This is a genomic window from Salinisphaera sp. SWV1 (assembly GCF_052044155.1).
Classification (GTDB): domain Bacteria; phylum Pseudomonadota; class Gammaproteobacteria; order Nevskiales; family Salinisphaeraceae; genus Salinisphaera.
The window spans coordinates 1-55773 of record NZ_JBQDYE010000014.1 but is presented as its reverse complement, the minus strand read 5'-3'; the positions used below and the strand labels follow the sequence as shown (position 1 = coordinate 55773).

The following is a 55773-nucleotide window of genomic DNA, read 5'->3' as shown; positions in this document are numbered from 1 at the left end:
ACTGTTTGCGCAGGATGTCGCCCAGCACGGGCGACGTCGCGTAGACCCGCTCGGCCTGGGCCGCGATCGCCTTGAGCGGCGCATAGTCCCGGGGCGGACGCGAGTACAGAGCACGCCAGCCGGGGGCGTCGTCTTCGGGAATCTCGGATTCCGGATTGATCCGCAACCAGGCTTCGGGGGCGAGCCGGCGCAATTCGCCGGCCGTGATAGGCTCCGGCGCCCAACCCGCCAGGGTTTGGCCGCTCATGCGCGTGGCCCGCAACCATTCAACCGCGAGCTCGGCGCCCTCGATGGAACCACTCAATAGCGCGTACGGTGCGGTCCGCGGCACCGGCGGCACCAGGCCGGAAGCGGTGGTTGATAGCAACTCCCCCTGCAGCGCGAGCGCGGGGTGATGATAATCACTGCCGCCCACAGCAAGCCACTGACGAAGGCGGCTCTGCCGGTTGCTATCGTTGGGCTGGGCGTAAGCCGGCACCGTCGGGCATTGCACGCTCACCGAGCCGTCCCAGACCACGCGGTAGCCCTGACGGGCGACCTGGCGTGACAGATCCAGCCAGAGAGCGGCACCGGACAGCTCCGTGTCGAAGTCCAGCCCTCTGAACAGTTCGCCGCGAATTGCCAGACAGGGGGGCGCCACGCCATCGGCCTGCTGCGGACCGAGCAACCAGCCGCCCGGACCGGGATCCCCGGCGGTATGCCCGAGGCCGACGATGCCAACGCCGCCGCTGGCGCCCGCCAGCAACGGCCCTGCCATACGCCATTCGGCGGCATCGTCCGGATAGTCGGCGCGCGCGCCGACCAGCCCGATATCGCTGCCCGGAGCTGCCACCTTCGCCTGCATGTGCCCAAGCCATGTCGGGTCTTCGGTGTTGGCATCTAACGCCAGGAAGACCACGCTCTCGTTACCCACAATACCGGCGATATTCGCCAGCATTCCGGTCTCGTCGTCGGTGACGACGACATGAAAGTTAGGCGGCAGGCTGTCGGTACCGGACAAGGTATCCACCGCATCGCGGATAGCCGGCGCCATGCCTGTCGTGGTGCCGGCACAGACCAAGTGTTCGATAGGCAGCGCGGACAACAAACCAGAAAGCCGTTCAGCGACTAGATCCGACGCATGCTGGTCGTCCGAATTATCGCAGAGCAGAATCATCGACAACGGCTGATCCACTGGCTGATGCCGGGGCACCATTGAGCCCGGAATGGCCCCGTCATGCCATTCGATCTGCCCGACCTGATCCTGTCGCGCCAGGTGGGCATCGAGCGCGGTGCGGACATTCTGTCGCAGGATATCGGTCGCCACCGGCTCGCGCAGGCTGTGAGGCGCCCGCGTATAAAGCGCTTCCGGCAGCCGGCGGATGGCCCTGCCATCATCGTAGGCGCGCAACACCAAGTCGAGATCTTCGGCACCGGGCATCGCGGCGTCGAGCGTGCCACTGGCCTGGATGAAGGCGCGCTCGATCCAGACCCAGCTACCGATATAATGAAGCCCGCGCAGGCGTTCGATATCGAAATCGGGCTTATAGCGCACCCAGGGGTCGCGGTCGTTCCCGACGATCTCGTCGGTATAGATGAGTGTCGGCAAATTAGCGGCGTTCGCATACAGCCCCAGGCGCAGACAGGCATCGGGCTCGATAGTGTCGCCGGCGTCAATGACCGCAACGTAGTCGCAGGGCAGATCCAGCAGATGCCACCCCACCGCCGCGAGCAGCGATTCGGATTCGGCATCGACGGCATGCCAGCCGGCCCGCGTGGGGGCGTCCGGATCGACGGTCACGTAGCGGATTTCGGTGGCCGATCGCCACTGGTTGGCCAGCGACTGTTCAGTCTCGAACGCGGCCTCGACGCGCCCAGCCGGCACGGCCACCACCACGCCGATCGTCGGCAGTTCCGGCCTGCGCGCGGCGTCGGCTTCCAGCCGTTCGCGCTCGGCGATGTCAGTACGCTCGGACGGCCGCAGCGTCGAGCCGTCGGTGTGCTCGCGGGACGCTTCGTTCGCGGGCGGCGTCTGGGCGTCGCGCGGCCCGCCCACATGGGGGGTCACGGGAAGGCCGCTCGCCCCCAGCTCCTCGATCAGCGTGCAATACTCGTCCAGCCGACCACGCAGCGCATCGAACACCTCAGGCGCGGCGCGTTCCAGTGCGGCATCCCAGACATCCTGGACCAGGCCACGCAACATCGAGGGCGTCGTCTCCCGCTCAAGCGGGCTCGAGCGGCGCAGGCTGGGCGTGATGAACTGCGCGATCTTGCGTAAGTCCTGCGGCGACCGGTTCGGAAACGCGAAGCCGAGCTCATGGCTGATCCGGCGCATCGCCTGGGCGGAATCCTTGACCAGCAATTCGTAGTCGAGCATCACCCGGTCCAGATGACGGCTGTAACGCTCGGCATCGAGCACATGCGAGACCCAGAGCAACAGCGCGTGCGAACGGGACAGGTTGTTCTTTTTCTGTTGACTGTGTGCCACCACCCAAGGGTCGCGATAGATCTGGATGATACCGGGGTCCGTGCCGCTGACCCGCCGGGCGGCGTCTTCATAGATCGGCAGCAATCGACACAGATGCGGATGCTTGACCGCCCACACCGGGGAGTCGGCGTGATGCTGTTTCAACTCGCGCACGATGGCCTGGGTATCGGCGGCGGCATCAGGGCGTTGCGACCATTCCTCTGGCATCAGCCGGACATCGGACCAGTGGCGCGACAGGCGCTCGAGAATCTTGATGTCGAGCTTGATCAGCGCGGGGTTCTCGAAATAACCCCGCGGATTGTGCTCATTCTGTTCGGCGCTCCGAACCATATCCACGCCGGCAAGGTTGAGCGTGCCCGATAGCGCCGATGTGCCACTGCGGTAATAGCTCGCGATCAATAGCGCCTTCGACATGAGGCCTCCGATAGGGTTACAGGTACTTGAACAGACTCAACTGGCTGACCGATCCGAAGGCCTTCATGGCGTCGGTCAAGGCATTCTGATGCTGATTCAGCGCGGTGATGACCTTCGGGATATTCGCGTCAGTCGCCGACGAAATGGTCTGCTGGTCATTAGTCTGGATCGTGGCATTGCGATTGTTCGCATTGTTGATCGCGCGCAGACTCACCCCGATCGTGGCTTGCTGTGAGAGCATGCGCGTCCGGGTCTGGTTCAGATTCGAGAGCACCGAATTGATCTTCTGGTTGGCCTGGGCGCGTTGCGCGCCGCTGCCGGTCGACTGCGACAACGCCTGGCTCAGGTTGTCGATGGTAGTGAAAACGCTCTGCTGACGGCTGGGGTTGAGCGAGAACTGGTCGCCGGCCTGGGGCGACCCGCTCCACTTGACGTTCATGCCCCCGAGTTGAAGGCTCATGTCCTGGGAGAAATTGCCGGATGACACGGTGGAGCCGCCCTGCTGAACCGTGTACGCCAGCCCCGACGGACTGGTGCCGCTGCTGGCGATCTGGATCGTGTACGCGCCGCCGCTCTGACGAAACGAAGACGCCGCCGACTGATTGGTAATGCCGGTCAGCGACAGGGTGGCATCCCCGGTGTTCGATGCCGCCGCGCTCACGGTCCCGTAGCCATTGCCCTGGGGCACACTGGCGAAGACCGTGCCGGACAACACACTCGTGACTGCCCGGTTGGTGGAGATGTGAGTCGACCCGCTCCCGCCATCGCCGTCATAGCTGACGTTGCCGGCGGCGTCCTGCGTGAACGGCTGCTTGGCCCCGGCGGTGCCGGCGAACAGATAGCGCCCGTTACTCTGGGTGTTCGCCAGACTCAGCATCTGCTGCTTGGCCGAGGTCACCTGCTTGGCCAATGCGGCCCGGTTGCTCGAACTGGTGCTGCCATTGAGCGCCTGCAGGGTAATGGATTGCACATTCGACAACAGCGTGAGGGTCTCATTGAGCGTCGAGCTGCCGAGATTCAGTTGGTTGCTCAACGTCGAGTTGTCCGCGGTGTACTGCGACAGGGCCTGCGAATTGGCCTGCACCCGCTGTGCGCTCGCGTAGGCCACGGGTCCATCGGACGGTTTGGAAACCGACTTGCCGCTGGCGAGCTCCTGGTTGAGCTTACTGACCGTGCCACGCTGCTGCTCAATGCCGTTGAGCGTGTTGCGGTAAAACGTCTGTGAGGTGATACGCATGACGAATCTCTCTAAGGTCCTGGCCGCACTAGGTGGCGCTGAGCAGGGTCTGGAATAATTGGTTGACGGTGGAAATCGCCTTGGCCGACGCCTGATAGGCCTGAGAGAAACGCTGGATATCCCCGGCCTGCTGGTCAAGTGATACACCGGAGACCGCACTCTGGGCCTGCTGCGCACTCTGAACGCTGGCCTTCGCGTTGGCCTGGCTGTTCTGTGCTGCCTGTACTGACGTGCCGACCTGGGCCGTGACCTGCGACCAAGCATCGGTGAGACTCGCCCCCTGCACCGTAGCGGCACTCTGGAGCGCACCCAGCGCATCGGCGTTTTCGCCGCTTTGGGTGCCGCCGGGTGAGAGCGTGAAGCTGTCGCCGGCCGCGGGCGTGCCCTGGATATTCATCTGCCAGTATGGCGCCGGGCTCGCACCGGGATAGTTGATGTCAACTGCCCCGCCGCTACTTGGCGAAAATGTGCCGGTGGACACGGTCGTTCCGGTCGAGGGCTGCACAACCTTGTAGTTGCTGCTTGAAGTGAACTTGACCTGCAGGCTCTGGCCGAAATAGCTGGAGCCAACCATGGCTGCGCCCAACGGCAGGCTGGTGGTCGTGTGTCCCGCGGAAACCGTGCCATTGCCGGCGTTGTTGTTGTTGAGGGCGCCGGTCGCGCCGTAGGTACCGGCTTCACCGACATAAGGGGCCGCCGCGGCGATCGCCTTCGGATCCGCAGTTGTCATCTGGATATTGGCGGCGGCACCGTTCACCGGATCGATGGTGAAACTGTCACCCGACGTTGCACTGCCCGACACCGCGACCTGAATGCCGTCGAAGTTGAGCGCGCTGCCGGATCCGACATTCTGCGTCTTGCCGCTGACCTGGTTCGTGGCCTGCCAGTTGCTGCCGTTGTAGGTCAGCTGGAACGGACCGCCGTTGCTGGGCAGTTGCGTCGGATCATTGAGCGTAGCTGACAGGGTTTCACTGCCACTGTTGCTGCTCTGCGGCACAATCGAGGGCGTGGGCAGCGTCATCAGGGGGCTGCCCTGGTTGCCGTTGAGATTCAAACCCTGCGCCTGCTGGCCGTTGATCACGCTTGCCGTGATCGCGGCGAAACGATTGACTTGCTGCAGCTGTTGGCTGGCCTGTGTCTGCGCCTTGAGCACCCCGCCGATCTGGCCGGTCAAGGCGCCGCTGGGAATCGTGTGGCCGTCGCTCAGCTGAACGACCGGCGCCTGCCCCGGCAAGTCGATGAACTGCATTGCCTTGGCGCCGGAGCCGTTGAGCAGCACATGGCCGCGCACCCCGAGGCGTACCGTACCGTTGGCATGCCGGATCACATTCACCCCAACGAGCGCCGAAAGCTTCTGCAGCGCGGCCGATTGCTGATCCAGCAATGCATTCGTATTCTGTCCCGAGCGATTGCGAAGCGACTGGTTGATCTGCGCGAGGTTCTGCACGATCTGGTTGGCCTGCTGGGTCAGATTCGCGCCCTGCTGCGACAGGCTGGATATGCTGCCGCTGACACTTTGCGACAACGTGTTGAACGTGCCGGTCAACTGCTGACCGTCGGCGATCAAGGTCTGGCGTGTCGGGATGTCGGAGGGGTTGGAACCGACCGCCTTGGCATCGGAGAAGAACTGATTGAGGCTGCTGGAAATACCGCCGGATGAACTGAAGTTTGATTGCAGGTTGGTCAGCGCATTGACCAGTGAATCGGCCTGTCCCTGGCTGGCATTGGCCGCACGCAGCCGGGTATTGGCGAACTGGCTGACGCTGCGGTTGATGCCGGTGACGTTGACCCCGGTGCCGGCCGCCTGATCGACGCCTTCATAGCGCGTGGCCAGTGCAGCCGTGCGCTTTGCGTAGCCGGTGGTATTCGCATTGCTGACATTCTCGGATATGGCATTGAGCGCCGAGCGATAGGCTTCGAGACCGCTCAAATCCGTTCCTAATACGCCGCTGAGTCCTGCCATGATGTCCTACCTCGTAAAAACGGCCGCGACGAACACGCTGCCACCTACCCTCTATTCGTCACCGAACCCGAATTCTTAACCGCGGCCATAATCTGGCGCATACGCGGCGAGTTCGCCACCGCCTCGATTTTCGCGGCATAACGCGGGTCGGTCGCATAGCCGCTGTCCTGCAGGGCACGGGCGTAACCCGACACGGTGCCCTGGCCCACCGCCTGCGCATGCCCGCTCTTAAGTACGGAGACGAAATCCTGAAGCGCATGACGGGCCGAGGGATACTGCTGGAATTGCGAGCGCACCCGGCGCATGACGCCCTGCTGGAATTCGTGGGTGAACGCGCCGAATGAATCCCCGCCACCGTGGGCCTTGACGCCGAGCAGGTTGTGTCCAGTGGCGTGCCGGCCCCAGCCGGTCTCCAGCGCCGCCTGAGCTAGCAGTGCCTTGGCCGGCACGCCCAAGGCCTCGGCTGCTGACTTGATCTCATGCCATATCTTGTGGACCCATGACTGCGGATCGGATGATGACGCGTCACTGGCCGGTGTCGGCGCGCTGGACGAGATGGCCGGGCTGGCCGGGCTGGCCGCCGATGATCCCGCCTGAGCCGGGAGCGCGCCGGACACTTGCGCCGACTGAGCAGATGCGGCCTGTGGCCCCATCAACTGAGACAGGGTGGTTTGCGTCAATGCGCGATCGGCCCCGGCAAAATCCTGGCTCGCCACCTTGCGCCACATCATGCGCTGGTAGACTTGGCCGCCATAGCCCGTGGTCGACGGCCCCATCTTGACCGACGACATGGCCTGCGCGACCTCGTTCCACAGCATGCCTTCGAACTTCTCGACCACCTGTTGCATGCGCTGACGGCGGCTGGCCGACGCCCCCTTCCCGGCATCGGCCGCCGACAAACTCATACGGGATGACGCGATATCGGTCATCATTCTACCTTCACGTGGGCCTTGAGCGCGCCGGCATCCTTGAGCGCCTGCACGATGGCAATCAGATCCGATGACGTGGTGCCGATGGCATTGAGCGCACGCGCCACCGCCCCGAGCGTGGTGGCGTGCGGCAGCTTCACGACATGCGCGTTGCTCTGGCCGGCGGCCACATTGGCATTGGTCACACCCGCAGTTTGACCATTGCTAAATGGCCCGGGCTGCGAGACACCGTTCCGAGCCTGGACCCGCACGGTCAGGTTGCCGTGTGAGACCACGGCGGGGCCCAGCTGGACCCCTGCGCCCATGACGATGGTGCCGGACTGCGCGTCGATCACCACCTGCGGCGGGCGTTTGCCGGGATTGACCTGCAGTTGCATCAGTCGCGACATCTGCGCGACGCGGTCGGGGCCGAGATGACTGACCACCACCTCGCCGGGCGATGTGGCATGCGCCGTATTCGGCCCGAACGTCTTTTGGATCGCGCCGGCGATATGCGCCGCGGTGGTAAAATCCGGTCGATCGAGCAGCAGTTTGGTCTGGTCGTGCTGCTGAAAGGACGCGTGAATGGTTTTGGCAAGGATGGCGCCGCCGGGAATATGACCGACCGTCGGCGTATTGACCCGCGATGACGACCCGGCCGCACTGGCCTCATAGCCGCTAACCAGAACGGCACCCTGCGCCTGGGCGTAGACCGCCCCGTTACCCCCTTTGAGCGGGGTGGGCAGCAATACGCCGCCATTGATGGACTTGGCATTGCCCATCGCCGACACGGTGACATTCAGATGCTGTCCGCGGTGTTTGAATGCCGACAGCTGGGCGGTGACCATGACCGCGGCCACGTCCCTGGGCTGCATGTAGGAGTTGCCCTGCAGGCGGACCCCCATCTGACGCAACATGTTCTTGATCGACTGCTGAGTGTAGGGAACCTGGGTGGTCTGATCGCCGGTGCCAGGCAGGCCGACCACGAGGCCATAACCGACCAACTGGTTGTCGGGCGCCCCGGATAAGCTGACCAAGGCCTTGATCGTCTGAGCACCGGCCGGCGGGGCGACGGCAAAGACCATGAGCAGCGTGCCGACCCATCGAGGCAAAGTACGTTTCCGCATCGTATTCCGTCCGGGTTTGGAGTCCATCAGAACGGCCAGATCTTGTTCAGCACATTTTCCATCCATGGCACCCGCTGCGCCGTCTGCATCGCGCCGGTGCCCACGTACTGTACGTTCATGTTGGCGAGATTATTCGACGAGACGGTGTTGTTCGGGCCGATGTCCTGTTGACGCGCGTAACCCGTGATCTGGATCGTGCGCACCTCACCGTCGATGTTCACGTCCGTGCGCCCGCGCAGCGACAGCACTCCATTGGGCTCGACTTGCGTCACCACGGCCGTGACCTGCCCCTGGACCTGATTCGAGGCGCTGGTCTGGCCCTTGCCCTTGAACTGGTTGTTGCTGCTGGTGTTGAACGAGGGTTTGAACGGCGAGCCGTTCAGGGAACCCACCGTCAACGGCACGCCGAGGAACGCCGACACGCTGTCGTTCACCGAGGATTGACGCTGGAGTTGGGCGTTGTCGTTCGCGCTCGCCGTCGCATTCTGGGCGATGTTCACCGTCACCAGATCCCCAGACCGCCAGAACCGATGGTCCTGAAACAGGGACACGTGCGAGCGCGAGGAAAATACTAGCCCGCCCGTTGCTTTCGGCGAACTCTGCGGTTTCACCGGCATGGCCTGCGGCTTGAGATAGGCATGCTGAGCAGGCGGGTTGGTGGCACAGCCAGCCAGCGCGGCCAGCGCGGCCAGCGTCAGAACGGCTCGAACGAACGCGCTGGGCATTGGCGTTACGGCCCCATCTGAGCGAGGTAGTTCATTTCATTGTCGGCGCCGTGCGCCGCCTCGGTGCCCAGCTGATAAGCGCGCTGCGAACTGATCAGCTTGACCATCGAATCCACGATGTTGACGTTCGACTGCTCGACAAAGCCTTGTCGCACACTGCCGATGCCATTGGTCTGCGGCGGGCCGACCTGGGGCGGGCCGCTGGCGTTGGTCCGCATGAACAGGTTACTGCCCTGGGGCTGCAGGCCCTGCGGATTCACGAAGCTTGCCAGCTGCAATTGGCCGACCTGCTGGGCCTGACTTGAGCCCGGCAACGTCACCGATACGGTGCCGTCAGTGCCGACGGTGACCGACTTGGCATTGTTCGGAATGTTAATGCCGGGTAGTACGGTATAGCCGTCCTGGGTGACCAGTTGGCCGTTCTGATTGAGCTGCAACGAACCGTCGCGGCTATAGGCGGTCTGCCCGTTCGGCATCTGGACCTGGAAGAAGCCGCTGCCGTTGATTGCCATGTCCAGCGGATTCTTGGTCTGCTTGAGATTGCCCTGGGTCTGGATCTTCTTGACGCTGGCCACGCGCGTCCCGGTACCGAGATCGAGCCCCGACGGGTAGACCGTATTGTTGGTCGATTGGGCGCCGGGTTGCACTTGGTTTTGATAGAGCAACGACTCGAACTGTGCCTTCCCCCGCTTGTAGCCGGTAGTGTTGACGTTGGCGAGGTTGTTGGAAACTACGTCCATGTTGGTCTGCTGGGCCTGCAGCCCTGTCGCGACCGTCGAAAGTGCGCGGAACATAAGCGTCTATCCTTGACTGATAAGAGAATTGAGGCCGCTGGCCATCGACTCCGTGCTGTGCACCAGCTTGGTTTCCATCTGGAACGAGCGGGTATCGGAAATGAGCTGGGTCATGGCCTTGACCGCACTCACGTCCGAGCCCTCCAGGTAGCCCTGCTTAACTTGTGTACCCGTAGCTTGCTGGATCGGGGCAGCGTTCTTGGGCACTGCAAAGCGGCTGTCGCCGATGCGCTTGAGGTGGCCCTGCGGTTTCTGGGCAATAAACAGCTGATTGAACTGCTGCGCCTGCTGATTGCCCTGCCCCGCCGGCACACCGGAAATCGTGCCATCACTGCCGATCACCATATGCTGGAGTTTGGGCAGGCTGATCGGATTCTTGTTGGCGCCGAGAACCACGCTCCCGGCGCTGTCCCGCACCAAACCGTTCTGGCCGCGATGGAGCCGGCCGTCGCGCGACAGGGCCATCTGACCCGATGCGGTGCGGGTCAGCAGCCACCCCTTGCCATTGAGCGCCACATTCCATGGCGAACCGGTGCGATTGATCGCACCGGCCTGGCGCGAGTAGCCACTGTCCTGGGTCACGACATCGGACTGGCCGGCGTCCGGGGCGGGCCCCACCAAGGGCACGCTGCGCAGGTTGCCGACCTGGGCGCGAAAACCCGTGGTGTTGGCGTTGGCGAGATTGTTGCTCTGCAGAGCCTGCCGATAACTGGTGGCCTGCAGCCCGCTCATTGCGCTATAGAGCGTCGGGGAACTCAAAGCGAAGATCCTCCATAACAGTACCGATGCCAGGCTGCCGGAGTCGGGCCCGGGGCGACGGCTGGCGGCTGGTTCCTGGTCGCCGCCTCGGATCGCTTGCAGTCCTGAATCACGACAGCATTAGCCACTAGATTTGCAGCAGACGCTGCGTGTCCTGCTTGTCCGTGCTGATGCTCTTGGTGTTCGCCTGATAGGCCTGCTGGTCGGTGATCAGGCTCACGAGCTTGCTCGACAGGTCCACATTGGACTGCTCGAGCACACCGGACTGCACCTTGCCGGCATTGCCGACACCGGGCGCATTGATATTGGCCGGCCCCGAGGTGGTCGTCGCCAGGAAGGCGTTATTGGACGCCGGGTTCAGCCCCTGCTGGTTGACGAAGTTCGCCACGGCCACCGTGCCGACGGTTTTCGTCTGCCCGTTGGAATACTGGGTCTGAACCTGCCCCTGGTTGTTGATCTTCACGCCCTGGTAAGTCCCGGGCGGAAAGCCGTCATTGGTCGTGCTGTTGACCGCAAACTTCTGAGCGGCGAGTGACGTCCCTTGAAAGTTGAAGTTGATGTTCGAGCTGCCGGCCCCGTTACCCCAGTTGACCGTGAGCGGCGCCGGCGTCGAGCCACCCGTCAGCTGCCCGCTGGAGCTGAACGTCAGACCGCTCCCGAGCTGTGACGCTGATCCGACCGTGCTGCCGTTGGCGTTGACCGGCTGGGCATAGACCTGCCACTTTGCCGGCGTGGTGGCCGTGGCCGTCCCGCCTTGCTTGCGGAAGTACAAATTGACGTTGTTCGCGTTGCCGAGCGAATCGTAGGCCGTGACCGAGGTGGTGGCATTATAGGTGTTCGGGTTCGAAGCCGAGAACGATGAGCCCGACGGGATCGCGCTGTCACCCTGGTTGAGGTTCAGGCTGAGTTTGACCTGGGACGTCGGCGTGGCGGCCTGCGAGGCCCGGCTGACCGTCAAGGGACCGGCCTGACCGCTGGTGTTCGTGCCCTGGAAACCCAGAACCGAATCACCGGAGGCATTGACGATCTGGTTGGTGCTCGGATTGAGCTGAAAGTTACCGTCGCGGGTGTACTGCTGCGTGCCGTGGTGATTGGTCACGAAGTAGCCATTGCCCTGAATGGCCAGATCCAGCGGATTGCTGGTCGTCTGGGTATTGCCCTGCTGGAAGCTGCGTTCGATGTTACCCGTGCTGACCCCGAGGCCCGCGCTGTTCGGCGTAGACGGATAGATGTCGGCGAAACGCTGGGTCCCGGACTTGAAGCCGGTGGTATTGGCATTCGCCAGATCGTTACTGGTGACGTTGAGGCCGGCCTGCGCAGCCTTGATGCCGGAGACGGCGGTATTCAGACTCATCGATGATTCCTCCTTAAAGGATCTGCTGCACGTTGCTCAGGGCGAGCGAATTGGGGCTGCCGGCCAGACTCAGTGAGACGGCGCCGCCGGACGACTGGACACCCGTCACGGTGTACAGCGAGGCTGGCGTGGCGGTCACGGAGCCACCGCCGCTGTTGCTCGCCGCCACCGAGAACTGGTAGGCCTGATTCGGCGAGCCGTTGGCCCACTGAAAGGTGTGGGTGCCAGCCCCCAGGGCGCCGAGGCTGACCTGGCCGACCGTCTTTCCGCTGGCATCCGCGACGTTGACCGCGACATTCTTCGCCGCACTGTTGAGCTTGAATGCGCCCGTGGCGTGACCACTGGCATTGGTCACCAGCGCATCGCCGCTGGTGGTCACCTGCTTGCCGACCAGCGCCGAGGCCTTGGATAGCGCACTCGCGGTCTGGGTCGAGGCCATGCCCTGGGCGGTATTGTTCAGGGTGTTGACCCCGGTGGCGGTCGAGAATGCCGCCATCTCCCCGGCCAATTGTTGCTCCTTAACCGGCTGGGTCGGGTCCTGGTGCTGCAGCTGGGTGGTCAGCAGCTTGAGAAACGACTGCTCGTTGATCTGATTGAATGCCGAAGACGAGGTGCTGGATGATGAGCCGTTGCCAGTCGTCGACTGGGTCGCCGGGGCGATCCCGGTCGTGGCATTCATCGGGGCATTGAGTACGCTCATGGAACGCTCCTGAGGTTACAAGTCACGAATAATGGCCTGATCGATCTGCTCGCCCTGATGGAGCATCGACAAATTGGCCTTATAGCTCTGCGTGGCATCAATCATGTCGCTCATCTGGCGCACTAGCGAGACGTTGGACCCGACCACATAGCCCTGCTTGTTCGCCGCCGGATTACCCGGGTCATAGGTTTTCTTGAGCGGAGCCTGACTCTGAACCACACCTGTGACGTGGACCCCGGCGGCGCCGCTGGCCTCGGGCTGGTCCGCGGCGAATACCGGCAGGCGGGCCCGAAAGGGCGTGCCGTTGGCCGAGGTGGTCGAATCGGCGTTGGCCATATTGCCCGCGATCAGGTTCAGGCGCTGACGCTGGGCCAAGAGTGCACTGCCGGAAATATCGTAGATGCCGGACATGGTCACCTTCCTTTCTGAAACACACACGGGGTGGCGATCCCGCTATCCATTACTGCTGCCCTTGTTGGGGCGCAGCGCCGTAATCATCGATTGCGTACTGCCGTTGAGGAACGTCAGGGACTCACGCATCCGGGTGGCATTGGCCGCCGCTACCAGACTTTCGTGATCCGCCGACACGTCGTTGCCGTCCAGCCCAGTCGGCAGGCCACGCTCATACTGCGCGGCTGGCGGGCTATCGTGCTGCAACCGTGCGGCCAGCGCTTTTTTGAAATCGACGCCCCGCGCCTTGTAGCCCGGTGTATCCGCGTTGGCGATGTTCGAGGCGGTGAGGCGCTGCACCCGAGCACTGGCCTGCAGGGCGGCACCGAAGTAGTTGATCGAGTCGAGTGTCGGCATGGCAGACCGAATGCGAGGTTTGATGAGTAATAGTGTTATGGTCATAATAGACACGTCACGCCATGGTCTGCAAACATGGCATCCAATTCGAGGCGGGAGGGACCCTCATGAGTTATGCCGTTGCGCCGATCCAGGCGCTGCATCAGGCCGGACTTTCGTTGACGTCGCAGAACAAAGCGAGCCAGCCAAGCTTTGCCCAAAGCCTGAATCAGGCGCTCGAAAATGTCAGTCAGGCGCAGCACACTTCCGACGTCAGTAACCGGGCCGTCGTCAGCGGCGCCCCAGGTGCCAGCTTGGAGAAGGCCATGGAAGCCTCCGCCCACGCGCGGGTTGACTGGAACGCCACCGTTGCCGTGCGTAACCACATCGTCAACGCCTATAGCACCATCATGAACATGCCGGTCTAAGGGGGTCCGCGTGGCCGGGTTCGACTGGAAGGCGTTTGTAGCCGCTCAACGCGCGCGGGTGGCCGAATGGCCGAGATGGGTTTGGATGGTCGTCGCAGGCAGTGTGGCCGCAGCGCTCCTCCTAGTGGTCATCCTCGGACGCGGGCCGAGCTACTCACCGCTTTACGATGGCCTGTCGGCGAGCGAAGGCGGCCAGGTCATCGACAAGCTGCAAAAGCTCGGCATTCCCTACAAGCTGAACTCCAGCGGCAGCATCATCAGTGTGCCCGCCCCCGACCTGGCCCGTGCGCGACTCAAGCTTGGCCAGATGGGGGTACCGGAAAGTCAGGGCAGTCAGGCCTATCAGAAACTGACGAAAGGGTCGATGACCACGAGCGCAACCGCCGAGAACGCGCTGTCACGTCGCGCGATCGAAAACCGACTCAGCCAGGCGATCGAGGGGATCAATGGCGTCAGCAACGCCCGGGTCACGCTCGCCCTGCCTAAATCCACACCCTTTCTCAAGAACCAGCCGCATCCCAAGGCGTCTGTCTGGATTCGCGTGGGTGCAGGCGGACTCTCAACCAATCAGGCGCAGGCGATTGGTCAGATGGTGGCCAACTCCGTCCCGGGCCTCGATGCCAAGCGGGTCACCGTCACCGACCAGAACGGCAATGTATTGGCGCCCGTGTCGCACTCCGGGCTCGGCGAGGCCCAGCAACAGATCCAGTTCACATCGCAGGTCGAGCACCGCACCGAGCGTCATATTGAGGCATTGATCCAGCCGTTGCTCGGCACGCAGAACATGCGGGTGTCGGCCGCGGCCTCGATTGACTTCACGCAAGCGACATCGCGCGCTGAACAGTACGGTCCGAAATCCAAGGTAGGGCAACTCAAGCACGAGACCCATAACCAGGTGGGCGACGGCAACAGCCAGCAGGGGGTGCCGGGCGCCCTCTCCAATCAGCCACCGGGCAAAGCCGCCGCGCCGCTCAAGACATCGCAGCAGAACGGTGGCCAGGGCAACGGCCAAGGCAATGGAAACGGAAACGGCAGCAACCAAGGCCAAGGCAGTAGTCAGGCTGGCAGCCAGACAAGCCAGCAGAAGACCGCCCCTCATTCCAGCAGCAACAAGTGGGATGTTCATTATCAAGTCGATCATTCGACAACGGTCTCGCACGCTCCGCCTTGGCACCTCAAGGGGTTGTCTGTATCGGTCGTCCTCAATCAACACGCCATGGGGTCGAACAAGCAGCTGGCGGCGCAGATCAAGCAGATCGTCCAGAGCGCGATTGCTGCACCCAACCTCAAGGTCAACGTGGCCGAAGTGCCGTTCGGGATTGAGAACGCACCCACGCCAGCCACCACCTCGTGGCGTGCCTATGTGAGCAGTTCGGCCCTGATGAAATCGCTCATGGCCCTGCTTGCGGCGTTGCTGATCCTGTTCGGTCTGGCCAAGCCATTGGCGCGCTGGATTCGTGAATCGCTGCCCACGCCGCCGCGACCTGCCTGGACCCAACGACGGACGCGGTCCGGCGTTGATGATGGCGACGGAGAAGTTGTGAGCCCGCAGGTCGATCATCAGCGCCAAGTCGAAAGTGCGCAGGAGCTGGCGCGGACTCGACCGGAGGAAACGGCCGAGTTGCTGCGTCGCTGGATACGGGGCGAAGACAGCAACGGCGAGAACAATAGCGGCGAGGAAGTCAATGACGGGGCTTGAGAAAGCAGCTGTACTCTTGCTGAGTCTCGGCGAGACCACCGCGGCCCAGGTCATGCAGCACATGGATGAGGCCACGCTCAACGGGATCTCGAGCACCATGACCCGCATGCGGCGGCTGGATACGAAGCAGAGCCAGCAAGTGCTGAGAGAATTCACGCGGGGCATGCAGGACAGCACCGGCCGCAATGTTGACAGCTTCCACTATGTCCGCGATGTCCTGGACAGCGCGCTGGGGGAAAGAGAAGCCGCGCGCGTGATGGAATACATCATGCGGGGCGACTCCATGGCCATGACCATGGACATCATGAAGGAAACGACTCCGGCGATGCTTGCCGAGCAGCTGCGCAACGAGCGCCCTCAGGCCATCGCGCTCGTGCTGGCCCATCTGGACCCGGCAGCCGGCGCGGACCTACTGTCGCACCTCGCCCCGGATGTGGCGCAGAACGTGCTCTATCGCTATGCCAAGCTCGATACCATCCAACCGCACATCCTGCGGGATCTCGCCACGATGCTGGGCGAACAACTCTCCGGCGAGCTCGGGGTGCGAGAGTTGTCCGACATCGGCGGTCCCCGCAAGGCGGCAGACCTGTTGAACAACGTCGAAGGCACAACCTCTGAGCGAATGCTCAGCGAGTTTGCGGATAGCGAGCTGGCCGATAGCATTCGCGAGAACATGTTCACGTTCAGCGACCTGGTCACGCTCGATTCGCGCAGCCTCCAGGCGCTGATCCGCGAAATTCCGCACGAAGACCTGGTGCCCGCGCTCAAGGGTGCCGCGCCGGAAGTGGTGGACAAGCTGCTGGAAAACGTCTCCACGCGGGCCGCCGAAGCGCTTCGTGAGGATCTCGACAGTGGCCCGCCCGTGCGTCGCGCCACAGCCGAGGAAGCCAAGAAATCGATTCTTCGCGTCGCCCGGCGTCTGGATGCCGAGGGCACAATTACTATTTCCAGCGACGAGGACCTGCTGTGACAGATCAATCGATCAATACCGCGCTAACCGGAACGCAGCCGGCCGCCGGCCCTGCCGGCACCAACGCTCGGGGCGCGTCGTCCGATGCGAACAGCTGGAATGACGCGATGCAGCAGGCGCAAGCGCGACATAGCGCCCACGCGGCGCCCGACCGCGCGTCGGCCCGGCGGGACAAGTCGTTAGGCCAGGATGCGGTTGGCGCGCGCAGTCCGTCGCCAGCCCCATCGGGCGGACAGGCCACGCCTGCGCACGGTCAAACACAGAACAGGTCATCGTCGCGGGATGCGCAACAAGCTGACGAAAAAGCCCAAGGCCATAAAACAAGCCATGCTCATGGGGGCGGCCATACCTTAGCCCAAGGCCAGGCAAAGTCGGCTGACCGGCACCAGAAGTCGACACCCGCGAATACGGATGCGGCGGCTGCGGTAGTCGTTACGTCGGCGCCAACCCCGCCTGCGGCCAAGTCCTCCATCGCGGATAACGGAACGGCGCACGGCGATACACGCCAGCCACAGGCATCGCATGAGGCCACGGCCGCTGCGGCTGGCGCGCAGGCCCACCAATCGAGCCACACTTCCGGGCATACGAAGCCTCGATCGCCCCAATCGAAGCCAACCCTCGCCGCTGACAGGAAGGCCACCCAGCCGGTCGGTGACGGGACGAAGTTGAAGCGCTCGACGGGGTCGGGCGCCTCGGGTCAAAACGCGGATCGGTCAGCGGTCGCAGCTCCGCCTTCAACCCGGGCGGCGGGCCAACGGATCACGCCCGGTGGGCCTTACATGGCTCATCGGCAAGCCCATCGATCCAGCAAGACCACGCGTCGTACAGCGTCGCCCTCCCCCGTCACGCCCCCGAACAAATCCGGCCGCAGCGGGCCGACCCCAACATCACAAGTCGACCGGACGCTTGCAGCTCGTACGACTGACAAATTTGGCGACAGTCGGCCACACACCGACATGTCCGCCGCCCGAACAGGGCGCAAAGGCGGGAAGGCGTCGGCAAAGTCGAACCCGAATCTCGGCCAAGCCATGAATCACACGATGGCCGCGGCGGACCTCAATCCTTCGTCGGGGATCGCAAACGCGGGGACAAGCGCGTCCGGCGCCAACGGCGCCGCTTCGACTGCGCTGACGCCGCAGTCCGTCGCGCAACTCAATGCACAGATCCATTCGCTGCACCAGGCCGGAGGCGGTTCGACTCAGATCAATCTGCACCCGGCTTCATTGGGCGCGATCCAGATCCAGGTCCAGATGCAGGGCACGCATCAGGCCCAAGTCACGTTCAATGCTGCTCAGACCGCCGCTGCCCAGGCGATTCAGGCCAGTCTGCCGCAACTGGCCAGCGCGATGCAGCAGCACGGTATTCAACTATCGCAGCCGCAAGTCAACACCGGCAGTGATGCAGGCTCTGGACAGACGCCAAACAGCGGGCAACAGCCCGGCCAGAACCCGGCCGGTCAGCAATCTCAAGGGCAGCCGTCACAGGGCCAACAGCAGCATTCACAGCCACGGCAGCCGATGACCGCCCTGGCCGCAGGCGAGGTCGGTCGCCGATCGGCACCGGATCAGACGACCCAACCATCACGACCGGGGGTCCGCGCCTATGCCTGACCATCAGCCACCCCGTAGCCACATCGAAACGGTTGACCTGGTCGCGCCCACGCGCGTCGTGCGCGGTCGCCTGCCCGCCATTGAGGCAATCCAGGATCGTCTGTCGCGCCAACTCCGCGCCGATATGTTTAGAGAACTCCGCTACGGGGTTCAAATTGAGGACGCCAGCACGAATTTCGACGCCCACGATGAGGTGATGCGCACCATGCCGGGCCCGGCCTACGTGGGCATCGTGAGCATGCCGCCGCTACGCGGGTTTTCAGTGATCGCTATCGAAGGCAGCCTGATCGGCGCGGTGGTTGACCGAATGTGCGGTGCGTCCGAACCTGATCCGCAGCCGCATCGACCGGAGTTTTCGCAGCTTGAGATGCGGATAGCGCAGCGGGTTCTTGATGTGGTCCGCAAGTCCGTACAATACGCATGGCAAGGCGTGGCCGATCTATCGATCGATATCGTGCGCACCGAAGTCAATACATCCTTCATTGCAATCGCCGATGGCGACGAGCCCCTGATCACGATGCGGATGACCGCGGCGATGGCGACCGGCAAGGGCCAGATCCTGATCGGTACGCCCTACCCGTCCATCGATCCGATTCGCGACCGGCTGGCGACCACCGCCGCCATGACCGAGACCCCGGAGAATGATAAGCGCCACTGGGAACAGCAGATGCGCCAGGCCGCCAGCGGCGCCCCGGTCACCATTCACGCCGATCTCGCCCACAGCACAATCAGCTCCGCCGAGCTTGCACATCTGAGGCCGGGCCAGATTCTGCCGATACGGATACCGCCGACCACACGGGTCTATAGCGGCACGAACTTGTTGTTCGAAGCCGAATACGGCACTCACAGCGACAACCACGCCCTGCGCGTGAGCCGATTTAACACGCTGCATTTCGACGCGGAGGAACACCAACGCCATGACCGAAAAGGACAAACCCAGCACGCCGGAGAACCCGGAGCCGATGGACAGCAACAAGACGGAAGCCACGCCGGGACAGGACAACATGAGTGATTCGGAGGTTAAACCGGTTACTTTGGGTGATCTGAATGACGAGTCGCGCGCGAGCGGTTCTCGGATGCCCTCGTCGCTGCTCGATCCGATCCGGGTGGATCTGACCGTCGAGCTCGGCCGGACCCGGATGACCTTCAGGGAATTGCAGATGCTGACCCAGGGCACGATCGTCGAGCTGGACCACCTGGTCGGGGACCCACTCGAGATTCGCGCCAACGGCCACTTGGTGGCGCGTGGCGAAGTGGTCGCAATCAAGCAGGAGCACTACGGCGTGCGGATCACCGAGGTCGTCCAGCCCGGTCAGGCGGCCGAGGCCGGCGAGGCGTGAACACCTGGACTCAGGTGGCCAACGGCGCGTGGGTGGCCCTCGGCTGGCTGGCCGGGCCGCCGCTGGCCCTTGCCTTCGGCCTTGGCCTGGTGTTCGCCATCACGCAAGCCGTGACCTCGATTCAGGAAAGCTCGCTGAGTTTCGCGCCGAAGCTGATCGGCCTGATCGCCCTGCTCGCCCTGGCGGGCAGCAGCATTTTCGAGGCAGTCACGCGTTACGCCACCACCCTGTATAGCTCGATCCCGGTGCTGATCGCCCATGGCTGATACCGCCGCAACGCCAACATTGCGTCGCCGACAGCTACCGGCGGCGTTGCTCGTGGGCCCCCTGGCGATCCTGCTGGTGATCGCCATGATCGTGGTGCCGCTGCCCGCCTTCATGCTGTCGTTCCTGTTCGCGCTCAATATCGCGGCGGGCCTGCTGATTCTGGCGACGAGTCTATACATTCTCGCGCCGACGGACCTGACGGCTTTCCCGTCTCTGCTGCTGGTCACCACGCTAGCGCGGCTCGCACTGAACGTGGCCACCTCGCGCGTAATCCTGCTGCACGGCTACCAAGGGCCGACCGCCGCTGGCGCCGTAATCGAGTCATTCGGCGAGTTTGTGGTCGGCGGCAACTACGTCGTCGGCTTCATCATCTTCATCATCCTGATTGTGATCAATTTCGTGGTGGTCACGAAGGGCGCCGGCCGCGTCGCCGAGGTGAGTGCGCGGTTCGTGCTCGACTCCCTGCCCGGCAAGCAGATGGCCATCGATGCCGATCTGAATGCCGGCATGCTCGATCCGAAGCAGGCCGAGAAGCGACGCGACCAGGTGCGCAAGGAAGCCGATTTCTTCGGCGCGATGGACGGGGCGTCCAAATTCATTCGCGGGGACGTGATCGCGGCCATGATCATTCTCGCGATCAATCTCATCGGTGGCCTGGCCGTCGGCATGCTCCAGCACGGCCTGCCCCTGTCCGCGGCGGCGCGGACCTACACGCTGCTCACCATCGGAGACGGCCTCGCAGCCCAGATCCCGTCCCTGACCATCTCCATCGCCGCCGGTCTGGTCGTCACCCGGGTGGCCTCCGGGCAGGACGTCGGCGCCCAGGTTGCGGCCCAGATCGGCCGATTCCCGCAAGCGCTTGCGGCAGCCGCCGGCCTGATGACCATTCTTGGCCTCGTGCCCGGCATGGCCCACTGGCCTTTCCTCGTTCTAGCGCTGGCGCTCGGGGCGTCGGCCTGGCTGACCTACCGTCGCCGGGCAGCCGAGGGCCAGACCTCCGATGATTCGGGCGACGAGAGCGCCGACGCGGCCGGAGCGCAAGCCAGCGCCGAGACGCAACAGCCGTTGTCCAACCGGGATGTGAGCGGTGTTGACCCCCTGGGTCTGGAAATCGGATTCGCGCTGGTGCCACTGATCGAACACTCGGGTCAGCGTTTTCTGGATCGAATGCGCACGGTCCGCGAGCGCTACGGCCAACAGATGGGCTTCATTGTGCCGCCCGTCTATATCCGCGATAGCGACCAGCTTTCGCCGAACGAGTACCGGTTCACGATTCGCGGGGCATCGGTCGGCAATGCCGAACTCATGCCGGAAATGTGGCTGGCGATCACCGGCCCGTCTGTGAGCGAGCCGCTGACGGTCGGGCGCGAGACGGTCGAACCGGCGTACGGAAGCCAGGCCTATTGGATCGATCACGACGACATTGATACGGCCGAGGCTTACGGCTATACCGTCGTCGATCCGCAGAGCGCAATGGCGACCCACCTGGATCAGGTGCTGAAACGATACGGCCATGAGTTGCTGGGCCGACCCCAGGTCGAGGCCCTGATGAATGGGCTCGCGGACAACGCGCCCCGGCTCGCTGAAGAAATTCAGCGTCACCTCAGCACCGGAACGATTCGCCAGGTGTTGCAGGACTTGCTAGCCGAGCGGCTTCCCATCCGCGATCTGGAAACAATCTGTGAGACGGCGCTGGAAGCCGCCGTGGCCGGAGAGCGCAATCCGGCCACAATCAGCGAACAAGCACGCGTTCAAATGGGGCGGTTCATCGTCGACTGGCTTAGCCAAGGGGCCAACACGCTCCAGGTTGCAGTGCTCGATCCGGACCTCGAGGAACTGATCGGGCGGGGGATTGCCACCGCCCGGGATAACGGCATGCCGGATGCACTTGAGCCGAATGCGGCCCATGAACTCCGCGCAGCAGCACAACAGGCGCTTGATCGGTTCCAGGACGCCGGGCTACCGCCGATTCTGGCCGTACAGTCGGTGATGCGTCGCCCGGTTGCGCGCACGGCCTCTCCATTGTCGGTCATCGCCCTCGAGGAAATCCCGCAGGACAAACCTGTCCAGGTCTTGTTCAGAGTGCCGGACAGGTCGGACGATGAATAACGCGAACGCGTGCCCCAGTCAGCCGCAGCCCCCCACGACCGAAGAGGCGGTGCGGAACTATGCGTTGTGGATAAAGCGCACCGCGCTTTATATGCGCAGTACCATGCCGTGGGCGGATCTGGAAGAATTGATCCAATGGGGAACCGTCGGGCTTCTGGAGGCACTGGAACGGTTCGACCCCAGCCGGGGCAAGCCATTCGAGGCCTTCGCGAATCGCCGTATACGGGGCGCGATGATCGACAGTCTGCGCCGCGAAGGCCGGGAGGCGAGCCGCGTTGCCACGCCCCATGCCGCCGAGCAGACGATCGGGCGATCCGCAGCATTCGATGATCCGGCCGATCGGGTCATCGCGGAAAGCGAGCGCACCCAACTGACGGAATACATTGCGCAATTACCACAGCGACAGCAGACCATCCTTCACCTGTTCTATATCGAAGAACACAACAACCGGGAAATCGCGCAAGCCTTGGAAGTCAGCGAAGCCTACATATCGAAAACGCGCCGCCAGGCGATTGAGCGCATCGCCGAATTGATGCGGAATGACAACCCCAACGCCGGAGGACAATCGTGAAACTATCGTCGCTTGTTGCCGTGGTGGGCGCTATCGCTGTGGTGCTGTACACCAACTTCAGCGAAGGCGACCCGCTGGGGGCACTGATCAATACCGAGGCGGCAGTGATCGTGCTCGGGGGCTCGTTCATGGCCATTCTTGGCCAGTTCCATCTCAAGGGCGTGATCCATGGACTCAAAGGCCTGAAATGGCTAGTAAAACCCCCGACCCATGATCCCGCCAGCTTGGTCGACCAGTTCGTCGACTGGTCACGAATAGTCCGGAAACAGGGGCTGCTCAGTCTCGAGGACAGTCTTGAGGAGATCGATGACTCATTTCTGCATGACGGCCTGCAGATGGTCGTGGACGGCCTGGAGGTTGACACGGTCCGACAGCTGATGAATACCCGTATCGAGACCGATGAGATCGAGGCCAATGAGCCGGCGGAGATCTGGGATGCCGTAGGCGGTTATGCCCCGACTCTGGGGGTTCTCGGCGCCGTCATGGGCCTGATCCACGTCATGCTCCATCTGCACGGGGCCGGCAACGCGATCGGCCAGGGGATCGCGGCGGCCTTCGTGGCAACCCTCTACGGCGTGGGTGCGGCCAACCTCATCTTTATCCCCATCGGCAAACGGCTCGAGCGTTTCGTCGAGGAACAGGCGCGGTACCGGGAGATGGTCGTCGCCGGGCTTACGCTGCTCGCCGAGGGCACGAATTCCACGACCCTGCGCTCGCAACTCGGGGGCTATATCGACGCGCGCACTCAGAAGGCGGCAGACAAGAAAAAAGCCAAACAAGAGGATGAAGATGGCGAGGCGGCGTAAGGCCAAGAAGCAGGACGACGAACGATGGATGGTCAGTTATGCCGATCTGCTGACGCTGATGCTCGCCTTTTTCATCGTCTTGTACAGCCAGTCGATCAACGACGTGTCGCGGCTCAAGGAGATCGAGGCGGGCATGATTTCCGCGTTTCACGGTACGCCTCATGTGATCAAGCAACAGACACCGGGCAACAGCGGCATCCTCAAACATCACCGGTCGCCGATTCCGGTCCCCGATCCGGCGCCGCCGAGTTCTCTGTTGAGAGAGCAGCATGTCCGGTTGCGGATGAAAAAAATCAGCCAGGCTGAAAAGCAACTGCGCAACGTACTGGCGCCGATGATTGCCAACCATGAAGTGAACCTGTCGCGCCAACCCTTAAGCCTGCGGATTCGGCTGGATGCCAAGATTCTCTATCCGAGCGGTCAAGCGAAGCTGACATCCCGAGCCAAGACGCTACTTACAACGATCAGTGGCGTGTTGCAGAATCTGCCGCCCGATTTTCCGATTGTGATCCAGGGCTATACCAACAAGAAGCCAATACATACCGCGGCGTTCCCGTCCAACTGGGAATTGTCGACCATGCGTGCCGTGAGCGTAGTGCATCTGTTCCGCAAAAACGGAATGCCCGGCCAGCAACTGTCGGCCCAGGGGTTTTCTAAGTTTCATCCGGTGGATACGTCCGATACGCCCAAGGCCCTGCGCGTGAACCGTCGCGTGGCCATCCTGATCCAGGCGCCGCAAGTCGGCGAGGCGGAACCTCACCTCAGCGTGAAGCAGGCCATGCAGGTGGTGCCGGGTGGCCGCCAGAAAGCAGAGCCGCAAGCGAACGGCGGCCGCGAGGCCCCGACCTCGAATAGTGGGCCCGCCGACACAACAGCGGCGAGCGACAAGGCAGCACACAACGGCGCACCGAAAAACGGTTGACACGGGAAAAGACCATGGCAGAAGACGACGAGAAGGCCCGAGCCGATGACAAGAGCAAGGGCAAGGGCAAGAGCAAGAGCAAGAACAGCGCGGCCTACCGTCCGATGCGCACGACCCTCACCGCGCTCGGCGTCGGCGCGGGCTGGGCCGCGCTGCACATGCCATCAATTCATGGCCTGAGCCCGTCGCTCGTGACCTGGTTGATCAATGCCCTGATTGCCGCCCTGGCCGCCAAGGCGGCGCTGGAACTGCTGAGTGCGGCCGTCGGGTGGTGTGTGCGCTCAGTCGTGGGTCTGTTCTAGGGGCGCGTGACATGGCGGATCGTAATATCAAGCCGGTTGAGCGCGTCGCCCGGAATGTGCCCCTGAAAATCGGCGGGGACCGCCGCCCGTCGGTCAACCTGGACTCGTCGGAGCATGAGGTCACCGAGCACACCCCGGACCCGGCGCCGAGCGATCGCATGGCCCGGCAACGCCCCACGCCAGATCCGCACACCTATGCCCCGGTGGAGCCGCGGATAGCGACTGAACACCGGCCTGCAGAGGCACCGGCGGCTGACCCAAGCGCCGAGGCGATCGAGGCCGGTCGCCGCGAAGGTCACGAGCAAGGCCGTACCGTAGGCTATGCGGCGGGTTACGAGGAAGGTCTTGCGGCGGGACGCGCCGACGGCCGTGCCGAACGCGAGGCCGAGCAGGCGCAACTGCGCGCTATCCTGGAGGCACTTCACCATCCACTCGACACGCTGCGTGCTGAAATCGCGGATAGCATCAGCGAGGGTGCGCTGCGCCTGGCGCAGCGGCTCGTCGGAGAGGCCCTGACGATCGACCCGACACTGATGCGTGACACTCTGAACAATATCCTGGGTGAAGCCGCCGCCCACAACGGCCCGGGCGCCCGGTTGCAGCTCCGGGTCGCGCCCGACGACCGCGAGGTGACCGAGCGCCTGATCAACAACCGGCGTGCAAGCGATTTGCCGGTGGACCTCATCAACGATGACAAGCTGGCGCACGGCGACGTCCAGGCAACACTCGTACACGACAACGGCGACCCGGCCAATCAGGTCGAATGGGACGCCCGGCTGGAGACTCGATGGCAGACGATCAAACAGGCCCTGTCGAACCCGCAATCCTAGACGCGTATCGCCAGGGGTTGCGCGCGGATGCAGCAGAACGCTTCAATGCGGTGTCCGGTGTCCGCACGATTGCCCGGCTCGGCCGCGTCATCCGCGCCAGCGGCGAGATTGTCTCGGTCTCGGGCCTACCGGCGCCGACCGGCGCGCGGTGTCTCATCGAAGGCGCGGACGGCAGTTGGCTACCCGCCGAGGTGGTTGGCTTTGATGCCGAGGCACTCAAGCTCATGCCGGAGAACGGGACCCAGGGCATTACTCGGGGTGCCCGGGTTCGTCAGGAAGAAGCCACCAAGCGGCCGGTTGTCGGCTGGGGTTTGCTCGGCCGGATCATCGACGGCGAAGGCGAGCCGCTTGATGGTGGACCACCGCCCGACGATACCGATCACTGGCCGCTGCGGGGCCAGCCGATCAATCCCATGGATCGCGAGCCGATCGAGGACGTCTTTGATTGCGGTGTGCGCATCGTCAATGCCATGACCACACTCGGGACCGGCATGCGTATGGGGCTGTTCGCCGGCAGTGGCGTCGGCAAGTCGACGCTGCTCGGCATGATGGCCCGTCATTGCTCCGCCGACATCGTGGTCGTGGCCATGATCGGTGAGCGCGGGCGAGAAGTCCGGGAATTCATCGACAAAACGCTCGGTGCGGATGCTCTCGGTCGGGCCGTGGTGGTGGCCGCCCCCGCGGATTGCTCGGCGTTGTCACGTATTCACGCGGCCCACCGGGCGAGCGCGATCGCCGAGTTCTTCCGCGCGCAGGGCCAACACGTGCTGCTGCTGATGGATTCACTAACGCGACTGGCCATGGCCGGCCGCGAAGTGGGCCTGGCGATCGGCGAGCCGCAGGCCATGCGCGGCTACCCACCTTCAACATTTTCCCTGATCGCTTCCTATCTCGAGCGTGCCGGTCAGGGCCGTCGAGGCGAAGGCTCGATCACCGGCATCTACACCGTGCTCGTCGAAGGCGATGATCACGTTGCCGACCCGGTCGCCGACACCGCCCGCGCCACACTCGACGGCCATATCGTGCTCAACCGGAGTATCGCCGAGTCCGGCCTGTATCCGCCGATTGATATCGAGGCCTCGCTGTCGCGGGTGATGAATGACGTCGCCAGTCCCGAACATCGGCAGGCGGCCCAGCGCGTGCGTTCCCTATGGTCGCGACTGCAGGCCAAGCGCGACCTGATTGATATCGGAGCTTACCAACCGGGCGCCGACCCATTACTTGACGAGGCGATGGACAAACGCACCGCCATGGAACATCTGCTGATCCAGAATCTGACCGAAGGCTGCGACCTGGCCGCGAGCGTGGCCGCCCTGCGGGCGATCATCGAGGCGCCCGGCCAAGCCCACACCGCGTCGATGGAGACGTAATGAAACCCGACCGACTAGCGCTGATGACCCGACTGGCCCGCCTGCGCGACGAAGAAGCCGGACGGACGGTGCAGCAATGGCGCGCGGCGCTCGATACCTCGCAACGGCAGGCCGACATGTTACGGCAGTACCGGCGCAATCTGAGCGCCGCGCAACTGACCGGGCGACAAGCCGAGGGGCGCACGCTCCATACCTTTGCCGAGTTTGCGGCCGTCGCGGAGCGAGCCCATCGCCAAGCTTACGAAACGGTCAAGAACACGCAGCAGCAATACGAGCAGGCCTTGCAGGACTGGTACGATAAACGCCGAAAAACACAGGTGCTCACGGACAAGCAGGCACGCGAAGAAAAACAGCGTCAGCGCGAGCAGCGCGACCGCGAAGATCGGGCCAGCCAAGAGGCCGACGCCGCTAACCGGCGTTGAAATCACTCAATCCGGATCTCAATCTCGCGCTGTCGACAGCGGATCTCGATAATGGCCGAGGGGTCCAGCACGGTGCCCGCCGTGAAGACCTGGTTTGAGTCCGCCGGGGAAAAGGGATGCAGCACCAGCGGCAGTGACCCCAGGCCGAGTTGGGTCAGCACGTCCCGCACCCGGTGCGGATGGCGCAACATCGCGTCGTCGTCCGCATCGCCGCTGATCTCGCGCCATGCGTCGCGCAACCGCGCCTTGAGCGCGGCGTCGGCATAACGCACATTGAGATATTCCATCTCGAGCGCGCTGTCGGCGGTCATGTGAGTCACGATCCCGCCCGGAACCCGACATACGACGCGAAACACCGCCTGCGGCGTATCGGCGCGCGACAGCAGCGCCTTGATTCCCTCGCGGGTGGCATTGAGCCCATAAAGCCCCGACCAGCAGCCCGGCACGGCGGGGCGCCCGAAGTGTTCGAGGACCGAGCGCGGATGGATCCCCTCATCGGCCGTGCGCGGAAAAATGCCACTAATCAAAAGATCCGCCATCGATCCGGGTCACTCTTCGAGAAAATCGAGGCGGGCGTCATCCCGGCCATGCCATTCCGCAAGCGCGGCCTGGAGCCATTCATCCACCACCTGCTTGGCCTGCTGCTCGGTTTCCGCCTGATCCAGTCGGCGCTCAAGCATCAGGAGAATGCGATCGATCACGGCCGAGGCATGATCCTGTTGTTCAAGCCGCTGACTCGACGCCCAGGACGGATGACAGCCCAGTGCCATGCCGAAGACACGCCGAGAAACTCGGGGATCGAGCGAATGAACACGCTCGAAGACCGTCATCAATCGCGGATATTCCGGCAATGCGGCCTGCTCCGGCCACTGCTCAATCAGGCGCAGCAGCACGCCGAACGACGGATTATGCAGCGGCGTGCTCTCGTGCTCCTTGACGATTTTGCCGAAGCGCCAAGGCGTAATCCCTAACAACCAGCAGGCATCCAGCCGCTTCAGGCCATGGGCCTCGATATAGTCGAGAACGTCGGCGCCGGTTGTGGCTTGGTACAAGACCCGTCTCCTTTTCTGAAATTGTGCAATGGTTGGGGTGCTTAAGTGGTGCTGGAATACCGGAGCCCACCAGAAACGCGCCGGCGGCACCTGAACCTCGGGCCATCGATCCGTGATCAGCCCGGCGGGGGTTCCTCGCGCTCGGCGGCCGCCCGGCGCGCGTGCGGATCCATGCGTTGATCCACGTCCAGATCCGCCTCCGACGGGAGTGACGGGGCCTCGCCCTGGCCGTTGGCCCACCGCTCCAGCTGATACACATAGGACAGCACTTCGGCGCAGGCCTTGTACAAGGACGTCGGGATCGGCTCGCCCGGCACGCCGTGGTAATACAGCGCGCGGGCCAAGGGCGGCGCGCTTACGATCGGAATTCCGTGACGACGAGCCATGTCCCGAATGCGCTCGGCCAGCCGACCGACCCCGGTGGCAATCACAACCGGGGCGTGATCGCGGTGCTGGTTGTAACGAAACGCGACGGCATATTGCGACGGGTTGACCACCACCGCCGACGCTTCCGGCACCTGCTCCATCATGCGCGCGCGCGCCGCCCGCTCTTGCGCCTGCTTCTGGCGACTGCGGACTTCGGGGCTGACGTTGGTGTCCTTCTGCTCGTCGCGTACCTCCTTGTCCGTCATCCGCAGTTCGCGACTGTGGAAAAACGCTTGTAGCGGCGTATCAATGGCAACGATGAACACGGTCGCCAGCACACAGAAGCCGATTACCCAGATGATGGCGTGCAGCCCAAGCCCCCAGTTCGGCGCCGCGGTATTCGGCAGCGCCACAATACGGGACTTCCAGAGGACAAACGCCGCCAGCCCCGCTCCGCCAACGAGCAGGAACTTGAGAATCGATTTCAGTGTGTCCGTAATCCGCTTGGCCGAAAAAATCTTCTTGAAGCCTTTCGCGGGATTGAGCTTGTTGAAATCCGGCGTGATCGCCTGGGCGCTGGCACTCCAGCCGCCCGGCACGAAGCCGCTGGCCGCGCCGAGCAGGGACAGGATCAACAGAAACAGCGACAGAACCCCGAAACTGTACAGCGCAAAATGCAGCGCCTGCGCGATCGACACGGTGCCGGCGTGAGCCAGCTCGCCCGGCACTTTGCGCACAACCCACTTTACCAGCGCACTGCCGGGCAGCAGTGCAAAAAGGAAAAACGCGAGCATGAGCACCAGCTTGATCGCGTCCGGTGCCCGGGCCACCTGCCCTTTGTCCCGCGCCTGACTGCGTTTGCGCTCGGTGGCCTCGTGTTTTTTTTCTTCAGTGCTGTCGTCGCCGCCTTCAGCCATACCGTCTCTATCCGGTCCCCACGAGGGTCACGATGACCCCGGTAGCGTGTTGATACGCATCCAGAAAAACGTGCTGAATATCCTGCATGGTCGACAGAAGCAACCACATCCCCATGAGGAACAGCAACGGAAAGCCAATGGAGAAGACGTTCAACGACGGTGCCAGCCCGGTAATCACGCCCAGTGCAGCGTTGACCGCCAGCCCGGCGATCACCACGGGCAGCGCCAACCATAACCCGTCGACGAACATGCGGGTACCGACCTCGGCCATCGCATGCCAGCCACCGATGGGGATACTTCCGGATGGATCGGTCTGAAATGAGTGATACAGCGCCGAGATCACCCATTCCGGGCCATTCGCGGCGAGATAGGCCATCAGGCCCGCCCAGAGCATGATCTCCGACAACACGGGCATGGATGTCCCGGTCGATGGCGCGGACAGCCGCGCGAAGCCCAGAGCCATCGACAATCCCATCATTTCGCCTGATACCGTGATCGCGCTCACTGCGACCCACATGACAAAGCCGAGCGCGGCCCCATACAGCACGTTCATGCCGGACTGCGCCATGACCTGCCATGGGTTGGCCGGCAGCGGCGGCAGGTTCGGTACGGCCGCGGCCACCACCAGCGCGAGCGCTGCCCCCACCAAGACACGAATCCGCGCCGGCGTGTATCGGCTTCCGATCACGGGCGCGGTCAGCACGAGACCGCTGCATCGGCAAAATGGCCAGACGAAATGGCCCAACCAGCCCATGATCTGTCCTTCCGTTATGACCATGGCCGATTGATCAGTTGGCCCATGTGCCCGATCAGAGCGCGGGCCAGTGCGGCGTCGCGCGTGAGCATCCAGTAACCGAGGAGGAACCCGACCAGCAGCGCCGCCGCCAGGCGCGGGGCCAGGCTGAATGTCGAGTCGTTGAGCTGGGTCATCGACTGGAATATGCCGACCAGCAAGCCACCCACGAGTGCCGTGGCGACCACAGGCAACGTAATCCACAGCGTCAATACCAGCATGTGCCGCAGCAGAATCTCGTATAACGGCATCAGCGGTTTGCACCTAATAGAGACATGGCCATAATATACACTACCGCGGAAAAAGACTGCTTTTACAGCCCCACACGGGACCGGTATGCGAAAAACCGTCATCATCGCCGCTTCGATCGTCTTGCTGGCCATTCTCGGCGGCAGCGGGGCCTATTATTATTTCGTCATGGATAGCGCGCCGAGCCACGTGGCGAAGGCGCCCAAACCCCAGCCCAAGTTCGTCGCACTCAAACCCATCGTGGTGAATCTGCAGGCATCGAACGAATCGTCCGGCAACAGCTACGGCTCCGCCAGCTATCTTCAGGTGGGGTTCAAGCTCGCGACCACGAACGACAAGGCGGTCCAAGCGTTTAAAGACATGCAGCCGGCGATTCGGGGCAATGTTCTGGATCTGCTACTCGAGCAGCCCGCGTCGGTGATTACCAGCGATGCGGCACGCAAGAAGATGAAAGCAGCGGTGTTGAAGACCGTCAACCAGACCATCGCCGACCAGCTGGACAGCGCGAAGAAAGAACCCGGTTTTTCGAAAGTCTATATCACCCGCTTCGTGACCCAGACGGAATAGCGGTCATGGCAGGCGGCGGCGCATCCATGACATCCACCCTGGCCGGACTGGCCGGCTTCGTGGTGCTTTTTGTCTGCGGGGCGCTTCTGTTGCGCTGGCTGCAGAAGCGCCTGGGCGGCCCCATGGGCAGCGGCAGCCGGGACATCCGTATTCTGCGGCGCGTGCCGATCGGATGGCAGTGCATGTTGGTCGTGGTAGACATCGCTGGCCGGCAATACGCCCTCACAACGTCGCGCCACGGCGGGGTGACGGTCATCGACGAGTTGGCGGAACCGCTGGCCGAACAGCCGCCGGCTGGTGACTTCACGGCCCGGCTCAAGACCGCGATACAGAAGCGACGAGAGCGTTCTTCGTGAGCCGGACGAGTCGATGGCTGCGTGCCGGACTCGCCGTGCTGCTCTTCGCGACGCCGTGGGCCGCCGCCTGGGCGGACCCCTCCCTGAATCTGATGAACGCCCAAGCCACCGGCCAAGGCACGCAGTATTCGCTTAACGTCCAGACCCTGCTCATCATCACCGCCCTGGCGTTCCTGCCAGCGATCGTGCTGCTGATGAGTTCGTTTCTGCGCATCGTGGTCGTGCTGGCCATCCTGCGCCAGGCCCTGGGGCTGTCTCAGACCCCGCCCAATCTGGTGCTGGTGGGGCTAGCACTGGCATTGACGATGTTCGTGATGCGGCCGGTGATCAACAACATCAACGACAACGCCCTGCAGCCCTATCTCAACGGCAACCTCGGTTTCAAGGCCGCGATCGCGAAGGGCGAGAAGCCATTGCGCCAGTTCATGACCGCTCAGACCCGCAAGCGCGAAATGCAGCTGTTCGTCACGCTGGACGGCGGGCATTACGCCAATCTCAAACAGATCCCGTTCACAGTGCTGGTCCCGGCCTACGCGACCTCGGAACTGCAGACCGCCTTTCAGATCGGCTTCCTGATCTGGCTGCCCTTCGTCCTGATCGACCTGGCCGTCTCGGCGGTCCTGATGTCGCTGGGCATGATCATGCTCTCGCCCATGCTGATCTCGTCGCCGTTGAAGCTGTTGTTGTTCGTGATGATTGACGGCTGGTCGCTCGTGCTGGGCTCGCTGGCGCGCAGCATCGTGCACTAGCGCGACCGTGCCGGCTGAAAAAAAATTGGCCACGCGAGGTTAAACTTTCGCGTGCGGAAACGAATGGAAGGGTGCTTCATCCATAACTGAAGGATTCGAAACCCATGTCTGCAATCGGCTCTATTCTCAGCAATGACGGCGCGCTCAAGGCGCTGAATTCGCTGCGCACCTCGAGTAACCAGACCAACAATCTGGAAACGCAACTGTCCAGCGGCAAGAAGATCAACTCGCCGGCCGACAACCCCGCGGGCTACATCACCGCCCAGGGCTTCACCTCCCAGCTCAACGGCATCAACCAGGCCACCTCGAACGCCAACCAGGGCGTGTCCCTGCTGCAGACCGCGCAGGGCGCGATCAACCAGCAGACCAGCATCGTGCAGAAGCTGAACTCGATCGCCGTCCAGGCCTCGAACGGCACACAGACTCCGGCGGAAGCCCAGTCGCTGCAGAACGTGGTCGGCCAGCTGAACTCGCAGGTCAACACCATCGCCAACCAGACGCAGTTCAACAACATCAATCTGTTGAACGGCAACTTCAGCGGCGTGGACTTCCAGGTCGGCGCCAACAACGGCCAGACCATCAGCCTGTCGATCGGCAACACCCAGGCGAGCAACCTCGGCATGTATGCCTCGCAGGGGTCGAGCGGCGGCGCTGTTTACTCGTCCAGTGGTGCCGCGAAAAGCGTGGTCACGAATGGTGCCGGCGCGTTCACGGCCGGCAGCTTCGCTATCAACGGCTCGAATGGCACGGGCTCCGTCAATGTGTCCGGTTCGTCCGAATCGGCTTTTTCGATCGCCAACTCGATCAACCAGAAGACCGACACGACGAACGTGCAGGCCCAAGCCACGACCGTAGCCACGTTTAGCACCTCGGGGTCGAATTTCAACTTCACGCTAGGCAATGGCAATTCAGGCAGCGCCACCAATACGGTGAACATTACCGCCACCAGCCAGGCGGGCCTGATCAGTGCTATCAACGACCATTCGGCGGCCACTGGCATCACGGCCAAGAATGTGAACGGCAATGTGCAGCTGACTCAGAGTCAGGGCAAGAACATCTCGTTCACGAACATTACCTCCGGCTCGCTGACGAGCACCGCCGGCAGCGGCACCGTCGTCAGCTCCGGCAATGCCACCACGGTCCAGGGCAAGGTCCAGCTGCAGAGCGACAAGGCCTTCAACCTCGGTTCCAACGCCACGAACATCGGCCTGGGCTCGAGCACCAGTCTGCACCAGCTGAGCAACATTGACGTGTCGACCACCAGCGGTGCGCAATCGGCCATCAACGTCATCAAGTACGCCCTGCAGGGGCTGGGCGCAGAAGGCGGCAAGCTGGGCGCGGTCCAGCAGCGGCTGACCGCCAACATCAATAACCTCAACACCACCAGCCAGAACCTGAACAGCGCCAAGAGCGTGGTGCAGGACGCCAATATCCCGCAGGTGTCCCAGCAGCTCACGCAGCAGCAGGTGCTGCAGCAGGCCGGCATTTCGGCTCTGAAGAATTCCTCGACGCTGCAGCAGCAGTATCAGCGAATTCTGCCGTAGCCATAGGCTAGCTACTCCATCCAATGGGCAGTGATTGGCCGCACCCTCGGGTGCGGCTTTTTTATGGCGCGGAGGTTAAACTTTCGCGCCCAGCGACGAATAGAAGAGTAACTTTCCAGCTTGCCGGGCCACCCATGTCGACCAGCGCGCTTTCAACCCTCAGTCAGCAGCAGATCTCCAGCCTGGAGCAGTCCAGGCAGACGCAGCTACAGCAGCCGATCCAGAACTGGAAGAGCCAAATCCAGACGGATCAGACCCAGTTGTCGGCGTGGGGCAAGATCTCCGGCGCGCTCTCCAGCCTGAACACCGCGGTCAGCAGCATCAAGAATCCGTCCAGCTTCAACGACCGTGGCGCGACCTCCAGCGCGAAAAACGTGGCCACCGCGACCGTCACCAAGTCGGCCTCGCCCGGTCAATATGACCTGACCAACGTCAAGCAGGCCCAGACCCAGGAGCTGTATTCGAGCACCTACGCCAGCGGCTCGGCCTCGATCGGCAGCGGTTCGGGCTCGTTGACCTTCAGTTTCGCCGGCGGCAGCAGTGAAACCGTCAGCGTGAGCGCCGGCAACAACACGCTCAACGGCATCGCCCAGGCCATCAACCAGAAGACCGGCGGCCAGGTCAGCGCCAGCATTGTCGGCGGCAGCACCGGCCAGCGCCTGGTGCTCACCGGCAATGCCACCGGCTCGCAGCAGTCGTTCACGATATCCGGCACCGGCGCCCTGTCCGGGCTGAGCTATGGCAGCAGCACTAGCACGATGACCCAGGCGCGGGCGGCGCGGAATGCGACGCTGAACGTCAACGGCGTGCCGGTCACCAGCCAATCGAACACGCTTACGGGGGCGATCCCAAACGGCACTGTGACCGTGGCCGGATCGGGGTCGACGTCCATCGGGGTCAGCGTCGACCCCTCGAAGCTGTCCAGCGGTGTTGCGTCTGTAATCAAGAAACTCAACAGCGCCGTATCTGCGATTAGCAAGGCCACTGCCTTTCAGAAAGGCAGTGGGTCGTCGAGTTCCAAGGCCGGGCCGCTTCTGGGTGACTACAGCGCCACAAGCCTGAGCTCGAAGCTCGTCAATGCGGTATCCGGTCTCTCCAACGGCACTCTATCCGGACGTGACATAGGCATCACCACAAACAAGGATGGCACGATCAGCTTCGACAGCACTCAGTTCGCGTCGGCGTTCCAATCCAACCCGAGCGCCGTCAACGACCTGGTCAGCCAGCTTCACGACCAGATGAGCTCGATCACGCAAGGCGCGATCGGGGCCACCGGCCAAGGCGGCTTCATCGCCGCCCAACAGAAATCCATCAATCAGAGCATCTCCAATCTCAACTCGGAAATCAGTCAGCAGAACCAGTTCGTGAATCAGGAGATGCAGATCTACACGCAGCAGTTCGGCACCATGCAAAGCAAGCAGAACAGCCTGCAGGTCCAAAACAGCTACTTGAGCCTACTTAACGGAAGCGGAAGTTCCAATGGCGGATAATCTCAACATCGCAGATAATTATCGCCGCAGCAATATTGCCGGGCTGACAACCCAGGAAGTGTTCTTGCGCGGGCTGCACGGCGTGGTCGTACATATCCGCCGCGCCACCCTGGTCGCCGACGATGTTGAGAAGAAGCCGATCAAGCTCCAGCATCTGGCTAACGCGGACCGTTTGCTGACCTTCATGGTCGGCATGGCGGATGACCGAACCGATCTCGGATCGACCCTGATCGAATGCTATACTGAGATTCAGAACCGCGTCGCGCTGGCGATCCAGTCAACGACTGACGAAGCCGCGCGGGCTATTGACGGCGCGCTGCAGGAAGCCATGGCGCTGGAAAGCGATATTCGGACGACACTGGAAGGGGTGGAACATGGTCAACCCGCTTAATACACGCAATCCGCATGTGGATGCACCCGCGAGTTCGTCCGTGCCCGCAAGCAAGACAACGACGCCGCACTCGAAGTCTAGCGATGGGCAGAGCGCGCAGGCGGTGCCCGCGGACCGGGTCAGCGTCAGCGGGCGCGGCCACGTGGCCGGACGTCTGACGCGAAGCGCGCACGACTCCAACGGCGTCGATCCGGCCCGCGTTCAGGCGATCCGACAACAATTAGCCCAGGGCGGGATCAACACGTCGCCCCGGGACATCGCGGCTGCCATGCTCCAGGCGCACGCGACCGGTCAATAGTCGAACCACGGGTCGCAATGATTGCTTCGTCCCACCACGATGAATTCGGCATCAAATGCCGCAAGTGGATACCGCTGGCCTGGCGCCCCCGGCGGGAGGCCGCAATCACGCCGGAATACAAGAGTGCCCTGAACGAGTCGAACGCCGCCCGCCTCCAGACGTTGGTCGATCGGGAAACACGCGAGAGACCATCGGCCGAAATCGGCGGCATCGAGTCGCTGCTTATCGAGGTCCTACACTGTGTCAAGCAATTGCCGCCGTCCCGTTCGGTTGTGCTGGACGGGCGCGGCCTCGAGTGGATCGAGCCTCCCGGAAAAAGCGAGGCCAGTACGGGCGATCAAGGCGTGATTCGAATGGCACTGAATGCCGAGATTCCCTACGAGGTCGAGTTTCTCGCCGAGATCACCGCGATCACCGACGATGCGCGCGGCAATCGTATCGCCGCTAGGTTCATCGAGCAGTCCGATCGGGTTCGGGACCTGTACGAACAGCTGGTGTTCATGGCCTATCGTCGCAGTCAACGAACGGCCGCCAGCCCCGAAGAACCGGAGTAGAGGATGGTGCGAATATCTGACACGTTGCGCCGCGCGCGTAGCCGGGTGAGCCGCTTGCAAGACGCCATCGCCGTGGTCGCAGCACACAGCACGGCTGCAGACCCGGAGCTGTTAGCGCAGTCGGCCCGTGATCTTGACGCCGTGGCCCGTCAATCCGAGCGCGACCTCGGTCAGGTGCAACGTCTGATCCGGCATCTCGGCGTGTCGACGATGGCCGAGGCCGCCACCGTTCTCTGTCGCGCCGGGCGAAAACAGGAAGCACGTCAAATGCTGGCGCTGAGCCAGGAAACGGAAGGGGTAGCGGTAGCACAGATTGATGTGGGGCTATTCCTGCAGGAGTGCCTCGACAATCTGAGCGGCTTCGCCGGTGCGACCGTCCGCCAATCCGAAGGTGGGCGGCTGATCGGCAGCGCCTGACGTGCGGCCAAAGACTGCCGTCAACGTCAAGCAAACGTGGGCGGCGGCGCGACCTCCGGCCCGCGTTGATTCGCAAACGATTCGCACGACATTGACGGCCCTGTGCCTGAACCTTCTTCTCGCAGCCTGCGCCAGCGCGCCGCCCAACGGCGGGCACGGATCCTTTCCGCCGAAGGTCAAGCACGCGTACTGCATTCATGGACACGGGTGCTATCACGTGTTCAAGACGGGGCAAGGCTACGAGGCTACAGGCCAAGCCTCCTGGTACGGTCGGCACTCGGCGGGCAATCGCACTGCCAGCGGCGAACGCTTCAACCCGCACGCGATGCGTATCGCCAGCAAGCGTCTACCCTTCGGGACCTGGGTGCGTATCACCAATAAGCAAAACGGGCGACAAGCCCTTGCGATGGTCGATGACCGCGGCCCGTATTATCCCGGTCGGATCATAGACGGCACCCCCGCTGTCGCCCAGCGACTCGGCTACTTCCGCCATGGAACCGCGCCTATTGCTGTTCGTTCGATTTCAGAGACCAATCTGTCGGCGGCGCGACGTCATGCAGCAGCCGTCGATCAGCGAATGGCCAGACGAGAAGCAGAGCATCACCATGGCCACCTCGTCGCCGAAGCCGGTAAATTCGCCGTCACCGGCGCATTCGACGTGACCCGGAGTGGCTTACTGCTCGGCGCCAAAACCTCATGGGATGTGATCGATCTATCCGGTCACATGGCGCTCGGGATTCTCCATATCGCGTTCTGAACTCGTCACCGGACGAATCGCGAAAGTTCATAAATACTGGTTAGTAGAACATTCGGACATCGCGATGTTCATATATACGCCGAAAATAATACGTAACCTGATTGAACGACTGATGCTTTTTCCGTATATTCCGAGCACCTCAAGAGCGATAACCTTTTATATGGAGTCGCTGACTTAAGCCCATGTGAGTCACAGGCTAGAGGTGAAAAACGAACAAAATGGAATTCACGGAGAAGTGGCAGAAAAAGCTGAGATCAGCGAGGCTGAGGCTAAAAACACAGTCGAAGCGGCATTGGATACAGTTACCGACCCCGGCTTTGGCGTGTTTTCGACGCGCGAGACTTCCGCCCGCGCCGGACGCAACCCGGCCACCGGCGAGTCCATCAATTGCGGCGCGCGGCTCGGCCGGGCTGAAGGCGGGAACCCTGCTGAAGTATGCGCTGAACACGTAACGGCGAGACGTGTAGATTAGTTGCAGGATCCGGCCTGCCAATCATAGAGGCCGGATTCTTGCTCAAGGCATGGCACGCCTTGGTCAACCCGGTGGTGAAAATATGGTCGAATACGCGCAACCTCTTTTCTCTGAGGAACATCGGGTCAAAGGCCCTACGCGCCGGCGCGTCCTCAAAACACTTACCCGCGTCTGGGAGCATCTGCGGATCAGTGATCCGGACGGCGCAAACACGCGGCGCGTCACGGTGATAGAGCCGCCGAACGATAACGATTGTCGCATTGAGGTCCATGAATCGAGGCCGGCCGTCGAGCAACAGGCACGTTTCAATACGGGTGATCGTGTCCGCGTGGCTAGTACTGATGACGGTATCCGTATCGGCAGCTGGGGGCGCATCGAGAATATGGCGACCCATCCGGATTACCTGTCATACACGCTCATACTCGAAGGCGATACCTATCGGCAGGAACGACGCAATGCATTTCGGGTGCCCATCGAAAATGACGACGATGTGCATGCCGAAATCGTGTTGCCGCCGAGCGACGAACCCATCGAATGCCAGGTTCATGATCTGAGCATGACGGGCGCTTGGCTCGAATTGTCGGACGAAGCGGATACTCTGGCCAATGTCGAACCCGGGACCGATACGCCATGTGTAGTCGCACTCACACTGCCGACCAGTCGCGAGATCGCGCGCTCGGATGCGCGAGCGGTTTGGACCAAGTGGTCCGAAGACGACGGGCTCTATGTCGGGGTCACATGGGACCAACCCCAGCCTGAGTTCAGTCGCGATCTGCGGCGTTTCGTCATGCACAAGGAGCGTGCATTGAGCAAGCGCAGATCGCGGGCCTGAGCAACCGCGTCTCGGCTGGACGGCGTGCTCAGCCTTCTGTTCCTGCAGTACCATCGACGCGGTGCCCGGCACAAAAATAGATGATTTTTCGGATTAATAGCGCGAGTATGCGACCGCATGCTCGCCGCGGCCATTGGCCGCGAAGCCGGATTAATAAGACGATTTTGGGCTGCAACGTGGCATGGCGTGAACGCGTGAAAGGGCAACGCGCCCTACGCCCCTCGGTCGTCGTCCCGATCAGAAGCGTCCTTGCGCCGCGCACGCCAGCGCGCCATCGATTCGCGGCGCCGCGCGGCCGCAGACGGCGCAAACAGCCCGGAAACCCCGCGCCCGACCGTTCGATTCAGCCCGCGCAGCCGCCGGTAGATGCCCTCGCCCGCGGGCCAGCCCAGCCGGCCGGCGAGCGAGCGATGCACGCCTTCCACACCGCGCGCACCGGTCTCGACCGCGCGCTCCACCTCACGCTGACGCCGCCGGAAACGCCCGCGAGCGGCTTCGAGTGCCAGCGCCTCCGCCTGCAATCCGCGCAGACGCCGCAGGCCGGACTCGGCCCGATCAAGACGCCGCTCGACCTGCCCGCTGCGCCAGGCCAGGGCCGACAGCACAACCGCAAGCCCGAGCAGTAGAACAAGGACGAGGGCAATCATGGCCGTTCAGGCGCCGCTCGGATGAAACACGTGGACCTCGGCGGCCACCGCACGCTCGTCGAGGACCTGTTTCACCTGGGCGGCGGCCTCGTCGTAGACACGCCGCCGGATCAGACGCGGCGCGACACCGGCGAGCGCGCCCGCCCAGCGCGAGCGTTCGCGCGCCAGGGCCATCGGCGCGGTCAGCTCGATCACGATGCGGCTGCCGCCGATCTCGGCCATGAGGCTCTCGAATTCGCGATCCTCGATCTCCAGATCGCGGCCCAGCCGCGCGATGTCGGCCTCAAGTGCCGCCACCCGTTGCCGGACCCGCCCGAGCCGCATGGCCATGAAACCCACAACGCCCAACGCGGCGAGCACCAGGGCGAAAAGCCAGAACATGTTCTTCACCCGACCTTGTCAATGCACGCTGTCAGTGTGCGTCGCGCCCCGCAAAGTCGCAACATCGGGGCCGCGCCGGTTGCGCCCGCCCACCCCGCTGTCGTATCAAACCGCGACAGGGCCTAAACTCGATCGCAGAGTCTGTTGAGGAATCACGCATGGCCGACCCCGACCCCGCACACCCCCTGTCCGGGCGCCGTATCGGCGTTCCCGAATCGCGCCAGCTCGATCTGTTCGCCGACATGCTCGAGCGCCGCGGCGCGACGGTCACGCGCTGTCCGCTGGTCGATATCCGCGACGCCCCCGACCCGGCGCCGATCCGGGCCTGGATCGACGACGTGATCGAGCACGGACTGGACGACATGATCTGGCTGACCGGCGAGGGCGTCCGCCGGCTGCGCGCGTTTGCCGCTGACGATCGGCCGGAGCGCCGCCAGCGCTTCTGGCAGGCGCTGGCCGCGGCGCGCACCATCACCCGCGGGCCCAAGCCGGTGCGCGAACTCAAGGCTGATGGCATCGCCGCGGATCTGCCGGCCACCGCGCCCACCACGGCCGGGGTGATCGATGCATTGTCCGGTCAGGATCTCGCCGGCCACCGCGTCGGTGTGCAACGCTACGGTACCGACCCGAACACCCCGCTGATGGAGGCGCTGGCCGCGCACGGCGCGATCGCCTTGCCCGTGGCCCCTTATGTCTATGCCGACCAGGCCGACAACGCCGCGGTGGCAGCATTCATCGCGGCCATCGCCGCCGACCAGCTCGATGCCGTGGCTTTCACCAGCTCGCCGCAGGTCCGGCGCCTGTTCAAGGTGGCCAAGCGCGGCCTGCGGGAGACCGAACTGGCCGCGGCACTCGCGCGCTGCGGCGTCGCCGCGGTCGGCCCGCTGGTCGCCGAGACGCTGACCGCGCATGGCGTCACGGTTGACCTGATGCCCGAATCCAACTATTTCATGAAACCGCTGGTACGCCGGCTCGAAGCCTATTTCGCCCAGCGCGCACCGACCGCGTAGTTACGACCCAGGAGTATCCATGGCGCGTCCCGTATCCGCCCTGTCATTGGCCACAGCGCTGACCGCGCTCGCGGTCCTGCCCTTCGCCGCCGGCGTGTATTACGCCTTCGCCCATGCCGGCGGGCAGGCGGCACCGGCACTGCACTGGCTGCTGGCGTATCTCGCGACCATCGTGTCGTTCACCGGCGGCGTGCAATGGGGCCGCATGCTGGCCGCCAAACAGGCACCGCCACAGGACATGGTGCTGGCGGTGGTACCGGCGCTGATCGCCTGGCCGGCCCTGCTGATCAGCGAACCGTGGCCGTTCTTCATGCTGCTGGCCGCGCTCGTCATCGCCTGGCTGGCCGATGAAAACGGCGCGCGCCAGGGCTGGCAGGGGCGCGGCTTTTTGCAGCTTCGCCGTCTCATCACGCTGATCGTGGCCGTCTGCATGGTGGCGATCGGCTGGCGCGTGCTGCGTGGCTGACGCCCGGCCGCTCGCGCTTGCCATCGAGGATATCGATGGCGACGACGGCGGCAGGTTTCGCATCCTGCGCGTGGATGCCGCCGCCGAACGCCACGGCGCGCCCGTGGTCCTGGTCCACGGCATGTTCACCGATCGCCGCTTCTGGCTATCGGCGCGCGAGATCGGTCTGGCTGCCTATCTCGCCCGGGCCGGCCATCCGGTCACGATCGTCCAGCGGCGCGGGCTATCCGACTCGCCGCGCTGTACCCGGCGTTGCGGGCTGGTCGAGCATCTGGCCCACGATCTGCCGGTGGTCGCGCGCCGCATCGCCCGCAGCCACGACCAGCCGGCGTTCTGGATCGGGCATTCCTTCGGCGGCGTGCTGGCCGCCCGGGCGCTCGCTACCGGGCTGCCGGCCGAGACCGTCGGCGGCCTGGTGCTGCTCGCCAGCCAATACCACATCGGCAAACGCATGCTCGACCGGCCGGGCAATCTGGCGACGAAGACCATCGCGCGCATACTCGGCCATCTGCCGGCGCGCGCCGCCGGCCTCGGCCCGGTGGACGAACCCGCCGCTGCCGTGTTCGATGCCTGCGACTGGGTCGAGCGCCGGCATGCCGCCGGGTTCGACGCCGAACTCGCGCGCATTCACGTCCCGGTACTGGCCATGAGCGGCGCGGCGGACCGGGTCGATCCGAGCGCCGGCTGCCGGCGCTTCATCGAACCGATGGCGAGCGCCGACAAAATGTTTCAAGTCGCCGGCCGCACGCACGGCTTCGAGCTCGATTACGATCACCCGGGCATCGTCGTGGCCAAAGCGGCCCGGCGCGAGATCTGGCCCCGGATCGCGGCCTGGCTCGCCGAACACGAGCCAACCGAGTTTCCGGGATGATAAAAGCCGGCGCCGCAGGGCGACACGCCGGCTTCTCGGGTCTGCTGACTCAAGCGCCGATCAGGCTCTGCCCGCAGACCCGCAGCACTTTACCCGACACGCCACCAGCGCCGGGGGTGCACAGGAAGGTGATGGCTTCGGCCACGTCACCGGGCGTGCCGCCCTGGCCGAGCGAGGCGAGCCGGCGGCCGGCCTCGCGCACGCCGAACGGCATCTCGGCGGTCATGCGGGTTTCGATGAAGCCGGGGGCGACCGCGTTGACGGTCACCCCGCGCTCGCGCTGGGCATCGGCCCGGCGCTCGACGAAGCCGATCAGGCCGGCCTTGGTCGCGCCATAGTTGGTCTGGCCGCGATTGCCGGCGATGCCGCCGATCGAGCACAGGCACACGACGCGGCCGTGTTCGTTGATGATCTGTTCGTCCATGAGTACCGCGTCGACCGCGAGAATGGCCTGCAGGTTGATCGCCAGCACCATGTCCCAGTAGTGCTCGGGCATGTTGGCCAGCGTCTTGTCGCGGGTCACGCCGGCGTTATGGATGACGATGTCCACGCCGTCGAACTTGTCCTTGAAGAAATCGGCGATCTGGCGTGGCGCGTTGTCGTCGGTGATGTCGAGAGCCAGCGCGGTGCCGCCGAACTCGGCCACCGTTTGCTCCAGCGTGTCCTTGTCCTGCGGAATATCCAGACACACCACATGCGCGCCTTCGGCGGCCAGCCGGGCCGCCGTGGCCGCACCGATGCCGCGCGCCCCGCCGGTGACCAGCGCCGTCTTGCCGGCCAGCGCCTGGGTTTGCGGCGGCTCGGCGGGGACGATGCCGCCGGCACTGACGGTCAGGGCCTGACCATCCACGAAGGCGCTATGGTCCGACAGAAAGAACCGCAGCGGTGTCGCGATGCGCGGTTCGGCGCCGGGTTCCACGTACAACAGGTTCACCGTAGAGCCGAACTTGCCGATTTCCTTGGCGAACGAGCGCGTGAAGCCTTCAACCGCGCGCGCCGCGGCGGCGGCCGCGACGGTCCCCATCGACTCGGGACGGCTGGTGAGTACCACCACGCGCGCGTTTTGGGTGAGCTTGCGGGCGACCGGATGAAAGAATGCGTACAACGCCTTCAGATCGGCGGTGCCGCTCATGTTCGTGGCATCGAACACCAGCGCGTCGTACACGTCTTGCTCACCGGGCTGCGGCTTGTCGCTGGTATCGACGCGTGCGCCGCTATCGGCGAGCACGGCACTCACCGTCTCGCGGGCGCTCGCGCCGGGCGCGGCACCGAACAGCACGCGCTGGCCGTCGAGGAATCGCGCCTGATATGCGCCCTCGGCGCGCGCCAGCTGCACTGGCGTCGGAATACCCAGCGCCGCCATGAACTTGCGCAGTGTCGGTTTCGAGGCTGCGTTGACCAGATAGTCGCTCATCGAGAAATCGTCCTGTGGTTCTGATCGCGCCGGCCGGGCCGCGATCGATCGGGGCCGTTCCGTCGGTCGAATATAGTACGCACGCCGCGCGTCGCCCAACGCGCGGCATGTCGTCAGGCGTGGCTGTCAGGAGTATTCGGCCTCGATCTTGTCGACCTCGGCGACGTACGCCGCCATCGCATCCTCGCGGCTCATGCCTTCATTGTCTTTCCAGGCCTGCCACTTGTAGCGTGCGCCCGGGTTGATCAGGCTCGGCTTCTTGCCGGTCACATCGCCGTCGACGGCCTGGCGATACAAACCATACATTTTCAGCTGAAAAGCTTGCGAGGGTTTGGATTCGCCGTCCGCGGGCGCGTTGCGCACCTTGTCGACGGCCTCGTCGAAACCTTTCTTGATATCGGACATCGTCATCTCCTCGCTGGGTCGGTGCGACGGCGCACGGGCTCGCCCAGCCGCGGCGCCAGCCATTCCCGGATCGCCACATACACATCCGCATGATGAATCAGCGCGAAATGCGTCATGCCGTAGAACACGCAGCCGTCGACGTCCGCCTTCCGCAGCGCGCGCGGATGATCGAAGGCACTGTCGACCGGCACCAGCAGATCGCCGAGCACGCGGCCGACCGGGTCTTCGTCGGAACGCCCGAGCGAGGCCGCGACCAGAAAACAGCCGGGCGGACCGGCCTGCGAGCGGCTTGCCGGCGGCAGGCCATGACGCAGATTCTTGACCCCGGCGCTGCGGGCATCGCCGATGACATGAAAAGCACGCGTATAGCGCGACCATGTCAGACCGCGGTTGAGCGATTCGCCGAGCCGCTCGAGGGGTGCGCCGCGGTGCGGCGAGCCCAGACAGATCAAATCGGCCAGCAGGTCGGGCCAGCGATGGCCCGCGGCGCGCCCGGCTTCGAGTGCCGCGCGCAACACCAGACCGCCCATGCTGTGGCCGACGGCGGTCAGGCGCTCGAGCGGCGCGGGCCAGGCCGCGACCAGGCGTTCGAGGCGCGCCGCCAGTTCGGTGCCGTTGATGGCGATATCGCGGCCGGAGTTGTAGCGCAGCCGAAGCGCCGCATAGCCATGGTCGACGGCCAGACGCTCACCGAAATCCGGATTCGCGCCTTGGCGCCATTGGCGATCGTTCATGCCGAGCCCGTGCACCAGCAGCACGAGCCGGCGGCGATTCGCCATCTCGCCGAGGCCGCGCGGGTCGTCGTTTGCAAGCGTCCGCCCGGCCGCACCGACAAAAACCATCGGCAGGGCCAATTCGTTGCCACGGGCGGCCAGATGATCGCCGACGGCCCCATTGAGCGCGCTGCGCAGGGCCAGCAGCGCGCCGCCGGTGTCGCTATCGTCCGGCATGACGCCTCGCGTCAGACCGGCGAGGCCGCGGGCGGAAGCGAAGCTGGCGCGACCGATACCGCGCACGCCGGCATAGGCGATGCCGCTGATCGCGCGCTCGGGCCATACCACCGGGTTCACGGCCGCACCGGTGTCGGCGATCGTGCGATGCACGTTTTCGACCAGATCCACCGTGCCGACATAGACATCGGCCGCCCCGGCCACGCCGCCGCGCAGCCAGACGCCGTATCCCGTGGTGGTGTGGCGCGGCGTATTCATGCCCGCAACCCGCCGCAATGATGATTGAGCACGCCCAGACTGCGCATGAAGGTGACCAGATGCCCGCCGAGAATCGCCTTGCCCGTGGTCATCAGGGCCGCCGACAGGCCGCGCGCCGGATCGGCCCAGCCGAGAATGTTCATGAAGCCGAGATGGCCATAAGCCGAACCGCACATCGGGCCGTACAAGCCGAGCGGGTTCATGCCGAGCATGAGCCCTTCGCTGTAGCGCATGGGAATCTTCAGCGTGCGATCGAGTGTCGGGTTCGACGCCGGCCGGATGGCACGAGCCAACGTGGCAGCCTCGAACAGGCGCTGGCCCTGATACACACCGCCATCGAGCAGCATCTGATAGAAGCGCGACAGCTCCTCGGCGGTTGCATACAGGTTGCCCGACGGTATCACCGCGTCCATGAAGAAATCGCGATTGGAGACATCCACCACGTCCTCGAACGGCAGCGACAGCGCCTCCTCGGCCCAGCGCGAGAACGGCCAGCGCACCGGCTGACCGGCGACATGGTTCTCGGCCACGCGCGAGCGCGACCGGCCATCCAGACCGTAGGTGAAGTAGCGCATGCCGAGCGGCTTGCGCAGCTTGGCATCGAGATAATCGGTGACCGGGGCATCGGTCACGCGGCGGATGATCTCGCCGAGAATGAAGCCGCCGGTAAAGGCATGGTATGCCAGCCGCCGCCCGCCGGCCTCGGCCGGCGTCGCGCAGATGCGCTCGATGCACGCGTCCCAGTCCGTGAGCACCTCGGGGCCGCGATCGCCGGCGGCAAAGCGCGGGAAACCGCCCTGATGGGCAAGCACCTGGGCAATCGTGGTACGCGACTTGCCCTGCGCGGCAAAGGCCGGCAGATAATGCGCCACCGGCCGGTCCAGGTCGATGCCGCCCTCCTCGGCCAGTTTGTGCGTCAGCAGGGCGATCACGGCCTTGCTGGCCGAGAACAGGCACACCGGGGTATCCGGCTGGGCGATGCGCGCACCGGGCGCCAGCGGGCGGTCGGGCGCCAGGCCCCGTGCATAGCCGGTCGAGCGATTGAGCACGATGCGCCCGTGTCGGCGCAGGCAGAAGATCACCGCCGGATACACCCGGGTGGCGAACATGTCGTCGAGCATGGCCGAGGCGATCGCTGCCACGGCGGACTCGCTCAGACCGGCCTCGGCCGGGGCGACTTCGGCCGCCCGGTCGATACGAACGAGATCGGCGGGGCTGCCTTCGAGGGCGATGCGGCGCGTTCCGGGCAACGAGAAATTCATGACACCTTGCGCCACCCGGATGCGGATGCCTCGGCCTCGGCACGCCGCGCGTCCTCGGAATGCGGATTGAACAGATATTCCTTGGAGAAATCGTCGGTCAGCAACACGTCATAGCGCCGCCTGTCGTATTCCCGAATCCGGTCGGCCTGCTGCGCGTCGAGACGCCCCTGGGAGACGGCGTCCTGAAGTTGCGCTTCAACGGTCGCGCCCGCGATCTCGCCGTGTTTGACGCCGCGCAGGAAATCGCCATAGAACGGGTCGACTTCCCGGAGCTTGTCGTAGGCGGCCATCAGCCGGCCGATCGGGTCATTCTCGCCGCGGCCGACGTATATGTCGTAGCTCATGCGTTTGCCGAAAGCCGAATCGAGTTTCATAGCCGACATCATGTCGCAAAGCCGGCCGTTCAGGGTATCGCTCGGCCCGGAAAAACGACGGCCGGTTGGCAGGGCGACCACCGAAAGCAGCGGGCGCAGCGCGGTGATCGGATAGTTGCGCACGAAATCGTGAAACGCGGTCTCGATGGCATGCAGATGATACGCCATGGCCCAGGTGGCATGTACCGTGTCTTCCGCGGTGGCGCCATGTTCCTCGAAGCCCTTGAGCGTGGCCGAGGCCATGTACAGATGCGACAACACATCGCCCAGACGCGCCGAGGTCGATTCCCTGAGCTTGAGCGCGCCGCCCAGACTGCCCATGGCGACATCGGACGAGAACGCCAGCGCGGCCGAGAAGCGCTCCAGATGACGATAGTAATCGCTCATCGCGTTGTCGACCGGCGCCTTCGCCAGGCGCGCGCCGGTCAGGCCCAGCGTGAACGCGCGCACCATGCGGTTGATCGAATAACCGATGTGCGAAAACAGCAACCGGTCGAACGTGCGCAGGCCGGCCTTGAAGTCCGGATTGTGCGCCGCCTCCATCTCCGACAGTACGTAGGGATGGCAGCGGATCGCGCCCTGGCCGAAGATCATCAGGCTGCGCGTCATCACGTTGGCGCCTTCGACCGTGATCGCCACCGGCAGCGCCTGATAGGCCGCCGCCAGATAGTTGCGCGGGCCCATGATGATGCCGCGCCCGGAATGGATGTCCATGGCATGGTTGATGACCGTGCGCATCATCTCGGTCGAGTGATACTTGATCATGGCCGTGACCACGCTGGGTGTGCAGTGATCCACGCCGGAAGCAGTGAGATTGCGTACGTTTTCCAGGATATAGGCATAGCCGCCGATCACGCCGAGGCCTTCGCGCACCCCCTCGAAGTTGCCGATCTCGGTGCCGAACTGGCGCCGGATGCGCGCGTACGCCGCGGTGATGCCGTACATGCCCTTGCCGGTAGCGGTCGACAGTGCCGGCAGCGAAATACCGCGCCCGGCCGACAGGCACTCCACCAGCATGCGCCAGCCCTTGCCGGCCTGCGCCGGGCCGCCGATGATGGCGTCGATCGGCACGAACACGTCCTTGCCGTGAATCGGGCCGTTCATGAACACCGCGCCCGGATAATGCCGGCGGCCGATCTCGACCCCCGGCGTATCCGTCGGCAGCAGCGCGCAGGTGATGCCGTAGTCGACCGTGTCCGGATCGCCCAGCAGGCCGTCCGGATCCTTGAGCTTGAAAGCCAGGCCCATGACGGTCGCCACCGGCGCCAGCGTGATGTAGCGCTTGTTGAAGGTCAGGCTCAACCCGAGCACGTCCTCGCCGTCGATCGTGCGCTTCGTGACGATGCCGGTATCGGGCATCTGGGTGGCGTCGGAGCCCACTTCGACACCGGTGAGCGCGAAGCACGGCAGCTCGCGGCCGCCGGCCAGGCCCGGCAGCCATTTTTCCTGTTGCGCCTTCGTGCCGTAGTGCACCAGTAGCTCTCCGGGGCCGAGCGAGTTCGGCACCATGACCGTAACCGCGGCCGTGAGCGAACGCGTGGCGATCTTGGCCACCACGCAGGATTGCGCGTAAGCCGAAAAGCCCAATCCACCGTGCGCCTTGGGAATGAGCATCGCAAAGAAGCGGTTGTTGCGTATATAGTCCCAGACAGGGTCGGGCAGGTCCTTGAGTTCGAAATTGACCTCCCAGTCGTCGATCATGGCGCAGAGTTGTTCGGTTTCGTTGTCGAGAAACGCCTGTTCGGCCTCGGTGAGCGTCGTGAGTTTGAACTCGAGCAACTGCTTCCAGTCCGGCCGGCCGCGGAACATCTCGCCTTCCCACCAGACCTGGCCGGCTTCGATGGCTTCTTTCTCGGTGGCCCCCATTTCCGGAAGAATGCGCCGGAACACGCCATAGAGCGGCCGACTCATCAGGGCGCGGCGTAGTGGTATCAGATTGAACACGAGCGCCGGGATGGCGAACAACACCGCGGCGATAGCCAGCCCGGTGAGGCCATAGAAGCCCAGCGCCCAATACGCCGCCAACACGCCAGCCGTGATAAGCGTAAGCATGGCCAGCGATATACCGCGATACAACAGGGTCCAATACAGACCGATGAGAATCAGCGCCGTAATCAGTCCGAACATGGCAACCTCGCCAAAACAGGAAAACCTAAGGGCTTGCATGCCTTATACAGGCAAATATTTTGTCGAAAGCCCTTTTCAAAAAGAACGATTTTCAGATAATACCAATCGAATTAACGCCGTCAAGCAGGCTCACCCGTGACCGATTCCGCCCGAAAAAGCACCAGCTCGAGTCGTAGCCCCAAGCGCGGGTATCGCGGCCTGTCCGCCGAAGAACTGCGCCGGCAACGCCACCAGCGGCTGATTGCCGCCGGCACCGCGCTGTTCGGCGAACGCGGCTATGCCGCCACGCCGATCGAGGCGGTGTGCAGCCAGGCGAAGGTCTCGACGCGCCATTTCTACGAACAGTTCGGCGGACGGGAATCCATCCTGCACGCGGTCTACGACGCGCTGGTCGCGGAAATGGAGAACATCATTCGCGCGTCGCTGACCAGCGGGCGCGACACCCTCACCCAGCGTGTGGCCGATACCATCGAATCGGTCATCCACTACCTGCTGGTCGACCCCAGACGCGGGCGCATCGTCTGCATCGAAGCGGTGGGCGTATCCGAGGCGATGGAGAAAAAACGCCGGGCGACGACGCATGCGTTGGCGGATATCATCCAGCGCTATGCCGAACTGATGGCCGAATCCGGCATGCTGCCGCAGCGCAACTACCGCCTGCCGGGGGTGGCACTCGTGGGCATGTTCAACGAGCTGGTCGCCGAGTGGCTGACCGAGGACACCGGGCTGAGCGCCGCCGAAATGGCGCGCGAGGCCAAGATCATGTTCCGGGCCATGATCTTCGGTGCCCAACACTATGAAGCCACGGACCGGCCCGACGACGAGCCGTCGGCCGGGCAAGCCCCCGGCTGACGGCACCGGCTACAAGGACAATTCGCCCGCGTTCAATTGCTCGCGGGTCGCCGTATCCAGGGGGCGATAGGCATCGCGCCCGGGCGCGAGCATATAGACGGTATCGCCGGATGCCGGCGCATAGCTGTCCTTCTTGAGGTCTACCTTGCGGTACTTCATGGTGCCGGTGACCTCGGCTTCCGGCTTGAGGCGGGCGAACACCGGCACGGCGTAGCCCGGCAACTCCGCATGCAAATGCGCCGCCAGGCCGGACCAGTCGAAACGTTCGGGGTCGCCCTCGGGCGTGATCGCAACCATGCCGGCGCGGCCATCGGCGCCGGGAATCTCCACGCCGTAGACCACCGATTCCGCCACCCCGCCGAAGGCATTGACCGCATTCTCGACCTGCGTGGTCGCCACATTCTCGCCCTTCCAGCGAAAGGTATCGCCCAGCCGGTCGACGAAGGCGATGTGCCGCATGCCCTGGCGCCGGACCAGATCGCCGGTATCGAAATAGCAGTCATCGGCCTTGAACACGCCCCGATGCAGCTTCTTCTCGCCGGCGGCATCGTCGGTGTAGCCCTCGAAGGGGGCGAAATCGGTGACCTTGTTCAATAACAGCCCGACCTCGCCCCGGCCGACCTCGCGCATACGCCCGTTATCGTCAACCACGGGTTGTTCCGTGTCGGGATCGTAGGCCACGACCGCGAACGACAACGGACAAAAGCCGGCCGTGCGATCCATGTTGAAACCGTTGACGAAGACCAGGTTGCCCTCGCTGGCGCCGTAGAACTCGCAGATCCGTTCGATCCCGAAACGGGCCTTGAAGTCGTCCCAGATGTCGGGGCGCAACCCATTGCCGATCACCGCGCGCACCCGATGATCGCGATCGCCGGTGCCGTCATCCGCGGCGAGCAGGTAGCGACACAGCTCGCCGATGTAGGAAAACACCGTCGCGCGGCTCGCCCGGATATCGTCCCAGAACCGCGACACCGAGAACTTGCGCGCCAGACAGAAGGTCGCCCCGGCGCACAATACCGACGCCCACGACACGGTCAGGGCGTTGTTGTGATAAAGCGGCAGGGCGCAATAAAAGCGATCCTCGGCCGTCAGCCGCAGGCCGAGCAGGCCCAGCCCGGCGCCGCCACGCAGCCAGCGCCGATGGCTCATGCGCGAGGCCTTCGGCAACCCCGTGGTGCCCGAGGTGAAGATATAGAAACAAGTGGCGGTACTGGCGACCTCGACCGAGGCGTCGAGATTGCCGCCGGACTCGCCGGCTGCCGCAATCATCATATCGGCCGCGCCATCGATCGCCGCATCGCCCCGGCCTTGCGGCAACTGCCAGACGCGGGACAGCCCCGTCAGCCGCGCATCGCCCCGCACCTCGGCAAACGCCGCGGCCAACTCGGTGTCGACCACGATCGCGCTTGGCTCGACCGTGGCCAGGCTGTGGGCCAACACATCGCCACGCTGTTTGCTGTTGCACATCGCCGCCGCCGCACCGAGCTTGGCAGCGGCGGCAACCAGCATCAGGGTTTCCGGCCGGTTTTCGACCAGCAGGGCCAGCACATCGCCCGCCCCGATGCCGGCCGCCGCGAGCACCCGCGCGAACCGATTGGCGGCGGCATTGAACTCGGCATAAGTCCATTCGCGCCCCTCGAACGCCAGGGCCGGATGCTGCGGACGGTGCGCCGCATGGGCCTCGATCAGGGTGGCGATGGTCAGCCGATCACGAAACCGCGAGCGCACCAGCATGCCAATGCCACGCGCCACCGCCCCCGGATTTTCGAACTGATCCCGCGTGGGCTTGACGACATCCCAGGCAGTGACGATCGAGCGTTGACTGTCGCTCATGCAGCACTTCCTCCGACTCGACGCTGTTTCACGGCACACAACCGAAAATTATTATTTTCACCAAACCGCGACAGTGTGTCCGTGATCGCGGCCGTCGTCCAGGCATGCGTGGCTTGCCAAGCCCTAGTACCGCCCCTGCTGTAGCAGTCCCTCGGCCGCGGGCCGGCAATCGCGCCACAGCGCGCGACCGTAGTCGCTCAGGCTGACCGAGGCGCGCAGGGTCCGCGGGTACAGGCGCAGGCTCTCGCGCACGTACTCGCGCATCTCGCGTAGCTGGGTATCGGCCATGAGCAACTCGTATTCGGGCTCGAGTGCCTCATCCTCGGGCCCGGCCCGCAACAGGCCGAGCGCGAGCAGGTGGGTCATGTACTGCGGTACGTATTCACGCAGCAGCACGCCGGCCTCGCGCCCGAGCGAGCTGGCGTTCGACAGCACGGTGAGGCTGACCGGCCCGGCCGGCAGGCGGCTGGCCCCCAGATGACACAGCGGCGCGACCCGGCGCTCGGCGAGCACATCGAGCATGGCGACCTGGTCGGGCACCAACTGCGACAGCGTCTGGCGATAGAGGGCATCGAGTGCGGCATCCGGATCGATGCCGCGCGAGCGCCGCACGAGACCGGCCAGCATCTCGGCGGCGCTCGCGGGCCGGTCCGCCTCGCGCGGCGGGCGCGACGAGTCGCCCAGCTCGTCCAGCCGTTGCTTGAGTTCGATCAGCGCCCAGGTCTCGGCGTCCGCCATCCGCCGCACCGCGGATCCGGCCAGTGGCCAGTCCTCGGCATCGCGGATCACGCCCATCAGACGATCGAGCGCACGGGGCCCCCGTTTTTTCGGCAAGCGACTCGCGGCCATGGGCCTCACACCGGTTGCGCGGGGCGCGGGCGCCCCTGGCTATGGACACAGGTTCGGCGCCCCGGCCACGACTTGCAAGCCCGCCCGCGATCAGCCCAGGGCACCGAAATGCTGTTCGAACACGCGGGAGAACACGAAAACCAGCTGAATCCAGCCGGCCGCGAACCCCAGCGCGGCGCCCACTGCGATCAAAATCCATTCGTCCTCCTCGAAGGCCGGGCGCAGCATGGATTCGAACTGTTCGGGCGTAAGCGACTGCAGCCGCGCGACCAGGGTCTCGCGCACCGCCATGCGCCGCTGGGCATAGCCGGTCAGGCGCTCGAGGATGGCCGGCATGCGCGCGACGACTTCGCCCTCGGCATCGGCCCGCAGCCGCTGGTACTCGCGCGCGGCCAGCGCCCAGCTCATCAACGGTCGTGCGTAGCGCATGGTGTCGTCGATGGCCGCGCCCACTTCGCGCCGGACGATGGCCTGGAGCTTGTCGGCATACGGGCCGTTGGTGATCTCGTCGAGAATATGTTCCGGCGTGATCACATGATCGGCCACCAGCCCGCCATAATCAGCCGCCACCTGCTTCTGGCGCCGGAAGAACAGCCCCTGGATGCGCCAGGGCCCCAGGTCGAACCCGCGCTTGGGATGAAAGATCATCTTGAGCGCCAGCCAATTGGTCGCCCAACCCACCAGCAAACCGAACAAGGGCAACACCCACCAGGCCGGAAAGAAGATCCACAGCACCATCTGAATCAGCCCGAAGGCGAAGCCGAAATAGGCCCCGGAGCGGCCGATGAAGATGAATTCATCGTGCCCGGCCTGCTTGAACACCCGGTTGAGCAGCGTCTTCTCGCGCACCAGGATGCGCGTGATCATGCCCTTGAGATCGAACAGATAACGGATATTGGCGCGCACCTCCAGCATCACCCGGGTCACCGCCCGCGGCGCGGCCGCGCGCAGCCGATAGTGAATCGCGCGGCGCAGCGCATCCGGCGCGGCCGGCCAGAGCACGGGATAATGCCGGCGCATCACGGTCTCGATGACGTCATCGATCATGACCAGCAGCGGCCCCTCGATCTCGGTGGCCACTTCAACCGGATCGAGCCGGCCGAACATCTCGGCCTCGGTGATCAACGACCGGGTGATGGTATCGACCGCGATGCCGGTCATCTTCGAAGCCCTGCGCGGCACGACGCCCTGCCAGCCGAGCCAGGGCCGGGCCACGCCCATGAACTCGACCGGATGGAACATCATGCGGATCGCGACCACGTTGGTGACGTAGCCGACCAGTGCGCTGATCACCGGCAGCGACAGATATCGCCAGGTATCGGCGCTCAGATGCAACCAGTCGGCGGTCATGCGCGGCTCATTGTCAAAGTCCTGCCGGAAGCGGGATCACGATCCTGTCGGAAACCGGCCCCGCGAGCATAGCAGCCCCGGGCGGAGCGCCCGTCAGTCGTCGTTGGCCGGATCGGCGCGCAGATTGTCGATCAGCGCCCGGGTCTGGGCGCGGGCGGCATCGACGAAGCGGTGCATGTCGGCCAGACGCGCCTGGGCACCCGCGCGCTCGTCGTCGATCTCGGCCTGGGCCGTGGACAACGACTCGCTGAGCACGCCCATGCGCTCGATGTAGCCTTCCAGCACGCGCAGATAATGGCGTGGCGCGAGCTGATAGTAGTCCTGACGATCCCCCGGCACGGCGGTGGCCTCGAGTACGCCCAGATCGCGCAGCATGCGGGCATTGGTCGAGATGCTCGCCCGCGATACCCGGAGCTCACGCGCCAGCGCCGACAGGCTGGTCGGGCCACCATGCACGATGAAATAGCCGAGAATGCGACCGGCGATCCGCGGCATGCCGTCGCCCTGGGCGGACAGGCCCATGCGTTCGATAAAGGCCGAGATCGCGCGTTCGTCATCCGACATCCGGGCAAGATTATGGACCGCCCGCCCATGCGTCAATTGATCGACACCGCGCGCCTGCTCACGACCGGATGCGCGTCGCCGCCGTTGTCGCCAGGTGGCGCCCCGGAATCACCATGCCATGGCGGCCGGCATGGTGCCCCGCATCCGAGCGGCGTGGCGGTCGGACTCGCCGCGGCCGGGGCGGAGGGCTACACTGCCCCGGCGCTTTTACGGCTTCATCATAGCGAGGACCGCCGACCATGGCCGAGGCCCGACCCATCGCCGCCGTCATCTACGACTGCGACGGCACGCTTGTCGACAGCGAACTGCTCAACGCCCGCTGCATGGTGGACATGATCACCGCCGACCACGGCATCCATCTGGATGCGGTCGCGGTGGAAGCCGAGTTCCGCGGCGGCAAGTTCGCCGACATGTGCGACATTCTCGCCGCCCGCCACGGCATCGACCTCGGCGCGGACTTCACCACGCGCTACCGTGCCTACGCCAGCGGTGTATTCGAGCGCGAGCTGCAGGCCATTCCGGGCGTTCACGCGGCCATCGAAGCGATCGGCAGCCCGCGCTGTGTGGCCTCGTCCGGGCCGCCGGGCAAGCTGGCCACGGCGCTGCGCGTGACCGGGCTGGCCGAGTATTTCGGTGACCTCGTGTTTTCGGCCTACGACATCGAAGCCTGGAAACCCGAGCCCGATCTGTTCCTGCACGCGGCGCGCGCCCTGGGCGTGGCCCCCGAACACTGTGCGGTGATCGAGGATAGCGACCCCGGAGTCGAAGCCGCCCGCCGCGCCGGCATGCGCGTGTTCGGCTACGATCATCGCCGCACGATCGGCGATCATCCGCATGCCGACCTGGTGCGCTTCACCGATTTCGGCGAACTGCCGCGCCTGCTCGGCCGCTATTAACCCGGCACAAAAATAGATGATTTTTCGGCTTAACAGCGCGAGTATGCGACCGCATACTCGCCGCGGCCATCGGCCGCGAAGTCTTTGAAAATAAAAGACGGACAGGCGCCGGCTTTTATTTTCTGTTGCGCGGTGACAGTCATTTCGCCAACCCGGAACTCATGGCGCTGGCCGTCGACGATCCGTGGACCGATTTCCTGTTCGGTCTGGGCGGCAATGCCAAGCTCAACCGCCGGGCGGACCCGATCCTGGAGCGCACACAACGCCAGCACGCGCGTCGTTGCCGCGAAGCCGAGCGACTGGGTATCGCCGGGCCCGATGCGACCCGAACCTACGAGGAACTGAGCTATGCCGCCGGCTCCTGGCCGATGACACCGCGCGTCATCGTCAAAGCCGAGGTGATGGCGCTGGGTGTCAATCCGCGCTATGTCGTGACCTCGCTGACCGAGCCGGACCCCGAGATGCTGTATGCCACGCTCTATACCGCGCGCGGCTAGGACGAGAACACCATCAAGGCGATGAAAAACGATCTGGCCGCCGACCGCACGTCGGACTCGGGCTTCCTCGCGAACCATCTGCG

Annotated in this window: 61 protein-coding genes (1 of these 61 only partly in view); 33 read left to right on the top strand and 28 right to left on the bottom strand. The window is 64.2% G+C overall.

The features are described 5' to 3' along the window. The 12 genes from ACS8YF_RS08885 to ACS8YF_RS08830 all read right to left on the bottom strand — a co-directional run. Positions 1-2881, bottom strand: the 5' portion of a protein-coding gene (locus tag ACS8YF_RS08885; RefSeq protein WP_440849866.1) for a hypothetical protein. The gene continues 608 nt to the left of window position 1, outside the view; 2881 of the gene's 3489 nt are visible here — the first part of the coding sequence; it begins with the start codon at positions 2879-2881; the stop codon falls past the left edge of the window. 16 nt (positions 2882-2897) lie between these two features. Next, a complete protein-coding gene (gene flgL, locus ACS8YF_RS08880) occupies positions 2898-4118 on the bottom strand; it encodes a flagellar hook-associated protein FlgL (protein WP_440849865.1) in 1221 nt (406 codons plus the stop codon). 28 nt (positions 4119-4146) lie between these two features. Next, the gene (locus ACS8YF_RS08875; protein WP_440849864.1) at positions 4147-6081 is read right to left on the bottom strand and encodes a FlgK family flagellar hook-associated protein; all 1935 of its coding nucleotides are present in this window, start codon (positions 6079-6081) and stop codon (positions 4147-4149) included. A 44-nt stretch (positions 6082-6125) separates the two neighbouring features. Then, on the bottom strand, positions 6126-7010 hold the full coding sequence (locus ACS8YF_RS08870; protein ID WP_440849863.1) for a glycoside hydrolase family 73 protein: 885 nt from the start codon (positions 7008-7010) through the stop codon (positions 6126-6128). Continuing rightward, positions 7010-8116 carry a flagellar basal body P-ring protein FlgI gene (locus ACS8YF_RS08865; protein WP_440849862.1) on the bottom strand — a complete coding sequence of 369 codons (1107 nt, stop codon included), beginning with the start codon at positions 8114-8116 and terminating at the stop codon, positions 7010-7012. Before ACS8YF_RS08865 ends, ACS8YF_RS08870 begins: the two co-directional genes overlap by 1 nt. Positions 8117-8142: 26 nt before the next feature. Continuing rightward, on the bottom strand, positions 8143-8841 hold the full coding sequence (locus tag ACS8YF_RS08860) for a flagellar basal body L-ring protein FlgH (protein WP_440849861.1): 699 nt from the start codon (positions 8839-8841) through the stop codon (positions 8143-8145). 5 nt (positions 8842-8846) lie between these two features. Then, on the bottom strand, positions 8847-9635 hold the full coding sequence (gene flgG, locus ACS8YF_RS08855; RefSeq protein ID WP_440849860.1) for a flagellar basal-body rod protein FlgG: 789 nt from the start codon (positions 9633-9635) through the stop codon (positions 8847-8849). A gap of 6 nt (positions 9636-9641) precedes the next feature. Beyond that, positions 9642-10394, bottom strand: coding sequence for a flagellar hook-basal body complex protein (locus ACS8YF_RS08850; protein ID WP_440849859.1), 753 nt, complete (start codon positions 10392-10394; stop codon positions 9642-9644). A 127-nt stretch (positions 10395-10521) separates the two neighbouring features. Continuing rightward, on the bottom strand, positions 10522-11748 hold the full coding sequence (locus tag ACS8YF_RS08845) for a flagellar hook protein FlgE (protein ID WP_440849858.1): 1227 nt from the start codon (positions 11746-11748) through the stop codon (positions 10522-10524). A gap of 13 nt (positions 11749-11761) precedes the next feature. Further along, positions 11762-12448: a flagellar hook assembly protein FlgD gene (locus ACS8YF_RS08840; protein ID WP_440849857.1), complete on the bottom strand. Its 687-nt coding sequence runs from the start codon at positions 12446-12448 to the stop codon at positions 11762-11764. Positions 12449-12463: 15 nt separating this feature from the next. Next, positions 12464-12859 carry a flagellar basal body rod protein FlgC gene (gene flgC / locus ACS8YF_RS08835; RefSeq protein WP_440849856.1) on the bottom strand — a complete coding sequence of 132 codons (396 nt, stop codon included), beginning with the start codon at positions 12857-12859 and terminating at the stop codon, positions 12464-12466. A gap of 42 nt (positions 12860-12901) precedes the next feature. Further along, the gene (locus tag ACS8YF_RS08830; RefSeq protein ID WP_440849855.1) at positions 12902-13255 is read right to left on the bottom strand and encodes a flagellar basal body rod protein FlgB; all 354 of its coding nucleotides are present in this window, start codon (positions 13253-13255) and stop codon (positions 12902-12904) included. 107 nt (positions 13256-13362) lie between these two features. Here ACS8YF_RS08830 and ACS8YF_RS08825 point away from each other — a divergent pair, with 107 nt between their 5' ends. From ACS8YF_RS08825 to ACS8YF_RS08755, 15 genes are all read left to right on the top strand, one after another. Then, entirely contained in the window at positions 13363-13662 is a 300-nt protein-coding gene (locus tag ACS8YF_RS08825) for a flagellar hook-basal body complex protein FliE (RefSeq protein WP_440849854.1), read from the top strand. 10 nt (positions 13663-13672) lie between these two features. Further along, positions 13673-15361 (top strand): flagellar basal-body MS-ring/collar protein FliF, encoded by a 1689-nt coding sequence (gene fliF / locus ACS8YF_RS08820; RefSeq protein ID WP_440849853.1) that lies wholly within the window; start codon positions 13673-13675, stop codon positions 15359-15361. Further along, a complete protein-coding gene (fliG, locus tag ACS8YF_RS08815) occupies positions 15348-16331 on the top strand; it encodes a flagellar motor switch protein FliG (protein ID WP_440849852.1) in 984 nt (327 codons plus the stop codon). Before fliF ends, fliG begins: the two co-directional genes overlap by 14 nt. Before the next feature lie 956 nt (positions 16332-17287). Further along, complete coding sequence (locus ACS8YF_RS08810) at positions 17288-17941, top strand: flagellar hook-length control protein FliK (protein WP_440849851.1); 654 nt, start codon at positions 17288-17290, stop codon at positions 17939-17941. Continuing rightward, on the top strand, positions 17934-18953 hold the full coding sequence (locus ACS8YF_RS08805; protein WP_440849850.1) for a flagellar motor switch protein FliM: 1020 nt from the start codon (positions 17934-17936) through the stop codon (positions 18951-18953). The genes ACS8YF_RS08810 and ACS8YF_RS08805 overlap by 8 nt, the downstream gene beginning before the upstream one ends. After that, the gene (gene fliN, locus ACS8YF_RS08800; protein ID WP_440849849.1) at positions 18946-19281 is read left to right on the top strand and encodes a flagellar motor switch protein FliN; all 336 of its coding nucleotides are present in this window, start codon (positions 18946-18948) and stop codon (positions 19279-19281) included. The genes ACS8YF_RS08805 and fliN overlap by 8 nt, the downstream gene beginning before the upstream one ends. Then, a complete protein-coding gene (locus ACS8YF_RS08795) occupies positions 19278-19547 on the top strand; it encodes a flagellar biosynthetic protein FliQ (RefSeq protein WP_440849848.1) in 270 nt (89 codons plus the stop codon). Before fliN ends, ACS8YF_RS08795 begins: the two co-directional genes overlap by 4 nt. Further along, positions 19540-21657: a flagellar biosynthesis protein FlhA gene (locus ACS8YF_RS08790; protein WP_440849847.1), complete on the top strand. Its 2118-nt coding sequence runs from the start codon at positions 19540-19542 to the stop codon at positions 21655-21657. Before ACS8YF_RS08795 ends, ACS8YF_RS08790 begins: the two co-directional genes overlap by 8 nt. Further along, positions 21650-22228, top strand: coding sequence for a sigma-70 family RNA polymerase sigma factor (locus ACS8YF_RS08785; RefSeq protein ID WP_440849846.1), 579 nt, complete (start codon positions 21650-21652; stop codon positions 22226-22228). Before ACS8YF_RS08790 ends, ACS8YF_RS08785 begins: the two co-directional genes overlap by 8 nt. After that, on the top strand, positions 22225-23034 hold the full coding sequence (locus tag ACS8YF_RS08780) for a flagellar motor protein (RefSeq protein WP_440849845.1): 810 nt from the start codon (positions 22225-22227) through the stop codon (positions 23032-23034). The genes ACS8YF_RS08785 and ACS8YF_RS08780 overlap by 4 nt, the downstream gene beginning before the upstream one ends. Beyond that, on the top strand, positions 23012-23956 hold the full coding sequence (locus ACS8YF_RS08775; protein WP_440849844.1) for a flagellar motor protein MotB: 945 nt from the start codon (positions 23012-23014) through the stop codon (positions 23954-23956). Before ACS8YF_RS08780 ends, ACS8YF_RS08775 begins: the two co-directional genes overlap by 23 nt. A 14-nt stretch (positions 23957-23970) precedes the next feature. Further along, positions 23971-24258: a hypothetical protein gene (locus ACS8YF_RS08770; RefSeq protein ID WP_440849843.1), complete on the top strand. Its 288-nt coding sequence runs from the start codon at positions 23971-23973 to the stop codon at positions 24256-24258. An 11-nt stretch (positions 24259-24269) separates the two neighbouring features. Beyond that, positions 24270-25088, top strand: coding sequence for a FliH/SctL family protein (locus ACS8YF_RS08765; RefSeq protein WP_440849842.1), 819 nt, complete (start codon positions 24270-24272; stop codon positions 25086-25088). After that, positions 25046-26458, top strand: a complete 1413-nt coding sequence (locus ACS8YF_RS08760) for a FliI/YscN family ATPase (RefSeq protein WP_440849841.1) — start codon at positions 25046-25048, stop codon at positions 26456-26458. The genes ACS8YF_RS08765 and ACS8YF_RS08760 overlap by 43 nt, the downstream gene beginning before the upstream one ends. A gap of 23 nt (positions 26459-26481) precedes the next feature. Next, the gene (locus ACS8YF_RS08755) at positions 26482-26880 is read left to right on the top strand and encodes a hypothetical protein (RefSeq protein ID WP_440849840.1); all 399 of its coding nucleotides are present in this window, start codon (positions 26482-26484) and stop codon (positions 26878-26880) included. A gap of 2 nt (positions 26881-26882) precedes the next feature. Here the strand turns inward: ACS8YF_RS08755 and ACS8YF_RS08750 are convergent, their stop codons facing one another. The 5 genes from ACS8YF_RS08750 to ACS8YF_RS08730 form a co-directional block, all read right to left on the bottom strand. Then, complete coding sequence (locus ACS8YF_RS08750) at positions 26883-27419, bottom strand: hypothetical protein (protein WP_440849839.1); 537 nt, start codon at positions 27417-27419, stop codon at positions 26883-26885. 9 nt (positions 27420-27428) lie between these two features. Further along, on the bottom strand, positions 27429-27932 hold the full coding sequence (locus ACS8YF_RS08745) for a hypothetical protein (protein WP_440849838.1): 504 nt from the start codon (positions 27930-27932) through the stop codon (positions 27429-27431). Positions 27933-28048: 116 nt separating this feature from the next. Further along, complete coding sequence (locus ACS8YF_RS08740; RefSeq protein WP_440849837.1) at positions 28049-29215, bottom strand: EscU/YscU/HrcU family type III secretion system export apparatus switch protein; 1167 nt, start codon at positions 29213-29215, stop codon at positions 28049-28051. Positions 29216-29222: 7 nt separating this feature from the next. Continuing rightward, positions 29223-29969, bottom strand: coding sequence for a flagellar biosynthetic protein FliR (locus ACS8YF_RS08735; protein WP_440849836.1), 747 nt, complete (start codon positions 29967-29969; stop codon positions 29223-29225). Between the two features lie 14 nt (positions 29970-29983). Then, entirely contained in the window at positions 29984-30259 is a 276-nt protein-coding gene (locus ACS8YF_RS08730; RefSeq protein ID WP_440849835.1) for a flagellar biosynthetic protein FliQ, read from the bottom strand. 85 nt (positions 30260-30344) lie between these two features. On the opposite strand from ACS8YF_RS08730, the gene ACS8YF_RS08725 reads away from it, so the two are divergent. The 12 genes from ACS8YF_RS08725 to ACS8YF_RS08670 all read left to right on the top strand — a co-directional run bounded on the left by ACS8YF_RS08725 (position 30345) and on the right by ACS8YF_RS08670 (position 38684). Further along, complete coding sequence (locus tag ACS8YF_RS08725) at positions 30345-30824, top strand: flagellar basal body-associated FliL family protein (protein ID WP_440849834.1); 480 nt, start codon at positions 30345-30347, stop codon at positions 30822-30824. A gap of 26 nt (positions 30825-30850) precedes the next feature. Next, complete coding sequence (locus tag ACS8YF_RS08720) at positions 30851-31180, top strand: FliO/MopB family protein (protein ID WP_440849833.1); 330 nt, start codon at positions 30851-30853, stop codon at positions 31178-31180. Continuing rightward, entirely contained in the window at positions 31177-31929 is a 753-nt protein-coding gene (gene fliP, locus ACS8YF_RS08715) for a flagellar type III secretion system pore protein FliP (RefSeq protein WP_440849832.1), read from the top strand. The genes ACS8YF_RS08720 and fliP overlap by 4 nt, the downstream gene beginning before the upstream one ends. Positions 31930-32033: 104 nt before the next feature. Then, complete coding sequence (locus ACS8YF_RS08710) at positions 32034-33473, top strand: flagellin N-terminal helical domain-containing protein (protein WP_440849831.1); 1440 nt, start codon at positions 32034-32036, stop codon at positions 33471-33473. A 134-nt stretch (positions 33474-33607) separates the two neighbouring features. After that, on the top strand, positions 33608-34963 hold the full coding sequence (fliD, locus tag ACS8YF_RS08705; protein ID WP_440849830.1) for a flagellar filament capping protein FliD: 1356 nt from the start codon (positions 33608-33610) through the stop codon (positions 34961-34963). Beyond that, positions 34953-35354 (top strand): hypothetical protein, encoded by a 402-nt coding sequence (locus ACS8YF_RS08700; protein WP_440849829.1) that lies wholly within the window; start codon positions 34953-34955, stop codon positions 35352-35354. The genes fliD and ACS8YF_RS08700 overlap by 11 nt, the downstream gene beginning before the upstream one ends. Continuing rightward, the gene (gene flgM, locus ACS8YF_RS08695) at positions 35338-35652 is read left to right on the top strand and encodes a flagellar biosynthesis anti-sigma factor FlgM (RefSeq protein WP_440849828.1); all 315 of its coding nucleotides are present in this window, start codon (positions 35338-35340) and stop codon (positions 35650-35652) included. The genes ACS8YF_RS08700 and flgM overlap by 17 nt, the downstream gene beginning before the upstream one ends. A gap of 17 nt (positions 35653-35669) precedes the next feature. Next, positions 35670-36206, top strand: a complete 537-nt coding sequence (locus tag ACS8YF_RS08690; RefSeq protein WP_440849827.1) for a hypothetical protein — start codon at positions 35670-35672, stop codon at positions 36204-36206. A gap of 54 nt (positions 36207-36260) precedes the next feature. Next, positions 36261-36623 (top strand): hypothetical protein, encoded by a 363-nt coding sequence (locus ACS8YF_RS08685; protein WP_440849826.1) that lies wholly within the window; start codon positions 36261-36263, stop codon positions 36621-36623. 1 nt (position 36624) lies between these two features. Next, positions 36625-37380 (top strand): septal ring lytic transglycosylase RlpA family protein, encoded by a 756-nt coding sequence (locus tag ACS8YF_RS08680; RefSeq protein ID WP_440849825.1) that lies wholly within the window; start codon positions 36625-36627, stop codon positions 37378-37380. Between the two features lie 202 nt (positions 37381-37582). After that, positions 37583-37852, top strand: a complete 270-nt coding sequence (locus ACS8YF_RS08675; protein WP_440849824.1) for an HU family DNA-binding protein — start codon at positions 37583-37585, stop codon at positions 37850-37852. 49 nt (positions 37853-37901) lie between these two features. Then, positions 37902-38684: a PilZ domain-containing protein gene (locus ACS8YF_RS08670; protein WP_440849823.1), complete on the top strand. Its 783-nt coding sequence runs from the start codon at positions 37902-37904 to the stop codon at positions 38682-38684. A gap of 212 nt (positions 38685-38896) precedes the next feature. Here the strand turns inward: ACS8YF_RS08670 and ACS8YF_RS08665 are convergent, their stop codons facing one another. Next, positions 38897-39331: a hypothetical protein gene (locus tag ACS8YF_RS08665; RefSeq protein WP_440849822.1), complete on the bottom strand. Its 435-nt coding sequence runs from the start codon at positions 39329-39331 to the stop codon at positions 38897-38899. Between the two features lie 6 nt (positions 39332-39337). Continuing rightward, positions 39338-39712 (bottom strand): hypothetical protein, encoded by a 375-nt coding sequence (locus ACS8YF_RS08660; protein ID WP_440849821.1) that lies wholly within the window; start codon positions 39710-39712, stop codon positions 39338-39340. A gap of 158 nt (positions 39713-39870) precedes the next feature. Between ACS8YF_RS08660 and ACS8YF_RS08655 the strand changes: the two genes are divergently transcribed. The 3 genes from ACS8YF_RS08655 to ACS8YF_RS08645 are packed head-to-tail and all read left to right on the top strand — an operon-like array spanning position 39871 to position 42059. After that, positions 39871-40722: a uroporphyrinogen-III synthase gene (locus tag ACS8YF_RS08655; RefSeq protein ID WP_440849820.1), complete on the top strand. Its 852-nt coding sequence runs from the start codon at positions 39871-39873 to the stop codon at positions 40720-40722. A gap of 19 nt (positions 40723-40741) precedes the next feature. Beyond that, positions 40742-41188: a DUF3429 domain-containing protein gene (locus tag ACS8YF_RS08650; protein WP_440849819.1), complete on the top strand. Its 447-nt coding sequence runs from the start codon at positions 40742-40744 to the stop codon at positions 41186-41188. Then, positions 41181-42059, top strand: coding sequence for an alpha/beta hydrolase (locus ACS8YF_RS08645; RefSeq protein ID WP_440849818.1), 879 nt, complete (start codon positions 41181-41183; stop codon positions 42057-42059). Before ACS8YF_RS08650 ends, ACS8YF_RS08645 begins: the two co-directional genes overlap by 8 nt. 49 nt (positions 42060-42108) lie before the next feature. On the opposite strand, the gene ACS8YF_RS08640 is transcribed toward ACS8YF_RS08645, so the two are convergent. The 5 genes from ACS8YF_RS08640 to ACS8YF_RS08620 form a co-directional block, all read right to left on the bottom strand. Then, entirely contained in the window at positions 42109-43473 is a 1365-nt protein-coding gene (locus tag ACS8YF_RS08640; RefSeq protein ID WP_440849817.1) for a 3-oxoacyl-ACP reductase, read from the bottom strand. A 126-nt stretch (positions 43474-43599) separates the two neighbouring features. Further along, positions 43600-43878, bottom strand: a complete 279-nt coding sequence (locus tag ACS8YF_RS08635) for an acyl-CoA-binding protein (protein WP_440849816.1) — start codon at positions 43876-43878, stop codon at positions 43600-43602. Positions 43879-43880: 2 nt separating this feature from the next. Then, a complete protein-coding gene (locus tag ACS8YF_RS08630) occupies positions 43881-45086 on the bottom strand; it encodes an esterase/lipase family protein (protein WP_440849815.1) in 1206 nt (401 codons plus the stop codon). Next, positions 45083-46348, bottom strand: coding sequence for a serine hydrolase domain-containing protein (locus ACS8YF_RS08625; protein WP_440849814.1), 1266 nt, complete (start codon positions 46346-46348; stop codon positions 45083-45085). Before ACS8YF_RS08625 ends, ACS8YF_RS08630 begins: the two co-directional genes overlap by 4 nt. Beyond that, positions 46345-48849, bottom strand: coding sequence for an acyl-CoA dehydrogenase (locus ACS8YF_RS08620; protein WP_440849813.1), 2505 nt, complete (start codon positions 48847-48849; stop codon positions 46345-46347). The genes ACS8YF_RS08625 and ACS8YF_RS08620 overlap by 4 nt, the downstream gene beginning before the upstream one ends. A gap of 135 nt (positions 48850-48984) precedes the next feature. Here ACS8YF_RS08620 and ACS8YF_RS08615 point away from each other — a divergent pair, with 135 nt between their 5' ends. Beyond that, a complete protein-coding gene (locus ACS8YF_RS08615) occupies positions 48985-49701 on the top strand; it encodes a TetR/AcrR family transcriptional regulator (protein WP_440849812.1) in 717 nt (238 codons plus the stop codon). Positions 49702-49710: 9 nt separating this feature from the next. On the opposite strand, the gene ACS8YF_RS08610 is transcribed toward ACS8YF_RS08615, so the two are convergent. The 4 genes from ACS8YF_RS08610 to ACS8YF_RS08595 form a co-directional block, all read right to left on the bottom strand. Continuing rightward, complete coding sequence (locus ACS8YF_RS08610) at positions 49711-51534, bottom strand: long-chain-acyl-CoA synthetase (protein WP_440849811.1); 1824 nt, start codon at positions 51532-51534, stop codon at positions 49711-49713. A gap of 123 nt (positions 51535-51657) precedes the next feature. Next, complete coding sequence (locus tag ACS8YF_RS08605; protein ID WP_440849810.1) at positions 51658-52383, bottom strand: hypothetical protein; 726 nt, start codon at positions 52381-52383, stop codon at positions 51658-51660. Positions 52384-52473: 90 nt separating this feature from the next. Continuing rightward, positions 52474-53733 carry a DUF445 domain-containing protein gene (locus tag ACS8YF_RS08600; protein WP_440849809.1) on the bottom strand — a complete coding sequence of 420 codons (1260 nt, stop codon included), beginning with the start codon at positions 53731-53733 and terminating at the stop codon, positions 52474-52476. 93 nt (positions 53734-53826) lie between these two features. Further along, a complete protein-coding gene (locus ACS8YF_RS08595; RefSeq protein ID WP_440849808.1) occupies positions 53827-54297 on the bottom strand; it encodes a GbsR/MarR family transcriptional regulator in 471 nt (156 codons plus the stop codon). Between the two features lie 239 nt (positions 54298-54536). On the opposite strand from ACS8YF_RS08595, the gene ACS8YF_RS08590 reads away from it, so the two are divergent. Next, a complete protein-coding gene (locus ACS8YF_RS08590; protein ID WP_440849807.1) occupies positions 54537-55193 on the top strand; it encodes an HAD-IA family hydrolase in 657 nt (218 codons plus the stop codon). 53 nt (positions 55194-55246) lie between these two features. Continuing rightward, complete coding sequence (locus tag ACS8YF_RS08585; protein ID WP_440849897.1) at positions 55247-55690, top strand: transposase; 444 nt, start codon at positions 55247-55249, stop codon at positions 55688-55690. Positions 55691-55773: the final 83 nt, after the last annotated feature.

Coding starts and splice junctions, on each gene's coding strand:
- ACS8YF_RS08810 (WP_440849851.1), top strand. CDS start 17,288: ATGTCCGCCGCCCGAACAGGGCGCAAAGGCGGGAAGGCGTCGGCAAAG.
- ACS8YF_RS08620 (WP_440849813.1), bottom strand. CDS start 48,849: ATGTTCGGACTGATTACGGCGCTGATTCTCATCGGTCTGTATTGGACC.
- flgG (WP_440849860.1), bottom strand. CDS start 9,635: ATGTTCCGCGCACTTTCGACGGTCGCGACAGGGCTGCAGGCCCAGCAG.
- ACS8YF_RS08720 (WP_440849833.1), top strand. CDS start 30,851: ATGACATCCACCCTGGCCGGACTGGCCGGCTTCGTGGTGCTTTTTGTC.
- ACS8YF_RS08825 (WP_440849854.1), top strand. CDS start 13,363: ATGAGTTATGCCGTTGCGCCGATCCAGGCGCTGCATCAGGCCGGACTT.
- ACS8YF_RS08655 (WP_440849820.1), top strand. CDS start 39,871: ATGGCCGACCCCGACCCCGCACACCCCCTGTCCGGGCGCCGTATCGGC.
- ACS8YF_RS08690 (WP_440849827.1), top strand. CDS start 35,670: ATGATTGCTTCGTCCCACCACGATGAATTCGGCATCAAATGCCGCAAG.
- ACS8YF_RS08640 (WP_440849817.1), bottom strand. CDS start 43,473: ATGAGCGACTATCTGGTCAACGCAGCCTCGAAACCGACACTGCGCAAG.
- ACS8YF_RS08775 (WP_440849844.1), top strand. CDS start 23,012: ATGAAGATGGCGAGGCGGCGTAAGGCCAAGAAGCAGGACGACGAACGA.
- ACS8YF_RS08630 (WP_440849815.1), bottom strand. CDS start 45,086: ATGAATACGCCGCGCCACACCACCACGGGATACGGCGTCTGGCTGCGC.
- fliN (WP_440849849.1), top strand. CDS start 18,946: ATGAGTGATTCGGAGGTTAAACCGGTTACTTTGGGTGATCTGAATGAC.
- ACS8YF_RS08875 (WP_440849864.1), bottom strand. CDS start 6,081: ATGGCAGGACTCAGCGGCGTATTAGGAACGGATTTGAGCGGTCTCGAA.
- ACS8YF_RS08840 (WP_440849857.1), bottom strand. CDS start 12,448: ATGAGCGTACTCAATGCCCCGATGAATGCCACGACCGGGATCGCCCCG.
- ACS8YF_RS08740 (WP_440849837.1), bottom strand. CDS start 29,215: ATGGCTGAAGGCGGCGACGACAGCACTGAAGAAAAAAAACACGAGGCC.
- fliG (WP_440849852.1), top strand. CDS start 15,348: ATGACGGGGCTTGAGAAAGCAGCTGTACTCTTGCTGAGTCTCGGCGAG.
- ACS8YF_RS08845 (WP_440849858.1), bottom strand. CDS start 11,748: ATGAGTCTGAATACCGCCGTCTCCGGCATCAAGGCTGCGCAGGCCGGC.
- ACS8YF_RS08605 (WP_440849810.1), bottom strand. CDS start 52,383: ATGGCCGCGAGTCGCTTGCCGAAAAAACGGGGGCCCCGTGCGCTCGAT.
- ACS8YF_RS08670 (WP_440849823.1), top strand. CDS start 37,902: ATGGCACGCCTTGGTCAACCCGGTGGTGAAAATATGGTCGAATACGCG.
- ACS8YF_RS08770 (WP_440849843.1), top strand. CDS start 23,971: ATGGCAGAAGACGACGAGAAGGCCCGAGCCGATGACAAGAGCAAGGGC.
- ACS8YF_RS08650 (WP_440849819.1), top strand. CDS start 40,742: ATGGCGCGTCCCGTATCCGCCCTGTCATTGGCCACAGCGCTGACCGCG.
- ACS8YF_RS08610 (WP_440849811.1), bottom strand. CDS start 51,534: ATGAGCGACAGTCAACGCTCGATCGTCACTGCCTGGGATGTCGTCAAG.
- ACS8YF_RS08865 (WP_440849862.1), bottom strand. CDS start 8,116: ATGCGGAAACGTACTTTGCCTCGATGGGTCGGCACGCTGCTCATGGTC.
- ACS8YF_RS08710 (WP_440849831.1), top strand. CDS start 32,034: ATGTCTGCAATCGGCTCTATTCTCAGCAATGACGGCGCGCTCAAGGCG.
- ACS8YF_RS08765 (WP_440849842.1), top strand. CDS start 24,270: ATGGCGGATCGTAATATCAAGCCGGTTGAGCGCGTCGCCCGGAATGTG.
- ACS8YF_RS08625 (WP_440849814.1), bottom strand. CDS start 46,348: ATGAATTTCTCGTTGCCCGGAACGCGCCGCATCGCCCTCGAAGGCAGC.
- ACS8YF_RS08635 (WP_440849816.1), bottom strand. CDS start 43,878: ATGTCCGATATCAAGAAAGGTTTCGACGAGGCCGTCGACAAGGTGCGC.
- flgC (WP_440849856.1), bottom strand. CDS start 12,859: ATGTCCGGCATCTACGATATTTCCGGCAGTGCACTCTTGGCCCAGCGT.
- ACS8YF_RS08735 (WP_440849836.1), bottom strand. CDS start 29,969: ATGGGCTGGTTGGGCCATTTCGTCTGGCCATTTTGCCGATGCAGCGGT.
- ACS8YF_RS08860 (WP_440849861.1), bottom strand. CDS start 8,841: ATGCCCAGCGCGTTCGTTCGAGCCGTTCTGACGCTGGCCGCGCTGGCC.
- flgL (WP_440849865.1), bottom strand. CDS start 4,118: ATGCGTATCACCTCACAGACGTTTTACCGCAACACGCTCAACGGCATT.
- ACS8YF_RS08830 (WP_440849855.1), bottom strand. CDS start 13,255: ATGCCGACACTCGACTCGATCAACTACTTCGGTGCCGCCCTGCAGGCC.
- ACS8YF_RS08785 (WP_440849846.1), top strand. CDS start 21,650: ATGAATAACGCGAACGCGTGCCCCAGTCAGCCGCAGCCCCCCACGACC.
- ACS8YF_RS08760 (WP_440849841.1), top strand. CDS start 25,046: ATGGCAGACGATCAAACAGGCCCTGTCGAACCCGCAATCCTAGACGCG.
- ACS8YF_RS08595 (WP_440849808.1), bottom strand. CDS start 54,297: ATGTCGGATGACGAACGCGCGATCTCGGCCTTTATCGAACGCATGGGC.
- ACS8YF_RS08805 (WP_440849850.1), top strand. CDS start 17,934: ATGCCTGACCATCAGCCACCCCGTAGCCACATCGAAACGGTTGACCTG.
- ACS8YF_RS08590 (WP_440849807.1), top strand. CDS start 54,537: ATGGCCGAGGCCCGACCCATCGCCGCCGTCATCTACGACTGCGACGGC.
- ACS8YF_RS08755 (WP_440849840.1), top strand. CDS start 26,482: ATGACCCGACTGGCCCGCCTGCGCGACGAAGAAGCCGGACGGACGGTG.
- ACS8YF_RS08725 (WP_440849834.1), top strand. CDS start 30,345: ATGCGAAAAACCGTCATCATCGCCGCTTCGATCGTCTTGCTGGCCATT.
- fliD (WP_440849830.1), top strand. CDS start 33,608: ATGTCGACCAGCGCGCTTTCAACCCTCAGTCAGCAGCAGATCTCCAGC.
- ACS8YF_RS08790 (WP_440849847.1), top strand. CDS start 19,540: ATGGCTGATACCGCCGCAACGCCAACATTGCGTCGCCGACAGCTACCG.
- ACS8YF_RS08750 (WP_440849839.1), bottom strand. CDS start 27,419: ATGGCGGATCTTTTGATTAGTGGCATTTTTCCGCGCACGGCCGATGAG.
- ACS8YF_RS08870 (WP_440849863.1), bottom strand. CDS start 7,010: ATGACCGATATCGCGTCATCCCGTATGAGTTTGTCGGCGGCCGATGCC.
- ACS8YF_RS08660 (WP_440849821.1), bottom strand. CDS start 39,712: ATGTTCTGGCTTTTCGCCCTGGTGCTCGCCGCGTTGGGCGTTGTGGGT.
- flgM (WP_440849828.1), top strand. CDS start 35,338: ATGGTCAACCCGCTTAATACACGCAATCCGCATGTGGATGCACCCGCG.
- ACS8YF_RS08600 (WP_440849809.1), bottom strand. CDS start 53,733: ATGACCGCCGACTGGTTGCATCTGAGCGCCGATACCTGGCGATATCTG.
- ACS8YF_RS08700 (WP_440849829.1), top strand. CDS start 34,953: ATGGCGGATAATCTCAACATCGCAGATAATTATCGCCGCAGCAATATT.
- ACS8YF_RS08665 (WP_440849822.1), bottom strand. CDS start 39,331: ATGATTGCCCTCGTCCTTGTTCTACTGCTCGGGCTTGCGGTTGTGCTG.
- ACS8YF_RS08730 (WP_440849835.1), bottom strand. CDS start 30,259: ATGCCGTTATACGAGATTCTGCTGCGGCACATGCTGGTATTGACGCTG.